General features: G+C 71.2%; 46 protein-coding genes (2 of these 46 cut by a window edge). 28 read left to right on the forward strand and 18 right to left on the reverse strand.

Annotated features, from left to right (window positions below):
* Positions 1-2453: the 3' portion of a TonB-dependent receptor gene (locus tag CKY28_RS16615; protein ID WP_095999491.1), read on the forward strand. Its footprint begins 1021 nt before the window's first position; only the last 2453 of its 3474 coding nucleotides appear in the window; the start codon falls outside the window, past its left edge; its stop codon occupies positions 2451-2453.
* Positions 2454-2577: 124 nt separating this feature from the next.
* On the opposite strand, the gene CKY28_RS16620 is transcribed toward CKY28_RS16615, so the two are convergent.
* From CKY28_RS16620 to CKY28_RS16675, 12 genes are all read right to left on the reverse strand, one after another.
* The gene (locus CKY28_RS16620) at positions 2578-5010 is read right to left on the reverse strand and encodes a glycoside hydrolase family 3 protein (RefSeq protein WP_095999492.1); all 2433 of its coding nucleotides are present in this window, start codon (positions 5008-5010) and stop codon (positions 2578-2580) included.
* Between the two features lie 32 nt (positions 5011-5042).
* Positions 5043-6209, reverse strand: a complete 1167-nt coding sequence (locus CKY28_RS16625) for an endo-1,4-beta-xylanase (RefSeq protein ID WP_095999493.1) — start codon at positions 6207-6209, stop codon at positions 5043-5045.
* Positions 6206-7096 (reverse strand): SMP-30/gluconolactonase/LRE family protein, encoded by an 891-nt coding sequence (locus CKY28_RS16630; protein ID WP_095999494.1) that lies wholly within the window; start codon positions 7094-7096, stop codon positions 6206-6208. The genes CKY28_RS16625 and CKY28_RS16630 overlap by 4 nt, the downstream gene beginning before the upstream one ends.
* Complete coding sequence (gene xylB, locus CKY28_RS16635) at positions 7093-7878, reverse strand: D-xylose 1-dehydrogenase (RefSeq protein ID WP_095999495.1); 786 nt, start codon at positions 7876-7878, stop codon at positions 7093-7095. The genes CKY28_RS16630 and xylB overlap by 4 nt, the downstream gene beginning before the upstream one ends.
* 5 nt (positions 7879-7883) lie before the next feature.
* Entirely contained in the window at positions 7884-9035 is a 1152-nt protein-coding gene (locus CKY28_RS16640; RefSeq protein ID WP_095999565.1) for a fumarylacetoacetate hydrolase family protein, read from the reverse strand.
* Positions 9036-9172: 137 nt separating this feature from the next.
* Positions 9173-9604: a hypothetical protein gene (locus CKY28_RS16645; RefSeq protein WP_095999496.1), complete on the reverse strand. Its 432-nt coding sequence runs from the start codon at positions 9602-9604 to the stop codon at positions 9173-9175.
* A 73-nt stretch (positions 9605-9677) separates the two neighbouring features.
* Positions 9678-10910, reverse strand: a complete 1233-nt coding sequence (locus CKY28_RS16650; RefSeq protein ID WP_095999566.1) for a glutamate-5-semialdehyde dehydrogenase — start codon at positions 10908-10910, stop codon at positions 9678-9680.
* Positions 10911-10933: 23 nt separating this feature from the next.
* Positions 10934-12055, reverse strand: a complete 1122-nt coding sequence (proB, locus tag CKY28_RS16655) for a glutamate 5-kinase (RefSeq protein WP_095999497.1) — start codon at positions 12053-12055, stop codon at positions 10934-10936.
* Positions 12052-13131, reverse strand: a complete 1080-nt coding sequence (gene leuB, locus CKY28_RS16660; protein WP_095999498.1) for a 3-isopropylmalate dehydrogenase — start codon at positions 13129-13131, stop codon at positions 12052-12054. The genes proB and leuB overlap by 4 nt, the downstream gene beginning before the upstream one ends.
* Positions 13128-13709, reverse strand: coding sequence for a 3-isopropylmalate dehydratase small subunit (gene leuD, locus CKY28_RS16665; protein WP_095999499.1), 582 nt, complete (start codon positions 13707-13709; stop codon positions 13128-13130). Before leuD ends, leuB begins: the two co-directional genes overlap by 4 nt.
* On the reverse strand, positions 13706-15115 hold the full coding sequence (gene leuC / locus CKY28_RS16670; protein ID WP_176473149.1) for a 3-isopropylmalate dehydratase large subunit: 1410 nt from the start codon (positions 15113-15115) through the stop codon (positions 13706-13708). The genes leuD and leuC overlap by 4 nt, the downstream gene beginning before the upstream one ends.
* A complete protein-coding gene (locus CKY28_RS16675) occupies positions 15115-16704 on the reverse strand; it encodes a 2-isopropylmalate synthase (protein ID WP_095999501.1) in 1590 nt (529 codons plus the stop codon). The genes leuC and CKY28_RS16675 overlap by 1 nt, the downstream gene beginning before the upstream one ends.
* A gap of 261 nt (positions 16705-16965) precedes the next feature.
* Between CKY28_RS16675 and ilvD the strand changes: the two genes are divergently transcribed.
* From ilvD to CKY28_RS19300, 9 genes are all read left to right on the forward strand, one after another.
* The gene (ilvD, locus tag CKY28_RS16680) at positions 16966-18822 is read left to right on the forward strand and encodes a dihydroxy-acid dehydratase (protein ID WP_095999502.1); all 1857 of its coding nucleotides are present in this window, start codon (positions 16966-16968) and stop codon (positions 18820-18822) included.
* A gap of 340 nt (positions 18823-19162) precedes the next feature.
* The gene (locus CKY28_RS16685; RefSeq protein ID WP_095999567.1) at positions 19163-20962 is read left to right on the forward strand and encodes an acetolactate synthase 3 large subunit; all 1800 of its coding nucleotides are present in this window, start codon (positions 19163-19165) and stop codon (positions 20960-20962) included.
* Positions 20962-21471 carry an acetolactate synthase small subunit gene (gene ilvN, locus CKY28_RS16690; RefSeq protein WP_095999503.1) on the forward strand — a complete coding sequence of 170 codons (510 nt, stop codon included), beginning with the start codon at positions 20962-20964 and terminating at the stop codon, positions 21469-21471. Before CKY28_RS16685 ends, ilvN begins: the two co-directional genes overlap by 1 nt.
* A 19-nt stretch (positions 21472-21490) precedes the next feature.
* A complete protein-coding gene (gene ilvC / locus CKY28_RS16695; RefSeq protein WP_095999504.1) occupies positions 21491-22528 on the forward strand; it encodes a ketol-acid reductoisomerase in 1038 nt (345 codons plus the stop codon).
* A 196-nt stretch (positions 22529-22724) separates the two neighbouring features.
* Positions 22725-23063, forward strand: coding sequence for a P-II family nitrogen regulator (locus CKY28_RS16700; RefSeq protein WP_095999505.1), 339 nt, complete (start codon positions 22725-22727; stop codon positions 23061-23063).
* A 16-nt stretch (positions 23064-23079) separates the two neighbouring features.
* Positions 23080-24510: an ammonium transporter gene (locus CKY28_RS16705; protein WP_095999506.1), complete on the forward strand. Its 1431-nt coding sequence runs from the start codon at positions 23080-23082 to the stop codon at positions 24508-24510.
* A gap of 173 nt (positions 24511-24683) precedes the next feature.
* Positions 24684-25565: a TorF family putative porin gene (locus CKY28_RS16710; RefSeq protein ID WP_095999507.1), complete on the forward strand. Its 882-nt coding sequence runs from the start codon at positions 24684-24686 to the stop codon at positions 25563-25565.
* A 161-nt stretch (positions 25566-25726) separates the two neighbouring features.
* A complete protein-coding gene (locus CKY28_RS16715; protein WP_095999508.1) occupies positions 25727-25993 on the forward strand; it encodes a helix-turn-helix domain-containing protein in 267 nt (88 codons plus the stop codon).
* Between the two features lie 432 nt (positions 25994-26425).
* A complete protein-coding gene (locus CKY28_RS19300) occupies positions 26426-34171 on the forward strand; it encodes a choice-of-anchor L domain-containing protein (protein ID WP_095999509.1) in 7746 nt (2581 codons plus the stop codon).
* Positions 34172-34421: 250 nt separating this feature from the next.
* Here CKY28_RS19300 and CKY28_RS16725 read toward each other — a convergent pair whose 3' ends face one another.
* A complete protein-coding gene (locus CKY28_RS16725; RefSeq protein WP_095999510.1) occupies positions 34422-36761 on the reverse strand; it encodes a TonB-dependent receptor in 2340 nt (779 codons plus the stop codon).
* A 225-nt stretch (positions 36762-36986) separates the two neighbouring features.
* On the opposite strand from CKY28_RS16725, the gene CKY28_RS16730 reads away from it, so the two are divergent.
* From CKY28_RS16730 to CKY28_RS16760, 7 genes are read left to right on the forward strand one after another with little or no spacing between them, the layout of a single operon-like run.
* On the forward strand, positions 36987-39284 hold the full coding sequence (locus tag CKY28_RS16730; protein ID WP_095999511.1) for a bifunctional salicylyl-CoA 5-hydroxylase/oxidoreductase: 2298 nt from the start codon (positions 36987-36989) through the stop codon (positions 39282-39284).
* A complete protein-coding gene (locus CKY28_RS16735) occupies positions 39281-40042 on the forward strand; it encodes an SDR family NAD(P)-dependent oxidoreductase (RefSeq protein ID WP_095999512.1) in 762 nt (253 codons plus the stop codon). Before CKY28_RS16730 ends, CKY28_RS16735 begins: the two co-directional genes overlap by 4 nt.
* Complete coding sequence (locus tag CKY28_RS16740; RefSeq protein WP_095999513.1) at positions 40039-40524, forward strand: MarR family winged helix-turn-helix transcriptional regulator; 486 nt, start codon at positions 40039-40041, stop codon at positions 40522-40524. The genes CKY28_RS16735 and CKY28_RS16740 overlap by 4 nt, the downstream gene beginning before the upstream one ends.
* Positions 40521-41330 carry an enoyl-CoA hydratase family protein gene (locus CKY28_RS16745; protein ID WP_095999514.1) on the forward strand — a complete coding sequence of 270 codons (810 nt, stop codon included), beginning with the start codon at positions 40521-40523 and terminating at the stop codon, positions 41328-41330. The genes CKY28_RS16740 and CKY28_RS16745 overlap by 4 nt, the downstream gene beginning before the upstream one ends.
* Position 41331: 1 nt before the next feature.
* Positions 41332-42531, forward strand: a complete 1200-nt coding sequence (locus tag CKY28_RS16750; RefSeq protein ID WP_095999515.1) for an acyl-CoA dehydrogenase family protein — start codon at positions 41332-41334, stop codon at positions 42529-42531.
* A complete protein-coding gene (locus CKY28_RS16755) occupies positions 42528-42935 on the forward strand; it encodes an acyl-CoA thioesterase (RefSeq protein ID WP_095999516.1) in 408 nt (135 codons plus the stop codon). The genes CKY28_RS16750 and CKY28_RS16755 overlap by 4 nt, the downstream gene beginning before the upstream one ends.
* Positions 42932-43330, forward strand: coding sequence for a RidA family protein (locus CKY28_RS16760; protein WP_095999517.1), 399 nt, complete (start codon positions 42932-42934; stop codon positions 43328-43330). Before CKY28_RS16755 ends, CKY28_RS16760 begins: the two co-directional genes overlap by 4 nt.
* On the opposite strand, the gene CKY28_RS16765 is transcribed toward CKY28_RS16760, so the two are convergent.
* From CKY28_RS16765 to CKY28_RS16775, 3 genes are read right to left on the reverse strand one after another with little or no spacing between them, the layout of a single operon-like run.
* Entirely contained in the window at positions 43327-44238 is a 912-nt protein-coding gene (locus CKY28_RS16765; RefSeq protein WP_095999518.1) for an ester cyclase, read from the reverse strand. The genes CKY28_RS16760 and CKY28_RS16765 overlap by 4 nt on opposite strands.
* On the reverse strand, positions 44235-44978 hold the full coding sequence (locus tag CKY28_RS16770) for an SDR family NAD(P)-dependent oxidoreductase (protein ID WP_095999519.1): 744 nt from the start codon (positions 44976-44978) through the stop codon (positions 44235-44237). Before CKY28_RS16770 ends, CKY28_RS16765 begins: the two co-directional genes overlap by 4 nt.
* Positions 44978-46459, reverse strand: coding sequence for an amidohydrolase family protein (locus CKY28_RS16775; RefSeq protein ID WP_095999520.1), 1482 nt, complete (start codon positions 46457-46459; stop codon positions 44978-44980). Before CKY28_RS16775 ends, CKY28_RS16770 begins: the two co-directional genes overlap by 1 nt.
* 113 nt (positions 46460-46572) lie before the next feature.
* Between CKY28_RS16775 and CKY28_RS16780 the strand changes: the two genes are divergently transcribed.
* Genes CKY28_RS16780 through CKY28_RS16790 form a run of 3 tightly spaced genes read left to right on the forward strand, consistent with a single transcriptional unit; the run spans position 46573 to position 48307 of the window.
* Positions 46573-47418, forward strand: coding sequence for an SDR family oxidoreductase (locus CKY28_RS16780; protein ID WP_095999521.1), 846 nt, complete (start codon positions 46573-46575; stop codon positions 47416-47418).
* Positions 47415-47846, forward strand: coding sequence for an organic hydroperoxide resistance protein (locus CKY28_RS16785; protein ID WP_095999522.1), 432 nt, complete (start codon positions 47415-47417; stop codon positions 47844-47846). The genes CKY28_RS16780 and CKY28_RS16785 overlap by 4 nt, the downstream gene beginning before the upstream one ends.
* Positions 47843-48307 carry a nuclear transport factor 2 family protein gene (locus CKY28_RS16790; RefSeq protein WP_095999523.1) on the forward strand — a complete coding sequence of 155 codons (465 nt, stop codon included), beginning with the start codon at positions 47843-47845 and terminating at the stop codon, positions 48305-48307. Before CKY28_RS16785 ends, CKY28_RS16790 begins: the two co-directional genes overlap by 4 nt.
* On the opposite strand, the gene CKY28_RS16795 is transcribed toward CKY28_RS16790, so the two are convergent.
* Positions 48304-48723 carry an iron-sulfur cluster assembly protein gene (locus tag CKY28_RS16795; protein ID WP_095999524.1) on the reverse strand — a complete coding sequence of 140 codons (420 nt, stop codon included), beginning with the start codon at positions 48721-48723 and terminating at the stop codon, positions 48304-48306. The genes CKY28_RS16790 and CKY28_RS16795 overlap by 4 nt on opposite strands.
* Entirely contained in the window at positions 48696-49859 is a 1164-nt protein-coding gene (locus CKY28_RS16800) for an amidohydrolase family protein (RefSeq protein ID WP_095999525.1), read from the reverse strand. Before CKY28_RS16800 ends, CKY28_RS16795 begins: the two co-directional genes overlap by 28 nt.
* An 89-nt stretch (positions 49860-49948) precedes the next feature.
* Between CKY28_RS16800 and CKY28_RS16805 the strand changes: the two genes are divergently transcribed.
* The 8 genes from CKY28_RS16805 to CKY28_RS16845 all read left to right on the forward strand — a co-directional run.
* The gene (locus tag CKY28_RS16805) at positions 49949-51262 is read left to right on the forward strand and encodes an aromatic ring-hydroxylating oxygenase subunit alpha (protein WP_095999526.1); all 1314 of its coding nucleotides are present in this window, start codon (positions 49949-49951) and stop codon (positions 51260-51262) included.
* Positions 51262-51810 (forward strand): aromatic-ring-hydroxylating dioxygenase subunit beta, encoded by a 549-nt coding sequence (locus tag CKY28_RS16810; RefSeq protein WP_095999527.1) that lies wholly within the window; start codon positions 51262-51264, stop codon positions 51808-51810. Before CKY28_RS16805 ends, CKY28_RS16810 begins: the two co-directional genes overlap by 1 nt.
* Entirely contained in the window at positions 51810-53027 is a 1218-nt protein-coding gene (locus CKY28_RS16815) for a thiolase family protein (RefSeq protein ID WP_095999528.1), read from the forward strand. Before CKY28_RS16810 ends, CKY28_RS16815 begins: the two co-directional genes overlap by 1 nt.
* Positions 53024-54556, forward strand: coding sequence for an AMP-binding protein (locus tag CKY28_RS18835; RefSeq protein ID WP_176473150.1), 1533 nt, complete (start codon positions 53024-53026; stop codon positions 54554-54556). The genes CKY28_RS16815 and CKY28_RS18835 overlap by 4 nt, the downstream gene beginning before the upstream one ends.
* Positions 54546-55415, forward strand: coding sequence for an alpha/beta hydrolase fold domain-containing protein (locus CKY28_RS16830; RefSeq protein ID WP_095999530.1), 870 nt, complete (start codon positions 54546-54548; stop codon positions 55413-55415). The genes CKY28_RS18835 and CKY28_RS16830 overlap by 11 nt, the downstream gene beginning before the upstream one ends.
* Before the next feature lie 31 nt (positions 55416-55446).
* Positions 55447-56361 (forward strand): LysR family transcriptional regulator, encoded by a 915-nt coding sequence (locus CKY28_RS16835; RefSeq protein ID WP_176473151.1) that lies wholly within the window; start codon positions 55447-55449, stop codon positions 56359-56361.
* 83 nt (positions 56362-56444) lie between these two features.
* On the forward strand, positions 56445-57077 hold the full coding sequence (locus CKY28_RS16840; RefSeq protein ID WP_095999532.1) for a DsbA family oxidoreductase: 633 nt from the start codon (positions 56445-56447) through the stop codon (positions 57075-57077).
* Positions 57074-57671, forward strand: the 5' portion of a protein-coding gene (locus CKY28_RS16845) for an NmrA family NAD(P)-binding protein (protein ID WP_176473152.1). The gene runs 335 nt beyond the window's last position; only the first 598 of its 933 coding nucleotides appear in the window; its start codon is at positions 57074-57076; its stop codon lies off the right edge, out of view. Before CKY28_RS16840 ends, CKY28_RS16845 begins: the two co-directional genes overlap by 4 nt.

Raw genomic sequence — 57671 nt, forward strand, 5'->3', positions numbered from 1 at the left:
TCGCCGATCTCCTGCCGCTCGCCTATGCGCCGGTCGGCGGCCAATTCCGCACGCAGGATTACGACCGCAAGCGCGACGGCCAGGCGCTCGCCGTGCAGTGGGAAAGCACCGACAAGCGCACGGTCTTCACCGCCCAGTTCCTGCGCACCCACTCGACCAACGCTTGGGGCGAGCGCACCTTCGAAACCGCGCCCGACCTCTCGGAATACAACACCTACCCGTACGGCTGCCAGCAGAACACCAATGGCCCGAACGGCGGCGTGCGCGCGGAATGCCCGATCGGGTCCTTGCGCAACTACGAGTATGACGAGGACGGGCTGTTCGAGCGCGGCTACATCACGCTGCCCGGCACCGGCTGGCGCACCGCGTCGAGCGGCCAGGCCACGACCACCGTTCCTACGGGCGGCATCCAGCAATCGCTGTCCCGCCGCCAGGTATTCGACGAGAACCTGGTCAAGGATGCCGGCTTCAACCTGAAGACCGAGCTGAGCGACCGCCTCTCGGTCAATCTCGACGTCGACTACACCTACGCGCGCCACGACGTGGTCGACTTCAGCGTGTTCGGCTCGACCTTCGCCGACCAGGAGCTCGACATCTCGGGCGACCTGCCGGTGGTCATCCCGCACAAGCCGCTGACGTTGGCGGCGAGCTGGGCGACGCCCAACCCTGCGTTGGTCTCGGCGACCGACGAGCAGTATTTTCAGAACCGAGATTTCCAGTTCTGGCGTGCGGCGATGGACCATATCGAGCACTCGGAAGGCAGCGAGTACCAGATCAAGGGCGACTTCGCGTACAAGTTCGACGACGGATCGTTCCTGAACCGGGTCAAGTTCGGGGCGCGCTACGCCGAGCGCCAGCAGACGGTCCGCTACACCGCGTACAATTGGGGTGCCATCAGCGAGGTCTGGTCGGGTTCGCCGGTCACGTTCAACCAGGGCGACACCAGCCGGTCGGAGTTCTACGATTTCCCGAACTTCTTCCGCGGCGACACGCCCGGTCCGATCGGCGGTTATTACTATAACGGCGACCTGATCGACGATTATTTCGCGTCGGCCACATACTTCCAGGCGCTCAACGACATCTGGCGCACGACCAACGGCGCGGGCGCGACCAACCGTTTCGTGCCGGCCTCGCAACGTCAGGGCGTGATCGCGGGCACCTCATTCCTGCCCGAAGACATCCAGCCGGTGCGCCAGCAGGACAGCGCCGCCTATGTCATGCTGAATTTCGGCTCCGACGATCCGCTGATCGGTGGCATCCGGGTGAGCGGCAATATCGGCGTCCGCTACGTCAATTCGGCGGTCACGTCGGGCGGGCGCATCGGCGTGCCGACCCGGCAGGCGCTGGGCATCGTCGATCCGTTCACCCGGCAGGAGATCGATCCTGCGACGGGCCAGCTCAGGTTTACCGGCCGTTGCGATCCGCGCGTGCCGGAGGGTGCACCTCCGGGTACGCCGCCCACGCGGCCGGGCGGGATCTGTAATTTGGGAGCGGCCGGCTACGCGCAGCTTCAGCAATTCGCCAACGGCGAGACAGTCACCGACATCGCGCGCAACAACTACGACTACTTCCTCCCCAGCGCCAACCTGAAGCTCGGGTTGTCCGACGACCTGATCATGCGCCTGGCGGCGTCGAAGGTGCTCACGCGCCCCGACCTCGCCAACATCCGCAACTTCATCACGGTGGGTACGGATCCCAACTCCGGCGCGGCGACGGCGACGGCGGGCAACCCGTTCCTGAAGCCCGCGACCGCGTGGCAATTCGACGCGACGCTGGAGTGGTACTTCGCCCGCGTCGGCTCGCTGACGTTGAACGGCTTCTACAAGTCGATCGACAACTTCTTCTACCAATCGTTGATCACCCGCAACGTGACGAGCAACGGCGTGACCCTGCCGGTGATCGTGCGCGGCCCGGCGAACTTCGACGAGAGCGGCAAGATCAAGGGTTTCGAGGTCTCGTATCAGCAGACCTACGACTTCCTGCCGGGCCTGCTCAGCGGCTTGGGCTTCTCGGGCAACTACTCGTACATCGACAGCAAGGGTCTGCCGAACTCGCTGCTCAATGCGGGAACGCCGGTCAGCGAGTCGACGATCCCCAGGGGCAATCTGCCGCTGGAGGGCTTGTCCAAGCACAACGTCAACGCGACGGTGTTCTACGAGAAGGGGCCGGTCTCGCTCCGCGCCGCGTATAACTGGCGCTCGCGCTTCCTGCTGACGGCGGCCGACGTGATCTTCCCGTTCACGTCGATCTTCAACGACGAGACGGGCCAGCTCGACGCGTCGGCGTTCATCAACATCAACCGATACATCAAGCTGGGCGTGCAGGGCGTGAACCTGACGAACGAGGTCACGCGGACGCTGCAGGCGTATACGGGCGATCCTGGCCGCCTGGCGCCGCGGTCCTACTTCGTGAACGACCGCCGCTTCTCGTTCATCCTGCGCGGCAACTTCTGACGGCCGGCGTGCGGGTCGGGGTTACAAGCCCCGGCCCGCACGACCGACGCGAAGAAAAGGGGCGCGTCCGCCGGCCGGACGCGCCCCTTCTTTCGTCGGGCCGGCGCGAGGCCGGCCCGGTTCCTCACCGCGGGCAGACGGCTCCTTCGGGGTCGGTCGCGAGCCGGAGATCGGCGATCGCGACCGAGAAGGGGCCGGTCGCGGTGATCGCGATCGGACTGTCCACCTTGGCCACGTCGGTTCCGGCGTCGCGGAAGCATTTGAGCGGCACGCGCACCGTGCGCCAGCCGGATCCCGCGGCGAAGATCGACCGCGCGTCCACCGAACCCGATCCGAGCCCCAGGCGCACCGGACCGCCGGGTGCCCGGTCGACGCGGTACTGCATCTGGAGCAGCAGGTCGGCGTTGGTCTCGCGGGTCAGGTCCAGCGCCGGGCCGGTGATGCGCGCGGTCGCCTGGGCCCGCGGCGCCCAGTTGAGCCGCACGGCGCCTTCCTGCGTCTGCGGACCGTCGACCGCCTGCTGCGTCACGCCCGCGCCGAGGTTGAGCCTGAAGGGGGCGGGGACGCGGCCGCGCGCGAAGAACAGGCTGGTGTTGGCGAGGCTGGCGTCGACGCCGGCCACCTCGCCCAGCCGGGGCACGCGGCCCGGCCGCGCATAGCCGAGGCCGTAACCGAGCGGGAAGAGCGGGTCGTATCCCGGCTGGCCCTGGTTCAGCGTGAACTGGCCCGCGGTCTTGGGCCAGCTGAAGGAGAGGCGGCCAGTGAAGTCGTTGCGCGGACGGCCCTGCACGTCGCCGATCAGCACGTCGGCGATCCCGCCGCCCTCCGACCCTAGCAGCCAGGCGGCGACGAACGCGTCCGACTGGTTGAGCTCCGGATTGACCCAGAGCGGGCGGCCGGAGAGGAACACGGAGACCACAGGCACGCCCGCGGCCTTGAGCTTGCGCAGCGTGGCCAGCGCCTGCTTGTCGCCCGCCTGGAACTCGAGCGTGCGCACGTCGCCGCGCATCTCGGCATAGGGCGTCTCGCCGAACACCACGATCGCCGCGTCGGGCTTGCGCGTGAAGCTCCCGTCGACGCTCAACGTCGCGGAGCCGCCGCCCGCGCGCACCGCCTCCGCGATGCCGGCGTAGATAGACTGGGCGTTGGGGAAGTCCTTGTTGGTGTTGCCGTCGCCCTGCCAGCTCAAGGTCCACCCGCCCGACTGCATGCCGATGTCGTCGGCGTGCGTGCCAGCGACGAGCAGGTTGGCGTTGGCCCTGAGCGGCAGCACGCCGTCGTTCTTAAGCAGCACGAGCGACTTCCTGACCGCCTCGCGCGCGACCGCGCGGTGCTCGGGCGAGCCGATCACGCCCGGGCGGTCGGTCCAGGGGCGCTGGGCGTCGAACAGGCCCAGCTTGTGCTTGACGCGCAGGATGCGGCGCACCGCGTCGTCGATCCGCGCCATGGGGATCGCGCCCGAGCGCGCCTGGGCGAGCGTCGCGTCGAACAGCCCCTTCCAGCTGTCGGGCGCCATGGCCATGTCGAGCCCGGCGTTGAACGTCTGCGCGCAGTCGTCCTTGGTGCAGCCCGGCACCTGGGCGTGGCCGTTCCAGTCGCCGACGACGAAGCCGTTAAAGCCCATCCGGCCCTTCAGCACGTCGGTGAGCAGCGACTTGTTGCCGTGCATCTTCCGCCCCTGCCAGGACGAAAAGGACGACATCACCGTCATCACGCCGGCGTCCACCGCGGGCGGGTAGCCAGCGGCGTGGATGCGGATCAGCTCGGCCTCGGACACGTCGGCGTCGCCCTGGTCGACGCCGTCCTTCGTGCCGCCGTCGCCCAGGAAGTGCTTGGCGCTCGCCGCCACGCGGCCGTCCTGAATTGTACCGCGGCCGGGGCGGCCCTGGAGCCCGAGCACCATCTGGTCGGCGTAGGACCTCACGATCGCCGGGTCCTCCGAATAACCCTCATAGGTGCGGCCCCAACGATCGTCCTGCGGCACGGCCAGCGTCGGCCCGAACGCCCAGTGGATGCCGGCGACCGCGGTCTCCTTGGCGGTCGCCTCGCCGATGCGGCGGATCAGGTCGGGGTCGCGCGCGGCGCCCAGGCCGACATTGTGGGGGAAGAGCGTAGCGCCGACGATGTTGTTGTTGCCGTGCACGGCGTCGATGCCGAAGATGAGCGGAATGGGCGTGTGGCCGGGGCGGCTCTCGGTCGCGACCGCCTCGAAGGCTCGGCCCGTCGCCGCCCAGTCCGCGCCCGGCGAGCGGTCGGGCTTGCCGAGGGGCGGCGAGCTGCCGCCCGCCAGAATGGAGCCGAGCGGGTAGCGGCGCAGGTCCTCCGGCTTGATCGAGCCGATATCGGCCTGGATCATCTGCCCGATCTTCTCCTCCAGGCTCATGCGCGCCATGAGCCGGGTGACGAACGCCTCCGTCGCCGCGTCGACCAAGCCCTGGCTGCGCGCCTGGGGCCACGCCCTCGGGTTGGCCTCGCCGCGCGGTCCCGCGTCCTGCGCGGTCGCGGCGGACGCCAACAGGACGGCGGTCATCGTGCCCAGTGCCAAAGCGCGCGTCATCGAAACTTCCTCTCCAACTCAGGCGATACGGATCAGCGCGGCGGCGCGGCCGCGAACGCGTCGGCGATGGCGGCGCGCATCGGCTTGGGCCGGAACTGCGCGTCGTAGACGGTGGGGCGGCGCGGCGCGCCGTCGGGCCGGGGCTCGAACCCCTCGATCCAGCTGTATCGGTCCGACATGCCCCAGACGAGCACGTCGCGGAGCTGCGGATAGCTGAACATCACGTCGAGATAGGCGCGCGTATAGTCCGCCACGGCCCGGTCGCGCACGGCGATGTCGGCGGGCAAGTTGTTGTCGCGGACGTCGAGCTCGGTGATGACGAGCTTGTATTCCATCGCCACCACCGCATCGAGGAAGGCGCGCCAGTCGCGCTGCAGCTGGAGCGCGCCCGGGCCGTCGGATCCCTGCGTGATGAGGTGCGACTGCACCCCCAGCGCGTCGACCGGCGTGCCCCGTCGGCGGAAGCCTTCAAGGAGCCGCAGCACGCCGGCGCGGTGGCGCTCATTGCCGGGCTCCCAGCTCATATAGTCGTTGTAGACGAGCTGCGCGTGCGGGGCGGCGGCACGCGCGGTCCGAAATGCGAGGTCGACGGTCGCCTCCGTGCCCCCGATCGCGCGGGAGAGGGCGGTGTCGTAGAGGCCGCCATCGGCCGGGTTCACCGTCTCGTTGACGACGTCGTACGCGCCGACCCGCGCGCCGTAGCGCTCGCATACGGTGCGGACGTGCTCGACGAGCAGCCGCTCGCCCTCAGCGCGCGGGTTCGCGCCGAAGTCGTACTCGTTCGCCCAGCGCGGCATCCATTTGGGCTGGTGCCACAGCAGCGTATGGCCCCGCATGGCGATGCCGTTCGCCTCCGCATAGGCGAGCATGGCGTCGAAGCGCACGAAGCTGAACCGGGTGGGCGAGGGGCGGAGCGCCACCCACTTCATCTCGTTCTCCGGCACCAGGATGCCGCACTCGCGGTCGAGCAGCGCCGCGTCGAGCGGCAGCGCGACCTCGTACGCCTCAGAGTTCCGCGGCCGCCAGGCGACGGCGGAACCGAACCGCATGCCCTTGGCGCGCGCGACCGTGTCGAGCGACGGCGGCATGAGCGGCGCGGACGCGGGCCGCGCCCGATCGGCCGCGCACCCGCCGACGAGCGAGGCGGCTGCGCCGCCCATGAGCGCGAGCGCGCGCCGGCGGGAGAATATGTCGGTCATCGGGCGAACGCCTCCAGGCTGATGCGCGGCGCGACGACGCCGGGCGCGTCGGTGCGGAAGGTGAACAGGTCGCCCGCTAGCGGCTGGGCGGCGAGCGCGACCGCGTCGAGCCCCTTGCGCGCGGTGGTGGCGTAGGCGGTCATGCCGTCGGGGCCGCCCAGCGACAGCTTGGTGACGTTGGCGACGGGAAAGGAGACCTCGTGCGTCGGCCGCCCGGCCGCGTCGTAGCGCCGCGCTGCCCAGCCGCCGAAGAAGCCGATCCATACGCCGCCCTCCGCGTCGCAGATCGCGCCGTCCGGATGGCCGTGCTCCTCGTCGAACCGGAGGAAGACGCGGCGGTTCCGAAGCGCGCCGTCCTCGGCCAAGTCATAGGCGTGGACCGCGCGGCCGAGCGTGTCGACGGCATAAAGCGTCTGGCCGTCGGGCGCGATCGCCGGGCCGTTGGTGATCACCACCGGCTCCGCGCCGCTGTCGCGGATGTTGCCCCGCTCCAGCGCATAGAGGCGTCCGGTCGCCGCGGTCTCCGCATTGTCCATCGACCCGAACCAGACGCGCCCCGCCGGATCGACCGCGGCGTCGTTGAGGCGATTGCCGGGAAGCTGCGGCTCGACTTCGGCCAGCAGGTCGAAGCGGCCGTCGGCGGGCGTGAAGCGGTGCAGCCCCGTCCGGAGCCCGGCCAGGAACGCGCCGTCCTCGGCGGGCAGGACCCAGCCGATCTCGGCGGGAGCTTCCCACGCGTCGAGGCGCGCCGTAGCCGAATCGAAACAGTGGACGCGGGGCGCCTTGATGTCGACGAACCAGAGCGCGCCGTCCCGCGCGTCCCAGACGGGACCTTCGCCCAGCGTCGCGCCGACGGTCGCGGCGTGCTCCGCCGCCATCCGCTTCATCGCCAGCCGGCGTCCACGAAATAGTCGTGGCCCGTGCACATGCGCGCGTCGTCCGATGCCAGGAACAGCGTCAGCGCGGCGACGTCCTCCGGCTGGACGCGCGCCTTGAGGCATTGCGCGGCGACGATCTCCGCCTCGCCTTCGGGCGTATACCATTTCTGCTGCCGCGGCGTCTGGACGTTGCCGGGCACGATCGTGTTCACGCGGATGCCGTCGGGGCCGAGATCGCGGGCGAGCGCGCGCGTCATGCCCTCGATCGCCGCCTTGGCGGTCTGGTAGAGCACGAGGTCGGGTAGGCCGAGGTGCCAGGAGATCGACCCGAAGTTGAGGATCACGCCGCCGCCCTGGCGCTTCATGCCCGGCGTCACCGCTTGGGCGGCGAAGAACAGGTGGCGCAGGTTCACCGCCAGCCGGTCGTCCCAATAGGCGGGCGTGACCGTGTCGGGCGTGTGGCGGTCGTCGTTGGCGGCGTTGTTGACGAGCACGTCCACGCCGCCGAGCTCGCCTTCCAGCTCCGCAAAGGTGCGGCCGAGCGCGTCGAGATCGGTGAGGTCGAGCCGGCGGAAGATCGGCGCGAAGCGCGCATCGGCCGAGAGCCGCGCGGCGAGCTCGCGCGAGGCGTCCTCCGCCACGTCGACGAAGGCAACGCGCGCGCCTTGCGCCACGAAGGCCTCGACCAGCGCGGCGCCGATGCCCGATCCGCCGCCCGTGACGATCACCCTTTTGCCGGCCAGGCTGGGATAGATCGCGCGCAAGCCCGCCTTCTCCGTCCGTTGCAGCATCGTGTTCAGGCCCCAACCAAGCCGCGGGCGGCGAGTTGCCGGACGGCGGCCGCGATCCCGTCCGTCCAGGGCCGCGCGTCGCGCGAGGTCGTGACGCGGTTCACCAGCACGCCCAGCTTGCCGCTCTTGATTATGACCAGGTCGCCGCGCTTGTGCGTGAATCCGCGGCCCGGCTCGTCGCGGTCCTGCGTCGGCGCGAACAGCGTGCCCAGGAACAGCGCGAACCCGTCCGGGTACTGGTGCTCGCTCAGCGTCTGGCGCACGAGCTCGAGCGGGTCGCGGCTGATCTCGCGCATCGAGCTCGCGCCCTGGAGCCGGTAGCCGTCCTCGCCCTCGATCAGCAGCGACAGCTCGGCGCCGCGCACGTCGTCGATCGTGAAGCCCTCGTCGAACAGGCGCACGAACGGCCCCAGCGAGCAGGAGGCGTTGTTGTCCTTGGCCTTGCCGAGCAGCAGCGCCGAACGGCCCTCGAAGTCGCGCAGGTTGACGTCGTTGCCCAGCGTCGCGCCGACCGCGTTCCCGCGCGGGTCGACGAGCAGCACGACCTCGGGCTCCGGATTGTTCCAGGTGGAATCGGAGCGGACGCCGATCTCGTCGCCCCAACCGACCGTGGACAGCACGGGCGCCTTGGTGAAGACCTCCGCGTCGGGGCCGATCGCCACCTCGAGGTACTGCGACCAGAGCCCTTCGGCGATCAGCGCCGCCTTGAGCGCCGCCGCCTCGTCCGAGCCGGGGACGACCGAGCGGATGCTGCCGCCGACCTGCTCCTCCAGCCGCGCACGAAGCGACAGCGCCGCGCCGGCGTCGCCGCGCGCGCGCTCCTCAATGACGCGCTCCACCGCCGACACGGCGAAGGTTACGCCGCACGCCTTGACGCACTGGAAGTCGACCGGGCTGAGCAGGCGGGGGGCGGGGCCGGCGGCGGGTGAGAGGCCGAGCGCGTCGAGCTGACCGACCGCACGCCCGGCGGACGGATCGGTCGCGCCCGCCTCGACCAGCATCGACACGGTAGGCGCGACGCGCGACATATCGTGGACGACGCCGTCCCGAACGAGCACGGGCGAGGGCCCCTCGCCGAAGTCGACGCGCCCGAGCAGCGTCGCCGCGCGCCAATCCGGCGGCAGGTGCGCCCCAGGGTCGAACGAAACCGCGCCGATCACTCCATCCCCCAAATTGTTAGCGCTAACGTACGCGTGTGCCAAAGCTAGTCAAGGCCGTACGCGTCAGCGCCCAACGGTGATTGGCATTCCGTTCGGCGCGGCGGCGCTGCGGCGCGGGTAACGGACGCTCCGCGTCAGGCGGGCGGGGGTGTGAGGCTCCGCAACTCGGCCGAGACCGAGGCCTGGTCGCGCGCGACGACCTCGCGGACGCGGGGCTGCGCCGCGGCGGCCATGCCCGCCACCTCCCGCTCGACGCCCGCGCGGACCTGCGCGCACCAACCGTGACGGCTTCCTTCGGCGAGGTTCAGCTTGGCCAGGTCGCGCGACAGCGACGCGAGCGGGACGCCGCGGCGCTCCGCCCTGCGGGCGACCCGCATGTCGGCGCTCCAGGCGCAGCGCAGGCTGCTAGGGCGGCCGGGCGGCGCGACGGCGCCCAACTGGCGGTAGCGGACGTCAGGCCGGGCGTCGTAGGTGAGGTCGATCGGCTCTCCGGCGCCGTCGATCGTCACGGCCAGGGGCTGGATCGCGGCGGTGGTCAGAACGGCTGCAAAGATATGGGCGAACATCTCGAAACCCTCATAGGCGGATGCCGCCTAGATGTGGTCGCCCGCCACGCTCCTCAACCCGTCATGTCGAGCGCTACGGCGCCCTGACCTGGCCGTCGCCGCGCACGACCGTCTTGTAGGTCGTGAGGCCCGCCAGTCCGACCGGCCCGCGCGCGTGGAGGCGACCGGTGGCGATGCCGATCTCCGCGCCGAAGCCGAACTCGCCGCCATCGGCGAACTGGGTGGAGGCGTTGTGGAGCACGATCGCGCTGTCGACTTCCGTCAGGAAGCGCTCGGCGGCGCGGTCGTCCTCGGCGACGATCGCGTCGGTGTGGTGCGAGCCGTAGCGCGCGATGTGCTCGATCGCGCCGGCCACGCCGGGCACGGTGGCGACGGCCATGATCGCGTCGAGATACTCGGTCCCCCAGTCCTCCGGGGAAGCGGGGACGAGGCGCGGGTCGAGCGCGAGGAGGTCGGGCGCGACGCGCAGCTCGCAGCCCGCGTCGAGCAGGTCGCCCAGCACCGCGCGCGTCGTCTCGACGGGCAGTACCTCGTCGATCAGCAGCGTCTCCGCCGCGCCGCACACGCCCGTGCGGCGCATCTTGCTGTTGAGCGCGACGGCCCTGGCCTTGGCGGGATCGGCCGAGCGGTCGAAATAGACGTGGCATACCCCGTCCAGGTGCGCGAGCACGGGTACGCGCGCCTCCTCCTCGACGCGCGCGACGAGGCTCTTGCCGCCGCGCGGGATCACCACGTCGATCAGCCCGCGCGCTCGCAGAATCGCGCCGACGGCGGCGCGGTCGGTCGTCGGCACGAGCTGGACGGCGTCGGGCGTAATGCCTGCGTCGGCCAGCCCCTCCACCACCGCCGCGTGCAGCGCCCGGTTGGTCTCGATCGCCTCCGCGCCTCCGCGCAGGATGCAGGCGTTGCCGCTCATCAGGCAGAGCGCGGCGGCGTCGGCGGTGACGTTGGGGCGGCTCTCGTAGATGATGCCGACCACGCCCAGCGGCACGCGGACCTGCGTGAACCGGAGGCCGTTCGGGCGCGTCCACTCCCCGATCACCTGGCCGACGGGATCGGGGAGGGCGGCGACCGCCTCCAGCCCCGCCGCGATCCCGGCCAGGCGCGCGTTGTCGAGCCTGAGCCGGTCGAGCATCGCGCCGGTGAGCCCGGCGGCGGCCGCGCGCGCCATGTCGGCCTCGTTGGCGGCGAGGATCGCGCCCGCCCGTTCCCGGACGCGCCCCGCCGCGCCGCGGAGCGCCGCCGCCTTGGCCGCGGTGTCGGTCTGCGCCAGCATCGCCGCGGCCTCGCGCGCGGCGCGGCCCATGTCCAGCAGGAGGTCGTCGGGGGTCACAGCATCACCAAATGGTCGCGATGCACCAGCGCCGAACGCGGCGCGTAGCCCAGCAGTTCTCCTTGCGCTTCGTTGCGGACGCCCGCGATGCGCGCCGCCTCGCCTGAGTCGTAGGCGACGAGGCCGCGCGCGATCGGGCCGGCGGGCGCGACCACCTCGACCACGTCGCCGCGCCGGAACGCGCCCTCGACCTGGAAGACGCCGGCCGCGAGCAGGCTGCGCCCGGCGGCGAGCGCGGCGGCCGCGCCCTCGTCCACGTGGATGCGCCCCTTCGCGGCGAGCCCGCCCGCGAGCCACGCCTTGCGGCGGGGCGGCGCGCTCGGCGCGACGAAGACGGTGCCGCGCCCGGTCTCGGCGAAGCGGCGGAGCGGGTGGTCGATCTTGCCCGACACGATCGCGAGGTCCGCGCCCGCCAGCCCCGCGATCCGCGCCGCCTGAAGCTTCGCCGCCATGCCGCCCGTGCCCAGGCCCGAGCCGCTGCGCGCGTCGCCCAGCGCCATGATGCGCTCGTCTAGCTCCTCGACCGTCTCGACCAGCGTCGCCGCCGGGTCCACCGTGGGATCGGCGGTGTAGAGCCCGTCCACGTCGGACAGCAGCACGACGCCGCCCGCGCCCGCCGCCTGCGCTACGCGCGCCGCGAGCCGGTCGTTATCGCCGAAGCGGATTTCGGCGGTGGCGACGCTGTCGTTCTCGTTGAGCACCGGGACAGCGCCCAGCGCGAGCAGCCGGTCGAGCGTCGCGGACGCGTTCAGGTAGCGGCGGCGGTCCTCCAGATCGTCGAGCGTCAGGAGCATCTGCGCCGCGCGCATACCCCGCTCACCGAGCAGTTCTTCGTACAATCGGGCGAGCATGATCTGGCCCACCGCCGCGGCCGCCTGCGCGTCGTCCAGGCTCGCGCGGCCACCGCCGGGCAGTGCCAGCGTCCGCGCGCCGAGCGCGATCGCGCCCGACGAGACGATTACCACCTGCTGCCCCGCCGCGCGGCGTTCGACCACGTCGTCGAGAAGCGTCGCCAGCCACTCGCGCCGCGGCGTGCCGTCGGGCCGCACCAGCAACGAGGAGCCGATCTTGACGACGAGGCGCTTGGCTTGAGGCGGCGCGAACCGTTCGATCCTCATAGGCCGAGTTCGCGGACCACCGCATCCGCCATCTCCCGCGTGCCCACCGTCGGCAGGTCCGGCGCGGCTAGGTCGGGCGTGCGGACGCGGGCGAGCGCGGCTTCGCAGGCGCGCTCGACGCGGGTCGCCGGCTCCTCCAGCCCGAGCGACCAGCGCAGCAGCATGGCCAGGCTGAGGATCTGCGCGATTGGGTTCGCGACGCCCCGGCCCGCGATGTCGGGCGCGGAGCCGTGGATCGGCTCATACAGCGCAGGCCGGCGACCGTCGGCGTCGACGGGGCCGAGCGTCGCGGAGGGCAGGAGCCCCAGGCTGCCGGTGCACATGGAGGCGAGGTCTGACAGAATGTCGCCGAACAAATTGCCGGTGACGACCACGTCGAACTGCTTAGGCGCACGCACGATCTGCATGGCGCAGTTGTCGGCGTAGAGATGATCGAGCGCGACGTCGGTGAAGTCGCGGTCGCGGACCGCCTGGACGGTGCGGCGCCACAGAAGGCCGCTCTCCATGACGTTGGCCTTGTCGACGCTCGTCACCCGACCCTGGCGGCGGCGAGCGAGGTCGAGGGCGACGCGCGCGACGCGCTCGATCTCCGGCGTGGAATAGACCTCCGTGTTGACGCCGCGCTCCGTCCCGTCGGGCAGCCGCTCGATGCCGCGCGGCTCGCCGAAATAGACGCCGCCCGTCGACTCGCGCACGATCATCAGGTCAAGGCCGCGCACCAGCTCCGGCTTGAGCGACGACGCGTCGGCGAGCCGGTCGAAGACGCGGGCCGGACGCAAATTGGCGAACAGGTCGAGGTGCTTGCGCAATCCGATGATCGCCGCCTCGGGGCGAAGGTCGTAGGCGACGCCGTCCCACTTGGGGCCGCCGACCGCGCCGAACAACACGGCGTCGGCCGCGTGCGCCTTGGCGAGCACGCGGTCAGGCAGCGGCGTCCCTTCCGCGTCGTACGCCGCGCCGCCGACCAGGTCGTGGTCGAGCTCGACGGACAAGCCGAGCGCGTCGAAGACGGTGAGCGCGGCCGCCATCACCTCCGGGCCGATGCCGTCGCCCGGCAGCACGAGGATGCGCGTCATAAGCCCCAAGCGGGCCGGCGCGCCTCGAACGCCTCGATCGCGGGGACGTGGCGGAGCGTGACGCCGATATCGTCGAGCCCTTCGAGCAGCATCTCGCGGCGGAGCGGGTCGATTGCGAAGGGGAACGCCTCGCCGTTGGGCCGCACGACGATCTGGCGCTCGAGATCGACATGGAGGCGGGCGTTGGGGCCGAGCTCCGCATCGGCCGTCAGCGCCTCGCACGCGGCGGCGGGCAGCGCCACGGGCAGCACGCCGTTCTTGAGCGCGTTGTTCTGGAAGATGTCGGCGAAGCTGGGCGCGATCACACAGCGTATGCCATAGTCGATGAGCGCCCAGCTCGCATGCTCGCGCGACGAGCCGCAGCCGACGTTCTCGCCCGCGATCAGGATCTGCGCACCCGCATATTCGGGCCGGTTGAGCACGAAGTCGGGGTCGCGGCGGAGGTCCGCGAAGAGGTGCCGGCCGAGCCCCGTGCGCTTGATCGTTTTGAGGAAGCGCGCGGGGATGATCTGGTCGGTGTCGACGTTCGCGGCGCGCAAGGGCACCGCGACGCCAGTCAGCGTGGTGAAGGGGGTCATGCCGCGTCCTCCAGTTCGGCCGGGTCCACAAAGCGGCCCGCGACCGCGGCGGCGGCGGCGAGCGCAGGGGAGACGAGGTGCGTCCGCCCGCCCGGCCCCTGGCGGCCCTCGAAGTTGCGGTTGGACGTGGAGGCGCAGCGCTGGCCGGGCCCCAGCTTGTCGGGGTTCATGCCGAGGCACATGGAGCAGCCCGCGTCGCGCCACTCGAAACCCGCTTGCGTCAGGATGCGGGCCAGCCCTTCCTCCTCCGCCTGGCGCTTCACCAGGCCGGAGCCGGGGACGACCAGCGCGCGCACGCCGTCCGCGACGCGGCGGCCCCGCGCGACGCGAGCGGCCTCGCGGATGTCCTCGATGCGGGCGTTGGTGCACGAGCCGATGAACACGGCGTCCACGGGCGTGTCGGCGAGCCGCTGGCCGGGGGCGAGGCCCATATAGTCGAGCGCGCGGCGTATCTGCGCGGCGGTGACCTCGTCGGGCACGCTCGCCGGGTCGGGCGCGGCGCCGTTGATCGGAACCGCCGCCTCGGGGCTAGTGCCCCAGGTGACCATGGGACGGACCGCTGCGGCGTCGATCTCCAGCTCGCGGTCGAACGCCGCGTCTGGGTCGCTGGGCAGCGTGCGCCAATAGGCGACCGCGGCGTCCCAGTCGGCACCCTTCGGCGCGTACGGGCGGCCGCGGCAGTAGGCGAAGGTCGTCTCGTCGGGCGCGATCATTCCGGCGCGCGCGCCGGCCTCGATGGCGAGGTTGCACAGCGTCATGCGCCCGGCCATGTTCAGCGCTTCCACCGCCTCGCCGGCATATTCGAGCGCGTGGCCCGTCGCGCCCGCCGTGCCGATCCGCGCGATGATTGCGAGCGCCAGGTCCTTGGCCGATACGCCGGGGCGGAGGCAGCCGCGGCACGTCACGCGCATCGTCTTGGCGCGACGCTGGAGCAGCGTCTGGGTGGCGAGGACGTGCTCGACCTCCGAGGTGCCGATGCCGAAGGCGAGCGCGCCGAACGCGCCGTGCGTCGAAGTGTGGCTGTCGCCGCAGACGATCGTCAGACCGGGCAGACTCAAGCCCTGCTCGGGGCCGACGACGTGGACGATGCCCTGCCGCTCGTCGGTGAGGGGGATATAGGGCACGCCGAACTCGCGGACATTCTCCTCAAGCGTGGCGAGCTGGAGCGCGCTCTTCGGCTCGGCGACCGGCTCTCCGCGCCCGGTGGTCGGGACGTTATGGTCGGGGACTGCGAAGGTCAGGTCTGGACGGCGCACGCGCCTGCCGGCGGCGCGCAGGCCCTCGAACGCCTGAGGGCTCGTCACTTCGTGGACGAGGTGGCGGTCGATGTAGAGGACCGCGGTGCCGTCGGGCAGCGTGTCGACAACGTGCGCGTCGAACAGCTTATCGTAGAGCGTCCGGGGCATCACGCGTTCACCACTCCGGCCTGAGTTGGGGGCGGGGCCTGACGCTCGCGCTTCACGAGCAGCTTGTTGAGCGCGTGCACATAGGCGCGCACCGCCGAGACTACGGTGTCGGTGTCCGCGCCTTGGCCGTCGACCGAGCGGCCGTCCTCCTCCAGGCGCACGGTGGTACGCGCCTGCGCGTCCGACCCGCCAGTGATCGCGCCCACCGAGTAGAGCGTGAGCTCGGCCGCGTGCGGGCAGACCGCGCGCACCGCGTTGAAGCTGGCGTCCACCGGGCCGTCGCCGGTGGCGGTCGCGGCCTTGCGCTCGCCGTCGACCATCAGCTCGACCTCGGCGCGCGCCGGGCCGCGGCTGCTCGACGAGACGGCGATCTCGACGAACCGGATTCGCTCATGGTCGCGGACCACCTCGTCGTCCACGAGCGCGACCAGGTCCTCCTCGAACACGACCTTCTTGCGGTCGGCCAGCTCCTTGAAGCGGCGGAACGCGTCGGTCAGGCGGTTGTCGCCGATGTCGCCATAGCCGAGCTCGGCGAGCTTGGCGCGGAAGGCGGCGCGGCCGGAATGCTTGCCGAGCACCAGGTTGGAGCGCGTCCAGCCGACGCTCTCCGGCGTCATGATCTCGTAGCTCCGCTTGTCCTTGAGCATGCCGTCCTGGTGGATGCCGCTCTCGTGCGCGAAGGCGTTGCGGCCGACGATCGCCTTGTTGGGCTGGACGTCGAAGCCGGTCACGGTGGCGAGCAGGCGCGAGGTCCTGACGATCTCCTCCGTACGGATGCCGTTCGAGTAGGGGTTGGCGTCGGGGCGCGTGCGGATCGCCATCACCACCTCCTCCAAGGCGGCGTTGCCCGCGCGCTCGCCGATGCCGTTCACCGTGCATTCGATCTGGCGCGCGCCGGCGGCGACGGCCGCCAGCGCGTTGGCGACGGCGAGCCCCAGGTCGTTATGGTTGTGCGTCGACAGGATCACGCCGTCGGCGTCGGGCACGTTCCCGCGCACGTCGGCGAACATGCGCGCCATGTCCTCCGGCGTAGCGTAGCCGACGGTGTCGGGCAGGTTGATCGTGGTCGCGCCCGCCCGGATCGCGCGCTCGACGGCGCGGCGGAGGAACTCGGGCTCGGTGCGCGTGGCGTCCTCCGCGGACCATTCCACGTCGTCCGTCATGTCGCGCGCGAGCGACACGGAAGCGGTGATCGCGTCGAGCACCGCGTCCGGCGTCATGCGCAACTTGTGCTCCATATGGAGCGGGCTCGTCGAGATGAAGGTGTGGATGCGCCGCCGTTCGGCGGGGCGCACCGCCTGGCCGGCGCGGGTGATGTCGTCGCGGGCGGCGCGGGCGAGGGCGCAGATCACGGGGCCCCGCACCTCGCTCGCGATCGTGTGGACGGCGGCGAAGTCGTCGGGCGAGGCGACGGGGAAGCCCGCCTCCATAACGTCGACGCCCAGGCTCGCCAGCGCGTGCGCCATGCGGAGCTTCTCGGCGGCGGTCATAGAGAAGCCGGGCGACTGCTCGCCGTCGCGCAAGGTGGTGTCGAAGATGATGACGCGGTCGGGCGCGACGCGGCCGAAGCTCGGGTGGTGCACGGTCATGAAAACTGCTCGCGTTGTGAAAAGGCCGGCTGGTCTCCCCTGCGCGGCCCGCGAGCCCCAGCGTCAGGGCGCGATGCCGCTCAGGGGCGGATAAGTCGCAGGAGCGGAGCCGGAACGCGGATCATGGCGCGCTACATACATCAAGACGTCCGCTTGGCAACAGAGTTTCCGAACGTAAGTCTCAGATGAAACTAAGTATGTGCCTAAGGCGTATAGAAAGTAGGGTTGTTTCAGCGGTGCGGTTCGGCGCATAGGGGCGATATGCCCGCGCTACGATCCCGCACGACCACCCACGGCCGCAACATGGCGGGCGCGCGCGGCCTCTGGCGCGCGACGGGGATGCGCGACGAGGACTTCGGCAAGCCGATCGTCGCGGTCGCCAACAGCTTCACGCAGTTCGTGCCGGGGCACGTCCACCTGAAGGACCTGGGTCAGCTCGTCGCACGCGAGATCGAGCGCGCGGGCGGCGTCGCCAAGGAGTTCAACACCATCGCGGTTGACGACGGCATCGCCATGGGTCACGCGGGCATGCTCTACAGCCTGCCGTCGCGCGAGCTGATCGCCGACAGCGTCGAGTATATGGCCAACGCCCATTGCGCCGACGCGCTGGTGTGCATCTCCAACTGCGACAAGATCACGCCGGGCATGCTCATGGCGGCGCTCCGGCTCAACATCCCCGCCGTGTTCGTCTCCGGCGGGCCGATGGAGGCGGGCAAAGTCGTGCTCCGGGGCAAAACGCACGCGCTCGACCTGGTCGACGCGATGGTCGCGGCCGCGGACGACGCGGTCGCCGAGGAGGAGGTGCAGGCGATCGAGCGCGCCGCCTGCCCGACCTGCGGGTCGTGCTCGGGCATGTTCACCGCCAATTCGATGAACTGCCTGACCGAGGCGCTGGGGCTGTCGCTGCCCGGCAACGGATCGGTGCTGGCGACGCACGCCGACCGCGAGATGCTGTTCCGCGAGGCGGGGCGGCTCGTGGTCGATCTCTGCGAGCGCTGGTACGCGCGCGACGACGCGGCCGCGCTGCCGCGCTCGATCGCGACGTTCGAAGCGTTCGAGAACGCGATGACGCTCGACATCGCGATGGGCGGGTCGACCAACACCGTGCTTCACCTGCTCGCCGCCGCGCACGAGGCGGGCGTGGACTTCACCATGGGCGACATCGACCGGCTGTCCAGGCGGGTGCCCGTGCTGTGCAAGGTCGCGCCTGCGAAGAGCGACGTGCACATGGAGGATGTCCACCGCGCGGGCGGCGTCATGGCGATCCTGGGCGAGCTCGACCGCGGCGGCCTGATTTGTGACCAGGTGCCGACCGTGCACGCGGGCAGCATGGGCGAGGCGATCCGTCGCTGGGACGTGCGACAGACGAACAGCGAGGCGGTGGCCGAGCTCTATCGCGCGGCGCCCGGCGGCGTGCCGACGCAGACGGCGTTCTCGCAATCGCGGCGCTGGGCGGAGCTCGACCTAGACCGCGAGGCCGGCGTGATCCGCAGCGTCGAGCACCCGTTTTCAGAGGATGGCGGGCTCGCGGTTCTGACGGGCAACCTCGCCGCCGACGGCTCTATCGTGAAGACCGCGGGGGTGGACGAGTCGATCCTGCGCTTCGCCGGTCCGGCGCGCGTATTCGAGAGCCAGGACGCGGCGGTGACCGGCATCCTGACCGGCCAGGTGGTCGCGGGCGAGGTGGTCGTCATCCGCTACGAAGGCCCGCGCGGCGGGCCGGGGATGCAGGAGATGCTCTACCCGACCAGCTACCTGAAGGCGCGCGGCCTGGGCGCGGCCTGCGCGCTGGTGACCGACGGTCGTTTTTCCGGCGGCACGTCCGGCCTGTCGATCGGCCACGTCTCGCCCGAGGCGGCGGAGGGCGGCGCGATCGCGCTGGTCGAGACGGGCGACCTGGTCGAGATCGACATCCCCGGTCGCTCGATCCGGCTCGTCGTTCCCGACGCGGAGCTCGATCGGCGACGCGCGGCGCAGCAGGCGAGGGGCCCCGCCGCCTACACGCCCGCCAAGCGCGACCGCGCGGTGCCGCCCTCGCTCCAGGCCTACGCCGCCATGACGACCAGCGCGGCCCGCGGCGCGGTGCGCGACGTGGGGCAGCTTCAACGGCGGCCCTAAGCGCTCCTCGTCACCCCGGACTTGTTCCGGGGTCCATCGCCGCCCAGGCGAACCGCCTATGGGCGTAGAATGAGCGGCGGTGCACGCCCTCGTACGGGGATGCGCGCAGGACGATGGACCCCGGAACAAGTCCGGGGTGACGAAGAAAGAAGAAGCAGGGTTGACCTGCTAAACTCGACGTGTAATTGCGTTTCCAGCACTGGACAGGAAACAATCTTGCGCACTCTTCTCGTAATTACCGGAGCGGCCCCCGACGAGTGATCTCCTGATCACCCGGACGGCGGTCGCGATACAGGCTCCTTCGGGAGCCTTTTTCTTGGCCCGCGAAATGGACCCGACGATGCACCTCGCCCCCCTGACCAAAACCGACGCCGCAGCCCCACCGATCACCGGCGCCGAGATCGTCGTGCGCGCTCTCCTCGACGCAGGCGTGGACACGGTGTTCGGCTATCCGGGCGGCGCGGTGCTGCCGATCTACGACGCGCTGTTCCACGAGCCGCGCCTGCGCCACGTGCTGGTCCGCCACGAGCAGGGCGCGACGCACGCGGCGGAGGGCTATGCCCGCTCGACGGGCAAGCCCGGCGTGGTGCTGGTGACGAGCGGGCCGGGTGCCACCAACGCGGTCACCGGCATCGTTGACGCGCTGATGGACTCGATCCCGATGGTGGTGCTGACGGGGCAGGTGCCCACGCACCTGATCGGCTCCGACGCGTTCCAGGAGTGCGACACGGTCGGTATCACGCGCTCCTGCACCAAGCACAACATGCTGGTGCGCCGCACCGAGGACCTCGCCCCCGCGCTGCACGAGGCGTTCCACATCGCCACCAGCGGCCGGCCGGGCCCGGTGCTCGTCGACATACCCAAGGATGTGCAGTTCGGCCAAGCGAGCTACGCCGGGCCGAGCGCCGACCACGGCCGCCGCTACCGTCCGCGCGTCGAGCCCGACCGCGCCGCCATCATCCGCGCCGTCGAGCTGATCGCCGCCGCCGAACGCCCCGTCTTCTACACGGGCGGCGGCGTCATCAACGCCGGGCCGGACGCCGCGCAGGCGCTGACCGCTCTGGCCCGCGCCGTCGGCGCCCCCGTCACCTCCACGCTGATGGGCCTGGGCGCGTTTCCGGCGAGCGACCCGCAATGGCTCGGCATGCTCGGCATGCACGGGTCGTACGAGGCGAACCACGCCATGCACGACTGCGACGTGATGGTGTGCGTCGGCGCGCGTTTCGACGACCGGGTGACGGGGCGCGTCGACGCCTTTTCACCCGGGTCCAAGAAGATCCACATCGACATCGACCCGAGCTCGATCGGCAAGATCGTGCCCGCGGAGATCGGCATCGTCGCCGACGCGGGGCGCGCGCTCCAGGCGATGCTGGAGGTCTGGCGCGCGCGGCCGCGCTGCAACCAGGCGGCGCAGATCGCGGACTGGTGGAAGCGGATCGACGGCTGGCGCGCGCGGCGCTGCTTCAGCTACGCGCCGTCAGCCGACCGCATCAAACCGCAATACGCGATCGAGCGTCTGGAGGCGCTGACCCGCGGGCGCGACCGCTACATCACGACGGAGGTCGGCCAGCATCAGATGTGGGCGGCGCAGTTCCTCCGGTTCGACGAGCCTAACCGCTGGATGACCTCGGGCGGGCTCGGCACGATGGGCTACGGCCTCCCCGCCGCGATCGGCGTCCAGCTCGCGCATCCGGACGCGCTCGTCATCGACGTGGCCGGCGAGGCGTCGATCCAGATGTGCATCCAGGAGCTCTCGACAGCCGTGCAGTACCGCGCGCCCGTCAAGGTGATGATCCTCAACAACGAGTGGATGGGCATGGTCCGCCAATGGCAGCAGCTGCTCCACGGCGAGCGCTACGCCCACAGCTATTCGGAGAGCCTGCCCGACTTCGTCAAGCTCGCCGAGGCGTATGGCGCGACGGGCCTGCGCGTCGACCACCCGGACGCGCTCGACGCCGCCATCCGCGCGATGATCGACACGCCCGGCCCCGTGCTGCTCGACTGCCGCGTGGTGAAGGACGAGAACTGCTTCCCCATGATCCCGTCGGGCCGCGCGCACAACGACATGCTCTTGGGCGACGTGGCGGCGGCGGAGGATATCGGCACGGTGATCGACGACGCCGGGCGGCGGCTCGTCTGATGCAGTATGAAGGCGAGGAACGCCGCGCGACCTTCTCGGTGCTCGTCGACAACGAGCCCGGCGTGCTGCACCGCTTGGTCGGCCTGTTCGCGGCGCGCGGCTACAACATCGAGTCGCTGACGGTCGCCGAGACCGATCACGCCGAGCACCTGTCGCGCGTGACGATCGTCAGCCGCGGAACCGCGCCGATCCTCGCCCAGATCTACGCGCAGCTAGAGAAGATGGTGGCGGTGCGCGCCGTGTCCGACATCGGCCGCGACCCGCTGGGCGTCGAGCGCGAGCTGGCGCTGGTCAAGGTGCGGGGTACGGGGACCGAGCGCGTCGAGGCGCTGCGCGTCGCCGAGATCTTCCGGTCCAAGGTGATCGACACCGGCCTCGAGAGCTTCATCTTCGAGATCACGGGCGCGCCGTCTAAGATCGACAGCTTCGAGGAGCTGATGCGCCCGCTCGGCCTCGTCGAAGTGTCGCGCACGGGCGTCCTCTCCATCCGCCGCGGCGCGCAGCGCTGACCCAAACAGGAGCGATATAATGCGAGTTTACTATGATCAGGACGCCGACCTGGAGCTGATCCGGAGCAAGAAGGTCGCGATCCTCGGCTATGGCAGCCAGGGACACGCGCACGCGGCCAATCTGCGCGACAGCGGCGTGTCGGAGGTGGCGGTGGCGCTCCGCCCCGGCTCGGCGAGCGCGGGCAAGGCGGAGGGCGCGGGCTTTCGCGTCATGGCCAACGCCGACGCGGCGGCCTGGGCAGACCTCGTCATGGTGCTCGCGCCCGACGAGGCGCAGGCGGCGATCTGGTCGGCCGACCTCCAGCCCAACATGCGCCCCGGCAGCGCGCTCGCCTTCGCGCACGGGCTCAACGTCCATTTCGGGCTGATCGAACCGCGCCCCGACCTCGACGTGTTCATGGTCGCGCCTAAAGGGCCGGGCCACACCGTGCGCTCCGAGTATCAGCGCGGCGGGGGCGTGCCCTGCCTGCTCGCGGTGGCGCAGGAGGCGACGGGCGCGGAGCGCGGCAACGGCTACGCCAAGGCGCTCGCGCTCAGCTACGCTTCGGCGGTCGGCGGCGGGCGCTCCGGCATCATCGAGACGACGTTCCGCGAGGAGTGCGAGACCGACCTGTTCGGCGAGCAGGCGGTGCTGTGCGGCGGCCTGACGCATCTGATCATGGCCGGCTTCGAGACGCTGACGGAGGCCGGCTATGCGCCGGAGATGGCGTATTTCGAGTGCCTGCACGAGGTGAAGCTGATCGTCGACCTGCTCTACGAGGGCGGGATCGCCAACATGCGCTACTCGGTCTCCAACACCGCCGAATACGGCGACATTGCTACAGGTCCGCGCATCGTCACCGCGGAGACCAAGGCCGAGATGAAGCGCGTCCTCCACGACATCCAGCGCGGCCGCTTCGTGCGCGACTTCATCACCGACATGCGCGCGGGCGCCCCTGAGCTGAAGGCGTCGCGCAAAATGGCGGCCGAGCACCCGATCGAGAAGGTCGGCGCGGAGTTGCGCGCGATGATGCCGTGGATCGGCAAGGGCAAGCTGGTGGACCGCGCGCGGAACTGAACGGACACGGCACATCGCACCTATCCTCCCCCGACGGGGGAGGAACATGTGAACTTCGCCTCTCCCGCTATGCTGCCGTGCAGCATGATCGTGTTCGCGATTGCAAAAAGCTGATGTTCGCAGTCGCACAATGCACTTGACGGTATGATGACGGTTAAGAAACATTCCAGTCGTCAAGAATGCCGGGAGTGCACGAATGAAACTCGTCACGGCCTTCATACGACCGTTTAAGATAGACGAGGTGCGCGACGCGCTCACGGAGGTCGGCGTGTCCGGCCTGACCGTGACCGAGGTCCAGGGTATGGGCCGGCAGAAAGGTCAGCGCGAATTCTATCGCGGCGCCGAATACGCCAGCTCGCTCGTGCCCAAGACCAAGATCGAGGTCGTCTGCCCCGACGCGCTCGCCGCGCGCGTCGTGGAGGCGATCCAGGTCGCCGCGAACACGGGCGGCATCGGTGACGGCAAGATCTTCGTCGTGCCCGTCGAGCAGGCGATCCGCATCCGGACCGGGGAAACGGGCGACGCCGCCATCTAGAGCAGAGGGGAACTCGATGAAGCTGAGACTTGGCGCCGCCGCGCTATTGGCCACCTTGGCGGCTGGCGCCGCGTTCGCGCAGACGCCGGCCCCTCAACCCGTCCCCTCGCCGACGATCGACAAGGGCGACACTGCCTGGATGCTCGTCTCCTCGGCGCTGGTGCTGATGATGTCGGTGCCGGGCCTCGCGCTCTTCTATGGCGGGCTGGTCCGGACCAAGAACATGCTGTCGGTCCTGATGCAGGTCTTCGCGATCGTCAGCGTCGCCGCGCTCGTCTGGGTGAGCTGGGGCTACAGCCTCGCCTTCACCGAAGGGAGCGCGTTCGTCGGCGGCCTGTCCAAGGCGTTCCTGCGCGGCGTGGATGCGACGACGCAGGTCGCGACCTTCTCCAACGGGGCGTACCTGCCCGAGCTCGTCTATGTCTGCTTCCAGATGACGTTCGCCTGCATCACGCCCGCGCTGATCGTGGGCGCGTTCGCGGAGCGGGTGAAGTTCACGGGGCTGATGCTCTTCACCGTGCTCTGGCTGACGCTCGTCTATTTCCCGATCGCGCACATGGTCTGGTACTGGGACGGCCCGGACGCGATCGCCAACGCGGCGTTGGCGGGCGGCGACGCGCTCGCCACCGCGTCGGGCCATGCGGGCTACATCTTCCAGCTCGGCGCGCTCGACTTCGCGGGCGGGACGGTGGTGCACATCAACGCCGGCGTCGCCGGGCTGGTCGGCGCGATCATGCTCGGCCGCCGCGTGGGCTACCCGCGCGAGCCGATGCCGCCGCACTCGCTCGTGATGACGATGATCGGCGCGTCGCTCCTCTGGATCGGCTGGTTCGGCTTCAACGCCGGCTCCAACCTCGAGGCGAACGGCGTCGCCGCGGTGGCCTTCATCAACACCTTCGTGGCGACGGCGGCGGCGGCGCTGTCCTGGATGCTCGTGGAGCAGGCGGTGCACGGCAAGCCGTCGATGCTCGGCGCGGTCACCGGCGCGGTCGCGGGGCTCGTCGCGGTGACGCCCGCCTCGGGCTTCGCGGGCCCGATGGGGTCGATCATCCTCGGCCTGATCGTCTCACCGATCTGCTACCTGTTCGTGGCCAGGCTCAAGCCGCGCTTCGGCTACGACGACTCGCTCGACGTGTTCGGCGTCCATTGCGTGGGCGGCATCGTCGGCGCGCTGGCGACGGGCATCCTGGTCGACCCGGCGCTGGGCGGGCAGGGGATCGCCGACTACGCCGCGCAGCCCGGCACCGCCCAGTTCGCCTTTCCCGGTTACGCCACGCAGCTCTGGGCGCAGGCCCGCGCGGTGCTGCTGACCTTGGTCTGGTCGGGCGTCGTGTCCGCGATCCTCTACTTCGTCATCGACAAAATGGTGGGGCTGTGCGCCAGCGACGAGGCGCAACGCGAGGGGCTCGACCTCTCGGAGCATGGGGAGCGCGCCTACAATTTTTGACGAGGTCCGCCTGCGCGAGACGACCTGGCCGGCGGGCGCGCCCGTCGGTCCCTTTCCCCCGCAGCACGGACCACCGCACGATCGAATGGAAGGACCGCCGACCCGCCCGGCACGAGGAGGGTCCGGTCACCGCAGGCAGGACGTCGCCATCACCCGAACCCGAGGGGACAGAAATGCGCACGTCTTCGTTGATCACCGCCCTGCTGCTCGCCGCAGCGCCCGCTTATGCCCAGGACGCGGCGGCGCCGCCCGGTGCGACGCCGTCGCCCCCCGACGAGACCGCGCCGCCGCCGGCGGTGACGATCACCGGCTCCGCGGCGCTGGTGTCCGACTACCGCTTCCGCGGCGTGTCGCAATCGGACGAGGAGCTGGCGCTCCAGGCCGGCGCGACGCTTGCCCACGAGAGCGGGCTCTACGCCGGCTTCTGGGGGTCGAACCTCAGCGGATGGGGCACGTTCGGCGGCGCCAATCTCGAGCTCGACCTGATCGCAGGCTACAAGTTCCAGCCGTCCCCGAACGTCACGCTCGACCTCGGCGTCACCTATTATATGTATCCCGGCGGCGCGGACGAGACCGACTTCTTCGAGCCCTATGTCAAGCTGTCCGGCACGCAGGGGCCGCTGACGCTGACCGCGGGCATCGCGTACGCCCCGCCGCAGCAGGCGCTCGGGCGCTACTATTTCACGGGCGCGGACGCGGCCGCGGGCGTCTACAACGACGAGGGCGACAAGGAGGACAATCTGTACGTCTTCGGCGACGCGGTGGCCGGGCTCTCCGGCACGCCGTTCACGCTGAAAGGGCACATCGGCTATTCGGAAGGCAATCGCGGCCTCGGCCCCAACGCCACCTCCGTCACGCCCACGGGTGAATATTGGGACTGGCTGCTGGGCGTGGACACCGTCTGGCGCAACCTGACCTTGGGCGTGGCCTATGTCGACACCGATATCTCGCGGAACGAGGCGGCGTACCTCCAGCCCAGCTTCTCCAAAGGGCAGGACGGCGCCGGTTCGATCGCCGACGCGACGGTGGTGGTCAGCCTGACCGCGGCGTTCTGACGGAGCACGTCAGAAGCTGATCACCACGCTGATCGTGTCCTGATATTGACCCGCGGGCGGCGTGGGCTGATCCGGGTCGATGCGCGCGACGTAGCGGTGGAGCTGCGACGGGCTGGCACGCGCATCGAGGCGCCACGACGGCCGTCGACGCCCCCGACGCCATGGTGGCCGGCGGGACCTGCTTCCGCGCGGACGCGGAGAACGACGCGATGCTTCGCGACATGCGCGACCGGATCGAGAGCCTGTCCGCGGCGCAGCGCCGCGTCCTGTTCGCGCTGGCCGACGGACGGCTGAACAAGCAGATCGCGGGCGAGCTCGACATAACGGAAGCGACGGTGAAAGCGCATCTGAGCGCCATCTTCCGCAAGCTGGGCGTGCTCAACCGCACCCAGGCGATCCTGGCGGTCCGGGACATGCTGGGGGCATAGACGCCGAACCCGATATGTGAGGAGGCGTTCCATCCGCCGCCGTGCAGCTTGAGAGCGCCGATTTCCAGCGGTGGCGATGATTACGGGAAGGCAGGCGCGAGCGGCTTCCGATCCTTCGTATGGAAAGTTCTGCCCCGATAGACAGAGGACACGGCTGAAGCGCCTGCAGGCGCAACACTCCGGCGACCTTCGCAAGTAGTTCCGATCCTCGGTCGAATTCATCCAATACGCTCAAGACGAGCACAGGTATGAATGTCGGCATACGGAGCCGACGCGAACTCCGCAGAACGATCAACCAACCGCAGTCAGCGTAAGACCGATCCGCTCGTCGTGGCTCGGATGCTTGCGTGCTGTCTTGACGCATCGGTCAAGCGACGCGAGCCGCCCCCACCGCCGAAGGAATACGGTCTCGACGATAAAAGGGGACCGTAGATGCCGTTGACCAAGACGCAGCTCCAGAACTCGCTCAACGCCTTTTTCGACACGATCGCCACCAGCATCGCGAACGAGATCGGGAGCAAGGCGCTTCCCCTACTCGGCCCCGTGGGCTCGCTGCCGGGCGCGGACGCGGTGGGAGGCGCGTTCGAGGACCTGCGCGACCAGATCCTGGCGGCGATCGGGTCGCTCGACGAGGCGGCTCCCGACTTCGCCCAATCGGCGGCGGACGCGATCGACGCGCTGGCGCTGCCCGGCGTGGACGCGTTCGAGGACGGCGGCGACCTGCGGCTGTCGTTCACGCGCGACGTGACGGTCGAGACGGGCGACGCGGCGCTCGCCGAGGACGCCGCGCTCGGCTTTCTCGAACTCGAGGTGACGACGGGCGCGACCATCTCCGCGACGCTGGACGCCGACCTGCGCATCGCGGCCGACGGCTCGCTCAGCCTGGAGGAGCAGACGGAGCCCGAGCTGGTGGTGAACGTCGAGGCCGACCTGTCCTTGACGGACGTCGAGGCCAAGCTCGGCGTGGTCACGGTCAAGCTCTCCGACGTCGACCCCACGGCGCCCGAGCTGGACGTCGAGTTCGCGCTCGACATCGACAAGACGCCCGCCGGCGCGTTCGGCGTCGATCCCGCGCTCACCGCGGCGGCGCGGCTGGACGTGCGGTTCGCGGGTGACGTCCTGGCGGGCATCCTTCCCGACATCGACGGCCGGCTCACGGTCGACTTCCCCGTGGACGGCGACGGCTTCGGCGCGCCGGCCGTGTCTGTGTCGGAAGTGACGCTCGACCTCTCCACCTATTTCGACATCATCGGCAACTCCGCGCTCAAGGTGGGCGACCTGTTCAACGCGGGCGCGCTGGGCACGATCGTGGACATCGCGGTCGCGCCCGTGCCCGTGCTCAACGACATCGCCCAGATCATCCCCGGCCTGAAGCACAAGTTCGACCAGGTGGGCGACATCGACGGGACCGGCAACGGGATCGTCCAGCTCGGCGACCTGGCGGTGGGCATGTCCCCCGCCAGCAAGCAGTTCATCGGCCCCGTCTATCAGGTCCTCGCGATCATCGACGTGCTGCGCAAGGCGGCGGCGCTGGAAGGCCTGGGCAGCATCGAGATCGGCGGCGGCACGCGCGCGGCGGACGGGATGCTGATCCCCGACAACGATCCCGCGGCGATCCTGGCGGCGCTCAAGGGCAAGCTGGCCGCCATCTCCGACGACATCCTGCCGCCCGAGGTGAAGGCGTATCTGACCGATTTTGACGACGCGGCGGCGCTCGCGGCGCTCAGCGCGGCGACGGTGGGTCCGAGCAAGGGCTTCACCTTCGGCCTGCTCGAGAATCCGGCGGACGTGCTCAAGCTGCTGCTGACGAACGAGACGGTGGACCTGGTCGAGTTCGACATCCCGACGCTCGAGCTCGGCGCGGAGTTCAGCCAGTTCTTCCCCGTCCTCGGCCCGCTCGGCTTCGAACTGGGCGGCGACCTCCGCGCGCGGATCAACGCCGACGTGGGTTACGACAGCCGGGGGCTCGTCACGGGCAAGCTCGCCGACGGCTTCTATTTCGCCACACCCGCCAATCCGACGCCGGATCCCGCGGTGCCCGATTACGAACCGGTGGGCCAGCTGAACACCAGCCTGTTCGGCGGCGCGGGCCTGGGCTTCGGCTTCGGCAGCGTGACGGTGCGCGCGAGCTTCGACTTCGGGCTCGCGGCGTATTTCGAGGATCAGGACGGCGACGGCAAGTTCCGCCCCGGCGAAGACGGGCTGGGCTGCATCTTCTCGCCCATCAGCGGGCAGGCGGGTGTATCCGTCTATCTCAACTTCAAGATCGGCTTCGGCCCGTTCAGCGTAAAGAAGAAGGTGCCGCTGGCCGAGCAGAAGATCGCCGACTTCGACATCTTCGAATGCCCGCCGCCGACGGTGACGCCGACGCCCGAAGCGCCGGGGCTGGCGACCGTCTCGGGGCCCGAGATCCTGCTCAACGTCGGCGACCGCGCGGCTTTGCGCAAGGTGCCCGACCGGGAGACGGGCGAGGCCAAGAACGTCGCCAACGTCGACGACCCCGAGACGCCGGAGAACGAGAGCGCCAACGAGGGCTACGTCATCGCGCTCGCCCGCGACGTCACGAACGAGGGGGTGAACGGGTCGACCAGCACGCCCGTGCCCGGCAAGCTCGACATCGTGGCGTTCGGCGTGACGCAGCGCGTGGACGCGTCCGGCGTGATCCGGGCGAACTTCAAGGACGGCGCGGACCGGCTCGACATCCAGGGCGCGGTGGGCGTCCGCGCGGAGGTGAACGCGGGCAACGGCGAGGATTACCTGGCCGGCGGCGCGGGCGACGACGTGCTGAACGGCGAGGCGGGCGACGACGTGCTGCGCGGCGGCGACGGCGCGGACCGGCTTTCGGGCGGGACCGAGGACGACGAGCTGTCCGGCGGCAAGGGCGGCGACACGCTGGACGGCGGCGCGGGTGTCGACACCGTCGACTACAGCCAGGCGAACCGGGACGTGGGGGTGGGTGTCACGATCATGCTGAACGCCGGGGAGTTCGCCGGATCGGGCGGCGAGGCGAACGGCGACGTCCTGCGCGACGTGGAGAACATCGTCGGCACCGACTTCCGCGACTGGATCGACGCGCGCAAGGTCGGCTTCAACACCTATCTGGAGGGCGGCGCGGGGAGCGACTGGCTGTTCGGCGGCGCGGGCCAGGACTTCCTCCAGGGGTCGGCGGGCACCGACTACATGGACGGTGGGGCGCTGGAGGACGCGACCACCTACATCTTCTCCTGGGCGGGCGTGGACATCGACATGCTGCGCTTCGCGCAGCTCGGCGGCGACGCGCAGGGCGACCGGCTCCTCAACCTGGAGGTGGTGCAGGCGACCGTGTTCGACGATCGCCTGTACGGGAACGGGCTCGACAACAAGTTCGACGCGGGATCGGGCGACGACGAGCTGGACGGGCGCGGCGGCGTGGACGAGCTGTTCGCGGGCGACGGCGACGACCTGGTGTACGCGCGCGGCGACGGCGACCTGCTCCACGGCGGTTTCGGGCGCGACCGGCTGAGCTACGCCTTCGCGGGCGCGGCGGTGACCGTGAACCTCGGGCGCACGCAGAACAGCGACGGGAGCTTCAACGCGGACGCCGCCCCCGACCGCATCGTCATGGCGATCCCCACGTCCGCGGGTAATCCGGGCGTCAGCTGGTTCAGCGACCTGGTCGGCTCCGCGTTCGACGACACGCTCACGGGCGACATCAGCTACAACCGCGTGGAGGGCGGCGCCGGCGACGACCTCGTGTTCGGCGGGGCGGGGTTCGACACGCTCCAGGGCGGCGCGGGCGCGGACCTGCTGGAGGGCGGGGAAGGGATCGACTGGGTCGACTATTCCGACTCGAACGCGGGCGTCGCCGTGGACCTCGCCGCCAACACGGCCGCGGGCGGCACGGCGACGGGCGACCGCTACCGCACCCTCTTCACCGACGTCAGGGTCGAGAACATCCTCGGCTCCGGATACGCCGACACGCTGACGGGCAGCGACGCGGACAACGTCATCGACCCCAACATCTCGGGCCGCTCAGTGGTCGAGTCCGTCCAGGGCGGCGCGGGCGTGGACACGCTTCGGGTCGACTATTCGACCGCTGAGGCGGACGTGGCCGGCGGCGTGTTCGGCGGAATCCTCTTCGGCGCCGCGGGTTCGCTGCGCCGCTCGCCCGACCCGGCCACCAACTTCGACCTGGTGGAGGTCGAGAGCGTGGAGCGGCTGGACTTCACCGGCACCCGCTCGGCCGACAGGATCGGCGGCGGGGACGATGCGGACAGGATCGTCACCGGCGGCGGGAACGACATCGTGCTCACGGGCGGCGGCGCCGACCTGGTGCTGGCGGGGCGCGGCGACGACCGGGTCGTCTATGGCGACACGTCGCTGCTGGAGGGCATCGCGCCCGCACCCGACGCGACGGTCGCTCCCGCGGCGATCATCGTCGACACGTTCGTGCTGGCTCCTACCTTCTTCCTCAGCGGCGACCGAGGCATCGACGCCTTGTCCATGTACCTGCCGACGCTGGACGAGGACGTGACGATCACCGGCGGCGACGGATCGGGCGAGTTCAACGGCGTCAACCTGCGCCTCACCGCCGGCGGATCGGCGCGACGCTTCGAGTGGTTGGACAGGGTGATCACCGGGTTCGGCGACGATCGTGTGACGCAGGTCGGGCGTCGGGACAACGAGTTCGAAACAGGCGACGGGAACGACCGGATCACGCCGGGCCTGGGCCGCGACTTTGTGGACGGCGGGCTCAACACGGCCGGGCTCGCCTTCAAGGAGTCGGGCGACTTCGTCAACGTCTACTCGATAACCGACTCGCTGGCCTTCCAAGCGGCGGGCGACGTGCTGGTGCTCGACTACTCGTCGCTCGGCCCCGACCAGCGGCTGATCTCGGCGACGGACGCCACGATCTCGCTGTTTGTCGAACGACCCTTCGCGACCTTCGCGTCCCGTGCGCCGGTCTACACCAATAACGGACGGTTCATCGCGCTCGACGTCGCCGTCCACGGCGAAAGCGGTGTCCCCCGACCGCTGCCCAACGACGCGTCCGACGATCTCAGCTTCGCGAACATCGAGCGGCTGGAGGTCCTGGGCGGCGGCGGCGACGACGTCATCGCGGGCACGGACGCCGCGTTCGACCTGGGCGTGCTGCCCGTCACCCCGACGGGGGCGATGGGGGGCGATGACATATTGCGCGGCGGCGACGGCGACGACCAGCTGTTCGGCAAGACGGGCGACGACTGGTTGGAGGGCGGCGCGGGCGACGACACGCTCCAGGGCGCGAGCCTCGGCGACCCGCGGTCCAGCCCCGTCTACGACTTCCGTGAGACCGATACGCTGACCGGTGGCGAGGGGGCCGACACCTTCGTGGTCGGCGTGGCGGGCGGCGCGCTCCACATGCGCTTGCCCGACGAGCCGACCTTCGCCGGCTTCGGCGACCGCGCGATCATCGCCGACTTCGATCGGACCGAGGGCGACCGCATCCAGCTATGGGGCGAGGCGGGCGACTATCGCGTCGAGGTCGACCCGACGGGCGCGGGCACCTGGATCTACCTGGCCAACGGCCGCAACGTCGCGGGCGGCCCCGATGCGGGCCGGGACGAGCCGATCGCGTTCGTGACGGGCGTGTTCGACCTCGATCTGGAGAGCGCCGACTTCGTCTATGTGGACGGGGACTCCGCGCCCGACGAAGGCTTCGCCGCCCTGCTCGCGGCGGACCGGGCCCGCGCCGATGCGCTCGCCGACCTCCTCGCGCCCGAGGGCGCGGAGGCCGCGGCCTTCGCGTCGCTGGAGGCCGAAGCCGCCGGCTTCACCGTGACGCAGCAGAGCGATGCGGGCGCGCTCAAGGCGATGCTCGACGCGGGCACGGGGGCGAGCGCCACCTCGCTTTCGCTGTCGGGCGCCGCGGAGGCGTTCGGCACCTTCTCCGGCGACCCGTTCGGGTTGGGCGAGGGGATCATCCTGTCCACCGGCGTGGCGGAGGACCTGCCCGGCCCGAACACCGCGCAGAGCGGCGGGAGCAACATCGGCGCGATCCCGATCACCTTCGTGAAGATCGGCCGCACCGGCGAGAACGACATCTTCCGCGCCGACCTCACCGGGCTGAACGTCGACATCCGTTCGCTCAAGCTGACCGACAGCGGATCGGGCCTCGGCGGCTCGGCGGGAAGCGCCAGCGGCTTCGACCTCGGCGCGATCGCGCTCAGCACCAAGTTCATCGCGAACGCGGACGGCCTGAACCTTGACGATCCGACGGTCCTGCCCAGGCTGGACGTGTTCGACTTCTCCAACGCCTCGCTGACGTACCAGGCGGGAACGCAGGGCCCGGCGCCCAGCAACTTCCCGTACTTGGCGGACCTGCCCGGGTCCGTGAACGGGCTCGTCGACCAGGCGCGGGTGCGCCTCGACCTGTTCGCCGGCCCGTTTTACGACAGTTCGGACGTCGTAGGCACGCTCACGCTGGGCGAGGGAGGCTCGATCGGGTTCGACCTGACCGAGCCCGTCTCGGCCGACGGTCCCCTATACCTCTACATCGCCGAGTCGGGTGGATCGGGCGAGGTGGTGACGGGTTCGATCGACGTGTCTTCCGACACGATCGAGCCCACGGGCGACCTGTCCACGGACCTGGGCGCGGAAGGGCCGGGGGGCGACGCGACGGCGATGACGTACCGCTTCACGCCCAAGGCGGGCGACACCGCGTTCGCGATGAACGTGGTCCTGTTCACCGAGGAGCTGCCCGAGTTCGACGGATCGGATCTGACCGACCATTTCTCCATTAAGCTGAACGGCGTGGAGATCGGCGCCCTCAACAACGGCAACGCCCTGTCGATCAAGTCGCTGGCGCTGTCGCCGAACGACGACGTCCGGTTCAACGACGTCGGAACGGGGCCGCTCGCCGACGTGATCCGCGCCGACGCCTATACGAGCGTCCTGCGCATCTCTGGCGACCTAGCCGCGGGCGAGAACGTGCTGACGATCGAGGCGCGCGACGGACGCGACGCGTTCCTCGACAGCGGGCTTCTGATCCAGACGGGTTCGTTCAGGACGTTCGCCAAGCCGACCTTCACCGTGGTCCCGAGCGACGGCGCGGCGGAGCCGGGCGGCGAGGTCACGTTCACGATCTCGCTCCCGCCCGACGCGGATCTCGACGGACCCGTCTCCATCACGCTGACGCCGACGGACAAGCTCGACCTGGGTGCGGGGGCCGGCGCGCCCGTGACGCTAACGTTCACGCCCGACGGCCCGAAGTCGCAGGAGGTGAAGGCCGAAGTGTCGGACGACGCCGATCCGGAGCAGGATGCGGGCATCTCGTTCATGGTGGAGGCCGACGACCCCGATCTGGACGGCTCGCCCGTCTCGCCCGTCTTCGTGGACGTGCTGCCCGTGACGGAGCCGGACGATCCCTACCTCATCTTCGAGCGGCTGAGCGGCGACCTGGTCGAAGGCTTCACCGCGGCGGACGACCTGATCGCCGCCGCGGGCCTTCCGGGCCCGTCCAGCTTCCACGTGGAGGGCACGGCCACGGGCAGGGACAGGATCGCCGGCTTCGGACGCAACGACATCCTTATCGTCGACGAGCGCATCTTCGACGCCAACGACGACGGCGTGATCACCTTCGGCCGGAACGGCGTGCTGGACCTGGACGGGCCCGACAAGGGCGTCGACACGCTGCGCTTCTCGGGCGGGCCGACCCGCCTTCGCCTGCTGGGCTCGGACGACGAAGGGCACTGGGTCTATGCGGACGCCGCCGTTCGATTGCGGGGCATGCGGGAGGGCATGCTCGGCGACGACGCCTTGGCGGGGGACGCGGCGGGCAAGAGGCAGGACGTGTTCCTGTTCGACACCGACCTGGACGTGAACTGGGGCCGGGACACGATCGAGCGCTTCGGGTCCGAGGATCTCCTAGTCACCACCAGCAAGCTGTACGACGGCGACGGCGACGGGCTGATCGCGCTCGTGGACGGGACGGTGGAGCTCAACGGCAACGCCTTCTTCGATCCCGCGCACGCCGGCGAGGTGGGACCGAACAGCCCGTTCGGGACGGTGCGCCTGCGCGACGGCGCGGGGACGCTGCTGGAGTCGATCACGCTCGACCACGTCACGGTGCGCGACGGCGTGACCTACTTCCACTACCGCGCCGGCGAGGGGTCGCCGTCCGCGCTGATGAGGGACTCCGCCGAGGATTGGTGGATGTAGGCTCGTCTTCCGAACGCCGACCGCCCTCCGCGACCCAGGAGTTCCTCCGTCGCGTCGATCGGACCGCCTGCTCGGGGACGCAGTCGGCCCGGTGCCCTCGTTCCGCTCGCATCACGGCGCGCTTCGGGGGACGCTCGGCGCATGGCCGGAGGAGCGGCGAAAAAGCTCGCATGCGGTTCTCGACCGCCGCGCCCGGCGAGGTGGAGCCGGGCCGCGCGATCAGGCGACCGGCCGCGAGCCCGCCTCCGCGTCAGAACTTCAGGCTGGCCGTGACGCCGTACTCGCGCGGGCGGCCCAGGTAGCTGTACGCCACGCCCTGCGCCCCCAGCGCGTTCTGGCCGAAGGTGTAGTATTCCTCGTCGGTCAGGTTGTCGCCGAACACCGCGATCGAGAAGCGGTCGGACGCGTCGGTGAAGGTCACGCGCGCGGAGAAGAGCGCGTAGCCCTCCTGCTGCTCGAGCGGCAGGTTGAACGGCGAGAAGAAGGTCCGGCTCTGGTAGCGCACGTCGCCGCGCGGGGTCAGCTTGCCGCCGCCGAGGTCGAACGCGTACTCGATGCCGCCGCTCGCCGTCCATTCGGGCGCGAAGGGCAGGCGGTTGCCGAAGGCGATGCCGGTGGACGGGTCGACCGGTCCGTTCTGGCCGTCGCGGCGGCGGAACGAGCTGTTGGTGTAGCCGAGCGCGCCGTTGATGAGCAGGCTCTTCACGGGCAGCGCCGTCACTTCCGCCTCGAAGCCGTACAGCCGCGCTTCGCCCGCGTTGGCGACGCGGAACTGGACGACAGGATCGCTGATCGTCTGCTGGATGCCCTTGTAGGTGGAGTAGAAGCCCGTGACGTTGAAGCGCAGACGGCGGTCGAACAGGTCCGACTTCAGGCCCAGCTCGAACGCCTCGTTGGTGTCGGGCTCGTAGGTGGGGATGGCGGGCGCGGGAACGACCAGGCGTCCGTTGAAGCCGCCGGAGCGGAAGCCTTCGGCGTAGGAGGCGAATATCAGGAGGTCGTCGCTCGGCTTCCACTCCGCGCCGACCTTGGGCGTGAACTTCTCGAAGTCGAGCTCGCCGGGGAGGCGGGTGACGATGGGCGCGACGAAGCCCGGCACGACCACGCCGGGCGCGGGCGAGAAGCCGGCGGGGCGGAAGTCGAAGAGCTGGGTGGTGACGTTCTCCTTGTCCTCCACCGTGTAGCGGCCGCCCAGCGTGACGGAGAACTGGTCCGTCAGGTTCAGGCGCATCTGGCCGAACGCGGCGTAGCTGTTCGTGGTCTGGTCGTTGTTCTGCGACCAGAAATTGCACTGGTTGAACCGCGCGGCCGGCCTGGGCGTGATCGGCGCGAAGCACAAGTCGAGCGTCTGCCGCACGCGCTCGTTGAAATAATAGAGGCCCGCGACGTACTCGAACCGGCCGTTCGGCGTCTCGCCGGCGAGCTGGAGCTCCTGGCTGAACTGGTCCTGCCGCGTGGGCACGACCTGATCATAGAGGCGATAGCCCGTACCGTCGGGGTCGGACGTCGAGAAAGCGTCGAGGTTGCGATAGGCGCTGATCGACTTCAGCGTCGCCGGGCCCATCTCATAGGCGATCGTCGCGGAGAAGCCGTAGATGCGGTTGCGCGACTCGGTCTGGTTGGACGCGAAGATGCGGTAGAAATCGTCGCCCTGCACGTCCGCGCCGATGTCGGCGGGAAAGAAGGGCAGCGGCGCGAACGCGCGCAGCACGGACGGCGCCAAGTTGGAGCGGTCGTTCGAGTAATCGGCCTTGATGTCGAAGCTGAGCTCGGGCGTGGCCTGGAGGAACAGCGCCGCCTGACCGCCATAGCGCTCGACGCGACCGAAGCGCGCGCCGTCGAAGGCGCGGCGCGCCCAGCCGTCCTGCTCGCGCGCGAAGCCGGAGACGCGCAGCGCCGCCTGCTCGCCCAAGGGCAGGTTGACGCTGCCATCCACCTCGAAGCGCTCGCGGCTGCCATAGGTGCCGCGGACGAAGCTCTGCAGCTCGCCCAGCGCGGGCGCGCGGCTGGTGACGCTGACCGCGCCGCCCAGCGTGTTGCGGCCGAACAGCGTGCCCTGCGGCCCGCGCAGCACCTCCACCCGCTCCACGTTGGACGCGTCGATCAGCGCGCCCACCGTGCGGCCGAGATAGACGCCGTCGACATAGACGCCGACGCCGGGATCGTTGGTGGCGATGAAGTCGAACTGGCCCACGCCGCGCACGAAGAAGTTGGCGTCGGCCGACCCCTGCGGCCCTGTGGTGGCGGTGAGGTTGGGGACGAGCGAGCCGAGCTCGTTCAGGTTGCGCACGCCCTGCGCCTCCAGCGCGCCCGACGTGACCGCGGTGACGGCGACCGGCGTTTCCTGGAGGCTCGTCTCCCGCCGCTCGGCGGTGACGACGATGTCGGCGATCCCTTCCGGACCGTCGGGCGCGACCTGCCGCTCGGTCGGCTGCGATACGGCGTCGGCGGCCTGCGACGGGGCGGCGGTGCCGGGCGCGCCGGCCACGGGCGGATCCTGGGGCGGCGGAGCGGTCTGGGCGAGGGCAGGAGCGGCGAACAACGTGGTCGCGAGCAGCGGCGCGCGGAGCCGGGACGATGCGGCGGTCATGACTCTCTCCCTCCTCGCACCGCTTTGTGGCGAGCGGGCGATCGCAGAACCGCTATGTTTCACGCCTGAAATATCGCTCCCTCATGACTAGCGCGTCGCGGGCCATAACCGCGCGCCGCACTCAAAACGCCGATCCGTCCGGTTATGGGCGCGCGCCGAAGAGCTATCCCGCCCGATCGGAGACCCCTGATATTCGATGCTTCAAACATCGGAAACGATCCAGCCATGCGCATCGCCTGCCTGGGCGGCGGTCCCGCCGGCCTCTACTTCGCGATCTCCCACAAGCTGCGCGATCCCGCGGCGCACGTCGCCGTGTTCGAGCGCAACCGCGCCGGCGACACGTTCGGCTGGGGCGTCGTCTTCTCCGACCAGACGGTGGAGAACCTGCTCCGCAACGATCCCATCAGCGGCCGGACGATCGTCGACCGCTTCGCGCACTGGGACGACATCGAGGTGCGCGTCGGCGAGGAGCGCGTGCGGTCGTCGGGGCACGGCTTCATCGGCATCGGCCGCAAGAAGCTGCTCGAAATTCTGACGGAGCGTGCGCGCGAGCTGGGCGTGTCGCTCCACTTCGAGCACCCGTTCGAGGGCGCGGACGACTTCCCCGACTACGACCTGGTGGTCGCCGCCGACGGGGTGAACAGCCGCGTGCGCGACACCGACGCCCAGGCGTTCGGCGTCGATATCGACGTCCGCCGCAACAAGTTCATCTGGCTCGGCACGGCCAAGACGTTCGACGCCTTCACCTTCGCCTTCGAGCGCACGGCGGCGGGCTGGGTCTGGGCGCACGCCTACCGCTTCGACGACGAGCTCTCCACCTTCATCGTCGAGTGCGACGAGGCGACCTGGCGCGCGCTCGGCTTCGACGAGATGGATCAGGAGGAGACGTGCCGGACGTGCGAGCGCATCTTCGCGCGCCACCTGGACGGCCACGAGCTCATGTCCAACGCCGCGCACCTGCGGGGCTCGGCGGCGTGGCTCAACTTCCGCCGCGTGCTCTGCGAACGCTGGTCGGCGGGCAAGGTGGTGCTGCTCGGCGACGCGGCGCATACCGCGCACTTCTCGATCGGTTCGGGCACTAAGCTCGCGCTGGAGGACGCGATCAAGCTCGCCGAGGTGCTGAACCGCCCCGGCCTGTCGCGCGCCGACGCGCTGGCGGAGTACGAGGCCGAGCGCCGCGTCGAGGTGCTCAAGCTCCAGAACTCGGCGCGCAACTCGACCGAATGGTTCGAGACGCTGGGGCGCTACCTCCACTTCGAGCCGATCCAGTTCGCCTACTCGCTGCTCACCCGGTCGCAGCGCGTCAGCCACGAGAACCTGCGGCTGCGCGATCCCGCCTGGCTCAACCGCGTGGAGGCCTGGTTCGCGGAAGCCGCGGGCGCGCCCGCCGACGGCCGCCCGCCCATGTTCGCGCCGTACCGCCTGCGCGAGATGGCGCTGGCGAACCGGATCGTGGTGTCGCCCATGGCCACCTACTCGGCCGGGCCGGACGCGACACCCAACGACTTCCACCTCGTCCATTACGGCGCGCGCGCGCAGGGCGGGGCGGGGCTGGTCTTCACGGAGATGACCTGCGTCTCGCCCGAGGGGCGGATCACGCCCGGCTGCACGGGCATGTGGACGGACGCGCACGCCGACGCGTGGGGCCGCATCGCCGAGTTCGTGCACCGCGGCGGCGAGGCCAAGTTCTGCCTCCAGCTCGGCCACTCGGGCGCCAAGGGCTCGACCCGGATCGGCTGGGAGGGAATGGACCAGCCCTTGGCGGGGGGCGGATGGGATCTGCTCGGCCCCGCCGAGGTCGCCTGGTCGCCCGGCAACAGTCGCCCGCGCGCGATGACGCGCGACGACATGGAGCGGGTGCGCGACCAGTTCGTCCGCGCGGTGCGGCTGGCGGAACGCGCGGGCTTCGACATGGTGGAGCTCCACGCCGCGCACGGCTATCTGCTGTCCGGCTTCATCACGCCGCTCCAGAACCGGCGCGACGACGATTACGGCGGCCCGCTGGAGAACCGGCTGCGCTTCCCGCTCGAGGTGTTCCGCGCGATGCGCGACGCCTGGCCGTCCACCAAGCCGATGTCGGTCCGCATCTCGGCGAACGATTGGGCGGGCGAGGACGGGGTGACGCCCGCCGAGGCGGTGGAGATCGCGCGCGCCTTCGCACAGGCCGGCTGCGACCTGATCGACGTGTCGGCGGGGCAGACCTGGGCCGACGCCCGACCGGTCTACGGCCGAATGTTCCAGACGCCCTTTTCCGACCGCATCCGCAACGAGGCGCGGCTGTCGACCATGGCGGTAGGCAACATCTTCGAGGCGGACCATGTGAACTCTATCCTGGCCGCGGGCAGGGCGGACTTGGTCGCGCTCGCCCGGCCGCACTTGGTCGACCCCTATTGGACGCTCAAGGAGGCGGCGCGCGCCGGCTATGAGGGCGTGGCCGTGCCCAAGCCCTACATGGCGGGGCAGCAGCAGCTCGCCCGCAACCTCCGCCGCGCGGCGGAGCAGGCCGAGGCGTTGAGGGCGTGACGCCGCTCGGGGGGCGGCACGCGTTGGTGACGGGGGGCGGGAGCGGCATCGGCCTGGCGGTCGCGCGCCGGCTCGCGGCCGAGGGCGCGCGCGTGACGCTGATGGGGCGCGACGAGGGGCGGCTGCGCGCGGCCGCCGACGGCATGGACGCCGGCGTCGCCGTGGCGGACGTGACGGACGCGGCGGCGGTGGACGCGGCGCTCGCCGGCGCGCGCGCGGCGCGGGGACCCGTCGCGATCCTGGTCAACAACGCAGGGGCCGCGGAGACGACGCCCTTCGCCCGCCTCGACCTGGCCGCGTGGCGGCGCACGACGGCGGTCAACCTCGACGGGCCGTTCATCGTCACGCGCGCGGCGCTGCCGGACCTCCTCGCCGCCGAGGCCGGGCGGGTCGTCAACGTGGCGAGCACCGCCGCGCTGCGCGGTTACACCTATGCCGCGGCCTATTGCGCGGCCAAGCACGGCCTGCTCGGCCTCACTCGCGCGCTGGCGCTGGAGCTGGCGGGAAGCCGGGTGACGGTGAACGCGGTCTGCCCCGGCTTCACCGACACCGACCTGGTCGCGCGCTCGGCCGACGCGATCGCGGCCAAGACGGGCCGGACGCCCGACGAGGCGCGCGCGGAGCTCGAGCGTTTCAACCCGCAGGGGCGGCTGGTCCGGCCCGACGAGGTCGCCGCCGCCGTCGTCTTCCTCTGCCTCCCCGAGAACGCGTCCGTCACCGGCCAGGCCCTCGCGGTCGCGGGCGGAGAGGTCATGTGAGCGGGGCGCCCTTGCGCGAGAAGCATGACGGCGCGCTCGCCGGGCGCGATACGCTCCGGCTGTGGCTCCGGCTGCTGTCCTGCACCACCGTGGTCGAGAAGGAGGTGAAGCGCCGGCTTTCCCAGCGGTTCGGCACCACGCTGCCGCGCTTCGACGTGCTGGCGGCGCTCGACAGGCGGCCCGAAGGCATGACGCTATCGGCGCTGAGCCGCGCGCTGCTCGTGTCCAACGGCAACGTCACCGGACTGGCCAAGCAGCTGGGCGAGGACGGGCTGGTCGCGATCGAGCCGCTGCCCGGCGACCGCCGCGCCTCGCTGGTCCGGCTGACCGAGGCGGGAGCTGAGCACTTCGCGCAGGTGAGCGCGGCGCACCACGAGTGGATCGACGACCTGTTGGGCGGCCTGAGCCGCGCACAGCGGTCGCTGCTGTTCGACCTGCTCGGCGCGCTCAAGGTGTCGATCGCGGTGGAGCTGGAGCCATGAACCCGGAGACCCTCTCGCCCCAGCATTTCCGCTGGGCGTTCGACGCGGGCGTGGGCGTCGTCACGCTCGACCGGCCGGCGCTGAAGAACCCGCTCACCTTCGAGAGCTACGCCGAGTTGCGCGACCTGTTCCGCGCGCTCGTCTACGCGCCGACGGTCAAGTGCGTGGTCGTGACGGGCGCGGGCGGGAACTTCTGCTCGGGCGGCGACGTGCGCGAGATCATCGGGCCGCTGACGGCCATGGCGATGCCGGAGCTGCTCGCCTTCACGCGCATGACGGGCGACCTGGTGAAGGCGATGCGCGGCTGCCCTCAGCCGATCGTGGCGGCGCTGGACGGCGTGTGCGTGGGCGCGGGCGCGATCATGGCGATGGCGTCCGACCTCCGGCTCGCCACGCCGCGCACGAAGACGGCGTTCCTGTTCACGCGCGTCGGCCTGGCGGGCTGCGACATGGGCGCGTGCGCGATCCTGCCGCGCATCGTCGGCCAGGGCCGCGCGGCGGAGCTCCTCTACACCGGCCGCGTCATGACCGCCGAGGAGGGCGAGCGCTGGGGCTTCCACAACCGGCTCGTCGAGCCCGACGCGCTGCTCGAGGAAGGGCAGGCGCTGGCGCGGAGCCTCGCGGCGGGGCCAACCTTCGCGCACGGGATCACCAAGACGCAGCTCAACGTCGAGTGGAACGTCAGCCTGGAGACCGCGATCGAGATGGAGGCGCAGGCGCAGGCGATCTGCATGGGAACGCAGGACTTCCGCCGCGCCTATGAGGCGTTCGTCGCCAAGCGCCAGCCCGCCTTCGAGGGGAACTGAGGTGGCCGACCGCACCTTCCTGGACTGGCCGTTCCTCGACGACGGGCACCGGCGGCTCGCGGACGCGCTGGAGGACTGGTGCGCGCGCGAGCTGGGCCGGGGCCATGACGAGGCGGACGTGGACGGCGCGACGCGCGACCTGGTGCGGCGGTTGGGCGAGGGCGGCTGGCTGCGCTACGTCGTGCCCGCGGCTTACGGTGGCGCGCGCGAGGCGATCGACGTGCGCTCGCTGTGCCTGATCCGCGAGACGCTGGCGCGGCACGACGGCCTGGCCGACTTCGCCTTCGCCATGCAGGGGCTCGGATCGGGAACGATCACGCTGTTCGGCTCGGACGCGCAGCGCGCGCGTTATCTGCCGGACGTGGTCTCGGGCACGCGCGTCGCCGCCTTCGCGCTGACCGAGCTCGCGAGCGGGTCGGACGTGGCGAACATGGAGACGGCGGCCGTCCGGGCGGGGAACGGCTGGCGCGTGGACGGGGCCAAGACCTATATCTCGAACGGCGGCATCGCCGACCACTATGTGCTCTTCGCGCGCACGGGCGAGGCGCCGGGCGCCAAGGGCCTGTCCGCCTTCGTGGTGGACGCGGACGCGCCCGGCCTCCGGATCGCCGAGCGCATCGCCGTGATCGCGCCGCACCCGCTGGCGACGCTCCGCTTCGACGACTGCCGCCTCCCCGCCGACGCGCTGCTGGGCGAGCCGGGGCGCGGCTTCGCGCAGGCGATGGCGACGCTGGACGTGTTCCGCACCACGGTGGGCGCGGCGGCGCTCGGCTTCGCCCGGCGGGCGCTCGACGAGGCGACGGCGCGCGCGAAGGAACGGCGGCTGTTCGGCCAGGCGCTCGCCGACAACGCGATCACCCAGTCCAAGCTCGCGGAGATGGCGCTCGACGTCGACGCGTCCGCGCTGCTCGTCTACCGCGCCGCCTGGACGCGCGACGCGGCGGGCCGCCGCAACACGCGCGAAGCGGCGATGGCCAAGCTCCACGCCACCGAAGCCGCGCAGGCGGTGGTGGACAAGGCTGTGCAGATCTTCGGCGGCCTGGGCGTGGTGAGCGGCGTGCCCGTCGAGCGGCTCTACCGCGAGGTCCGAGCCTTGCGCATCTACGAAGGCGCGTCCGAGGTGCAGAGGGTGGTGATCGCGCGGCAGCATCTCGCGGAGGCCGCGCCGTCGCGCGGGCCCGCCGCCCCGGCGGCCGCATGAGCTTCGCGGTCGAACGCCGCGTCAGGTTCGCGCACGTGGACGCGGCGGGGATCGTCTACTTCCCGCGCCTGTGGGAGATGATCGACGGCGCCGTGGAGGACTGGTCGCGCGGGACGCTGGGCGCGGGCAGGGGCGCGACGCACCTCGACCGGCGGCTGGGCACGCCCGTGGTGGACACGCGCGCGCGGTTCCTCCGGCCGAGCCGGTTGGACGACCTGCTCCGGCTGGAGGTCCGGGTAGCGGCGCTGGGGCGGAGCTCGCTCGACCTCTTCGTCGCCGGCTCGTGCGGCGGCGAGCCGCGGTTCGAGGCGGAGCTGCGCCAGGTGCTCGTGGACCTCGCCGCGATGCGCGCGACGCCCTGGCCCGACGATTGGCGCGCGGCGATCATGCCGGGGTCCGCGTGAGCGCGCACCGCGTCCTGCTGCCGCCCGGCTGGCCGCGCCCGCGCGGCTACTCGAACGGCGTGCTCGCTGAGGGGCGCACCGTCTGGACGGGCGGCATCATCGGCTGGGACGAGCAGGAACGCTGGGTGGACCGCGACCTTCCCGGCCAGTTCCGCCGCATCCTGCGCTCCACGCTCGCCATCCTCGCGGAGGCCGGGGCGGGGCCGGAGCATGTGGTGCGCATGACCTGGTACGTGGTCGACCGGCGCGACTATCTCGACAACCTCCCCGCGATCGGCGCGGCCTATCGCGAGGCGATGGGCCGCAACTACCCCGCCATGGCCGTGGTGCAGGTGGCCGGCCTTATGGAGGCGGAGGCGCGCATCGAGATCGAGACCACGGCGGTGATCCCTTAACCGATCTGCGCGCGGAGGCTCGCGAACTCCTCGACGTGGAATACCTGATCGATCAGCCCGTCGGGCCGGATATGGACCACGTCCATGCCGTTGATGCGGAACCGCCGGCCGCGCGCGGGAAGACCCATGAGCGGCGCGCCCGTGTGCGTGCCCGTCATCACCCAGCGGTCCGCTGCCCACTCGCCCTCGACCAGATAGGCCCCGATCGCCATGCGCAGATCGGGCGCGGCCTCCCGCAGCCAGCCGAGCACGTCGAGTATGCCGTCCACCCCGGCCCGCTGGCCGGGCGCGGGGTTCCGGTCGACGACGTCGGGCGCATAGAGGCGGCGCGCGGCGTCCTCGTTCCCCTTGGCCCAGATCTCCTCGATATGCTCGCGCGCGACCGCCAGGTTCCGGCGCTCCAGCTCGCTGAGCGTTCCCGGATCGGGCGTCCACGCCCCCGCGCCGGGATCGTAGGGACCGGAGTCGGTCGGCGCATATCCCTCGGTCGGCGCGCCGAAACCGCCGGGCAGGTCGCCCAGCTGCATCTCGAACTGAAGCAGCTCCTCCACATGCCACAACTCGGCCACCCGCTCACCGTCCGTGCGGACCATGTCGATGCCGCTGAACTCGACGCGCGCTCCCGTGGGCTCCCGACCGAATAGCGGGCCGGTGTGCGTGCCCGTCAGCGTCCACCAATCGCAACCACGGTCGCCGTTCACGATCGTGCCGTGCAGCGTCATGCGGAGGTCGGGCATGGCGGTGCGGAAGGCGCGCACCACCTCCTCCATGCCGCCCAACCCCGCCTGCTGGCCCGGCACGGGCATATGGTCGACGCAGTCGGCGCGGTAGTTGCGGCGGACCAGCTCGATCTCGCCGCCGTTCCACAGCCGCTCGATCTGCTCGTTCAGGAGGCGGCGCGTGCTCATCGCGCGGACAGCCCGCCGTCGATCGCGAGCGTGTGACCCGTCACGAAGCTCGCCTTGTCCGACAGGAGCCACGCCGCGCCCTCCGCGACCTCCTCCGGCCGGGCGATGCGGCCCATCGGGTGCGCGCCGGGCGCGGCCTCGGCGAAGTCGGGATTGGCGCGGAAGCCGCGCTCCAGCAACATGGGCGTGGCGACCGCGCCCGGCAGGATCGCGTTGACCCGCACGCCGCGCGCCGCCTGCTCCAGCGCGGCCGAGCGCGTGAGGCCCACCACCGCGTGCTTGGATGCGGCATAGGCGGCCTGGCCCGGGCCGCCGAGCCAGCCCAGCACGGACGCGGTGTTCACCACCGCGCCGCCGGGCGGGAGCCGCGGCAGCTCGGCCGCCAAGCAGTTGAACACGCCGCGGACGTTGACCGCCAGCACGCGCTCGAACTCGTCGGCGGGATAGCCCTCGGTCGGGGCCATGCCGCCGCCGAGGCCCTCGATCCCGGCGTTGTTGAACGCGCCGTCCAACCGGCCGAAGCGGGCCGCCGCCTGCTCGACCGCCGCGAACACCGCGTCGCGGTCGGCGACGTCGTACGGAAGCGCGACCGCGTCCGGCAGCTCCGCCGCGAGCGCCGCCACCTCCTCGTCGCGGTCCAGCAGCGCGAGCCGCGCGCCGTAGCTCGCGAACAGCCGCGCCGCGGCCGCGCCGATGCCGCTCGCCGCGCCCGTGACCAGGACGACCTTGCCGTGGAGCATCAGCTCGGGTCCGCGTAGCCGTAGACGAGGTTGGACGGCCCGCCGCCCCGCGCGCGATAGTCGGCGACGATGCCGTCCAGGTGCGCCGTCTCCACGCCGCCCCGCGCATAGTCGTCGGGATCGAGCCCATAGAGCCGCGCGCCGTTCAATCCCAGGATCATGGCTTTGAGCGGCCCGTCCGCGGGACCGAGGTCGGGCAGGCCGAACCGCTCCGCCAGGTCGTCGGGCATCCGCAGGCGGCGGAACGCCTCGATCTGCCATTGCGGGCTGCCGTACCAGACCGAATCCGTGCCCCAGAGCACATGGTCCGCCCCCAGGCCGTTCACCAGCGTCCCCACCATCGCCGCCGCGAGCCGCGGATGGGTGAGCACGGTGAAGGCGAAGCTCGCGCCGATGTCGGCGTACACGTTCGTGACGCCCCATTTGGCCGGGATCTCGGCGAGGTCGGTGACCCAATCGATCCTCCCCGAGCGCTCGAAGCGCTCCAGCTCCGCCTCCGTCGGCTGCGGTATCGTCCGGTAGGCGGCGTGGTAGATGACGAAGTTCAGCTGCGGCCAGTCCTTCGCCGCGCGGCCGAGGTCGTCCACCTTGGCGAAGGGCTCCGCGCCCGGCATCAGCACGTCCGCGTCGGCGGGAAGCAGCCCCTTGTGGATGCAGAAGTTGCGCACCCCGGCGCGCACCATGCGCTCATAGGCGGGGTACATCAGCGCCTCGTCGTCCAGCCGCCAGCGGTGGTGCGAGGGCGAGAAGGGCTCGCCCACCGAATAGCCCTTCCACCCTTCCGGCCGGACCAGCTCGTGGACGCGGTCCACTTCGTCGAGCCAGCCGGGATGGCCGGGCGCGAGCACGGCGTGGGTCAGCAGCCGCCGACCGCCCGCCGCGTCGTTCACCGCCGCGCGCGCGGCCGCCATCATGTCGTTGGTCAGCATCCACCCGGCCTCCGTCTCCGACGGCGCTCCCGACAGCAGCGCGACCTTGGTGTCGGAGTCGAGGTAGATGTCCTTCAGGAACGTCGCGAACTTGATGTCGTCGAGCTTGAACCGTCCCGCATGCCCGAGCCCCAGCATCTGCGCCGACAACTCGATAAGCGACGTAAGCGGCAGGAACAGCTCGGGGTCGGCGTCGTCTTTGAGAAAATGGACTTGGTCGTCGAACACGAACTGGCCCGCGGCCGCGGCGCGCGCCTCGCGGGCGGCGTCCTCGTCCGACGCCTCGCTTTCACCGACACGGAAGTGCGGTGCGTCGAACGCCTCGTTCAGCGCGGAAAAGGCGCTCGCCATCGCCGCCGGCCGGCGCAGCCAGCCCGCGTCGCCGCGGGCGCGCTCGAGCATGGTGCGCTCATAGCATCGGAGCCGGGCGCTCTGGCGGGGCGGGGTGAACTCGCCGTTGGAGACGATCCGGCTCGGGACGGGGAGCGGCGGCAGCCCCGTCTCGGCGGGGAGCAGGCGGCGGCGCTGGGCCTCGGTGAGCAGCGTAACCATGCCGGCCTTGTCGCGCGTGCTGTGGTTGTTTCAGGCATGAAGGATCGGACCGGTCCGATAACTCGGGTTCCGAAGCGCTGGCGACGCGGTCCGTACCGGGTATCATCGGGCGTATGAACATCCTTGTGACCGGCGGAACGGGCAAGATCGGACGGGCGACCGTGGCGGCGCTGCGTGCCGGCGGCCATGAGGCGACGCCCGCGTCGCGCGGCGGCGATGGGGGCGTCGCGCTCGACCTGCGCGACGTGGACGCGGTGGAGCGCGCGGCCGAAGGACGCGACGCGGCGCTGCTGATCATGCCGCTCGGCCCCGACGAGGGCGAGCTCGGGCCCAAGCTCGTCGCGGCGATGCGCCGGGCGGGCGTCGGCCGGATCGTCGCGATCGGCATCCAGAACGCCGACGCGATGCGCGCCATTCCGCATTTCGAGGCCAAGCTGCCGATGCAGGCGGCGGTGCGGGAAGCGGGCGGCACGGTGCTGGCGTGCAACTGGTTCCAGCAGAACGACCTGAACGTGCTGCCCGCGATCCTGCATGGCGGCGCCTATCCGCTGCCCGTCGGCTCGGTGGGCGTCTGGGCCGTCAGCACCGACGACATCGCCGCCGCCGCGGCGCGCGCGCTGACGGAGGACGGCTGGGGAGGCCGCGAGGTGCCGCTCTGCGGGCCGGAACGGCTGACGGGCGAGGCGTTCGCCGCGAGCTGGTCGGGCGTGCTCGGCCGGCCGGTCGCCTATGCGGGCGATGATCCGGAGCCGTTCATCGGCGGCATGCGCGCGAGCATGCCCTTCTTCGACCCGTGGATCGAGCACGACTTCCGCCAGATGATCCGGGTAACGCAGGAGATGGGCTGCGTCGCCACGCCCGACGAGGTAGCGCAGGCGGAGGCGATCGTCGGCCGCCCGCTCACCCGTCACGCCGATTTCGCCGCGCGAGCCGCGGCCGCAGGGAGGACCGACGCATGACCCCGATGTACACCGCCCACGCCACCGCCGAGGGGGGGCGCCAGGGCCGCGCCCGTTCCGACGACGGCGCCCTCGACGTGGCGCTCGCCATGCCCAAGGAGATGGGCGGCGGCGGGGCCGCGGGCACCAATCCCGAACAGCTCTTCGCGGCCGGCTACGCCGCCTGCTTCCTGTCGGCCATGCAGTTCGTGGGCGGGCAGAAGAAGCTGGACGTGGGCGGGGCCAGCGTCACGGGCCACGTCTCGATCGGCCAGCGCGACGACGGTCCCGGCTTCGGGCTCGGCGTGCGGCACGAGGTCAGCCTGCCCGGCCTGTCCCAAGCCGACGCCGAGGCGCTGGTCGAGGCGGCGCACCAGGTTTGCCCCTACTCCAACGCGACGCGGGGCAATGTCGACGTGGCGTTCGAGGTGAAGGGAGGGCGGGCATGAGCGGCTTCTACACCGACGCGCTGGCGCGCGAGGGCGAGGCGCCTGTGCTGCGCTCCTTCTCCGAGCGCGACCACCCCAACGCCATCCTGCTGAAAAACGCGCACGAGGCGTTCCAGCAGGGCGACCTCGACGCGCTGTTCGGGCTCATGACGCCGGACATCACCTGGCACATGCCGGGGAACAACGTGCTGGCGGGCGACTTCGTCGGCCGGGACGCGATCATGGGCAGCTTCGCCGCGCTCCAGGCGAACGTCGACGCCTACTGGGCTTGGCCGCTCGACTATTTCGGGAGCGACCACCACGTCGTCCTCGTGGCCTTGGTGCGCGCGCGCAAGGGCGAGCGCACGCTGGAGACCAAGGAGTGCCTGCTCTGGCGCGTCGACGACGGCGGCAAGCTCGCCGAGGTCTGGCACATGGCGCTGGACGAGAAGGCGTGGGACGCCTTCTTCTGCGGCGACTAAGAGGCGACGCGCTCCCGCCATGCCTGCGGCCTGCCCGCCATGGGGCGGGGCGGGGGCGGGGACCAGTCGTGCGCGGTGTCGACCACCGTCTCCACCCGGTCGACGCCCGGCAGCAGCAGGAGGTCTCGCGCTGCGGCTTCCGTGAAATGCGGCGCCATGGTGCAGCCGGGGAACGTCACGCAGAAGCGCACCGTCAGCACGCCCGCGTCGAGCGCCCATCCGAGCACCAGCCCGAGGTCGAGCACGGAGGTCGGCCGCCCCGCCGCGACGCTGCACGGGTCGTGGATGCGCGACAGGACCGCGCGGACCTGGTCGTCGAAGCTTGCGCCCGGCCGCGCGAGCGGGTCGTCGGAGCTTGCGCCCGGCTGCGCGAGCGGATCGTCGACCGTCATGCCGTACCGGCCCAGCAGCTCCACGGCGCCTTCAGCCCCTCGGTCCGCGCGCGCGCGTAGCGGTCGCCCGCATGGCGCTCCTGCAGCGCGGTGATGCTCAGCCCCGTCATGCGCGCGTAGTTGCCGGCCAGGATCAGCCGCTTCACCTCCGGCGAGAGCGGGGGCACGCCGTGCATCTCCTGCGTGCGCTCGTCGAGCTCCAGGTTCCAGAACAGCTCGATAAGGTGCTGCGGGTGCACCACCGTGCAGCCCGTGCCCCACAGGATCTTCTCCGGCCCACCCCATTGCAGCAGCAGCGCCAGCGCCGCGGCGAAGCGCTGCGGGGCCTGGTAGAGGAGCGCGGTGGTGGTCTCGAGGTTGGCGTAGACGTTGGGGAAGCGCCCCACCGCCATCGCCGTCTCCTCCACGAACGCCATGCCCGAATGGATGATCTCGAAGTTCATGTCCGGAAACGCGTCGGCCGCGACCTCCAGGTCCGTGCCCACGCGGTACGGGTCGAGCGGCACCGACCCGTTGGGCAGCGCCTTGTGGATGGCGATGGTCCGGATGCCGAGATCGCGCGCGCGCTCGATCACGGCGGTGACCACCTCGTCGTCGGCGTGCCAGCGGCGGTACGGGTCCATCTGGTGCGGGTAGAGCTTGACGCCGATCGCGCCGGGCAGGCGCTCGACCTGGGCCTCCAGGTCGTCGAGCACCGCGCCGCGGTCGCCCGTGGGATCGAGCCCGACATAGCCGAGCACGCGACCGGGATTGTCGCGGACCATCTCCACCGTCTTGGCCTCGGCGACGAAGCCGTCGCGGAACCAGCTGTCGAGCCGGAGGGTGTGCGTCACCGCGACGTCGGTGCGCGTCTCCTCGAACATCGTGCGCGCCAGCAGGTCGGGGCGCATATCCGTCATGTAGACGGATTGCGGCGCGACCCGGTCTGGCGGCGACAGGAAGCGGTGGAGGCCGTAGCTCATCTGCCACAACTGCTCGCCGTAGCGCGACGCGACGTTGGCCCGGTCGAGGTTGAGCGGGTGCACCACCGCGTCGATCACGAACAGGTCGGCGGGCGGCGGCTCCAATCGGCTCAGGTCGGCGGGCATCCGGTTCTCCTCGTCCGCGGAGACTAGCGCCCCGCCCGCGCGCGTCACCTGCCGAGCGGGTCGGGCGGGCATAACCAGCTTTCATGAGCGTCGCCGCCCGGCGCTCCTACGCGGCGCGGAAGGCGGGGCGTAGCCGTAAGGCGAAACGGGAGCGATGACGCATGGCGACGATGCTGGAGGAGCGGATCGGCGGGATCGGGCCGGCGGACCTGGTGCGCGACCACGAGGTGCACCGCTCCGTCTACTCCGACCCCGCCGTGTTCCGGCTGGAGATGCGCCGCATCTTCGGCCGCGCCTGGATCTACCTCGCGCACGACAGCGAGGTGCCGAACGCGGGCGACTATGTGGTCCGCCACATCGGCACGCAGGCGGTGATCGTCACGCGCGACAAGGACGGCGCGGTCAAGGTCATCTTCAACCGCTGCACCCACCGCGGCGCGACGCTCTGCGCCTTCGAGCGGGGCCAAGCTCCCGGCGGCCATATGTGCCCGTACCACGGCTGGCTCTTCGCCGCCGACGGGACGCTCAAATCGATCAGCCACAAGCAGAATTACGAGGAGGTGCTCGACCCCGCCGATTGGGCGGTGACGCGCGTGCCCCGCGTGGAGGCGTATCGCGGCTTCATCTTCGGCTGCCTCGACCGGGAAGCCGCGCCGCTCCTCGACTTCCTGGGTCACATGTCGACCACGATCGACGACCTGGTCGACCGGTCGCCGACGGGCGAGGTCCTGTGCAGCCCATACGTGCTCAAGCATTATTACCGCGGCAACTGGAAGATGACGTTCGAGAACCTGAACGACACCATCCATCCCGGCTTCGCGCACGCCGCCTCCGTGGTCTCGGCCAAGCACGTCGCCGAGGAGGTGGGCGGGCCGGAGCACCTCAAGCCCACGCTTGGCATGATGATGGCCAACGGCAAGCCGATCAGCTTCTTCCAGCAGCTCGACATGGTCACCGCGCCCGGCGGCCACTCCTATATCGGCGGTCACATGGGCGCGGACTACACGCCCGACACGCAGAACGCTTACCACGCGGCCCTCGTCGCCCGGCATGGGCCGGAAAAGGCGGCCAAGGTGCTGGGGCTCGACCGCCACCTGATGCTGCTCTATCCCAGCTCCACCTGGCACGCGCGCTACCAGACGGTGCGCATCGTGCGGCCGGTCAAGCCCGACCTGACGGAGGTGATCGGCTACACCTTCTCCTTTCCCGGCGCGCCGGAGGAGACCAGGATCAACGCGATCGAATATTGCACGGGCGCGAACTCCGCCGCATCGCCCGTCATCTCCGACGACCTCGAGCTCTACGAGCGCATGATCCACGGCAATGCCTGGGGCGACCAGGAATGGATCCCGATGAGCCGCGGCGTGCGGGAGGATCGGGAAACGACCAACGAGTGGACGCGCCAGCCCTCCACCTCCGAAGGCTATATCCGCAATCAGTTCCGCGCCTGGGCGGCGTACATGGGGCGCAGCTGATGGCGACCGCCGAGCTCTTGCGTCCGGAGCCGTCCGCCGCCGACGCGCGCGCCAGGCGCGAAGAGGTGCGCGCCTTTATCGAGGACGAGGCGCGGCTCCTCGACGACCGCGACTTCACGCCCTGGCTCGCGCTGTTCGACGAGGATTGCCGCTACTGGGTGCCGGTCCACCCCGAGCAGCGGAGCCCGGCCGACGGCGTGTCGCACTTCCACGACGACAAGCAGATCCTGATGGCGCGCACCCATCGCCTGCTCAACCCGCGCGCCTTCGGGGCGGAGCCGTCCCCCCGCACGGCGCACGTCGTCTCCGGCGTCAGGATCGAGCGGGACGTCGTCGGAGCGGACGGGGAGGGCGAGCTCGTCGTCACCTCCAGCCAGATCATGCTGGAATACCGCAACCGCGACGGGTTCGAGAACGACCTGCGCATGTTCGGCGGCCGCGTGACGCACACATTGCGCGACCGCGGCGGGCGCTTCACCATCGCCGAGAAGCGCGTCGACCTGATCAACGCGGAGGCGCCCTTCAACGCGATGCTGGCGCCGCTCTGATGGCCGGGCCGGGCGAGCCGATCGCCTACATCCCCTACGGCGCCTATTGGTCTACGCCGTTCGCGCGCTGGCAGGGCTCGTTCGCGGACCTGCACAGCCTGCGCTTCGCCGCCTGGACGGCGGAGCGCGCGCTCGCCAGGCGCGGCGTCGACGGGGCGCGGCTGGACGCGGGCGTGCTCGGCTTCAGCGTGCCGCAGCGCGGCAGCTTCTACGGCTTGCCCTATGTCGCGGGGCTGATGGGCATGGGCCACCTCGCCGGCCCGACGATCATGCAGGCCTGCGCGACCTCGTTGCGCTGCGTGTCCTACGCCGCGGGCGAGGTCGCGTCCGGCGGGGCGGAGGCCGTGCTGGCGCTCACCTGCGATCGCGTATCGAACGGCCCGCAGATCACCTATCCCAGGCCCCGCGCACCTGGCGGGGCGGGAGAGCAGGAGACCTGGGTGCTCGACAATTTCGCGCGCGACCCGTTCGCCGGCGTCGCCATGGTCGAGACCGCCGAGCGCGTCGCGGCCAAATACCAGGTGACCCGCGACGAGCAGGACGAGATCACGCTCCGCCGCCAGGGCCAATATGCCGACGCGCTGGCCGACGACCGCGCGTTCCATCGGCGCTACATGGACCTGCCGTTCGAAACGCCCGACGCCCGCTTCGCCAAGGTCGCGGGCCTGCTCGACGGGGACGAGGGCGTGCAGCCGCCCGACGAGGCGAAGCTGCGCGCGCTGAAGCCCGTGACGGAGGGCGGCACCGTCACCCATGCGGGCCAGACGCACCCGGCGGACGGCGCGGCCGGGCTGGTGGTGGCCGGCCGCGACCGCGCGCGCGCGCTGGCGCGCGCGCCCGTCGAGGTGGCAATCCTCGGCTTCGGCCAGGCGCGCGTCGCGCCCGCGATGATGCCCGAGGCGCCCGTGCCCGCGGCGCGGCGCGCGCTGGAGGCCGCCGGCGTCGGCATGGGGGCGGTGGACGCGGTCAAGTCGCACAACCCCTTCGCGGTCAACGACGCGGTGTTCGCGCGCGAGACGGGCTTCCCCGTCGAGCGGATGAACAACTACGGCTGCTCGCTCATCTGGGGACACCCGCAAGGGCCGACGGGGATGCGCGGGCTGGTCGAGCTGATCGAGGAGCTGGAGATGCGCGGCGGCGGCGTGGGCCTGTTCCAGGGCTGCGCGGCGGGCGACACCGCGATGGCGGCGGTGGTCCGGGTGGGGGACGCGCGGTGACCGCCGCCACGACCGGCCCCGTGACCGCCCCCGTGATCGGTTACGCCGACGGCCGACCGGTATGGGTCCCGGAAACGACGCTCGACCTGCTCGACCGCGCGGCCGCCGAACGGCCGGACGCGGTGGCGCTGGCCTGCGGCGAGGCGCGGCTCACCTATGCCGAGTACGCGCACGCCGTGACGGTGCTCGCCGGGCGGCTCGCCGCGCGCGAACGGGGCCGCACGGTCGCGATCGCGTTGCGCAACGGCCTGGCGATCTGCGTGTGCGTCTTCGCCGTCCAGCGTGCGAGGCTGCTGCCCGCCACGCTCAACCCCGACTACACCGCGCACGAGCTGCGGCCCATGCTGGAGGACGCCGACCCCGCGCTGGTGATCGCGCACGCCGAGATCGCCGACCGTTTCCCCGGCCGGCGCGTGCTCGCGGTCGAGGACGACATGGGCTTTGTGGCCGAGCTGCTCGGCCAGCCCCTGCCGCCGGTCGCGCTCCCGCCCGTCGATCCGGACGCCGATGCGGTGCTCCAGTTCACCGGCGGCACCACGGGGCGGCCCAAGGGCGCGCTGCTGACGCACCGTGCGGTCGCGGCCAACGTCGCGCAGCGCGAGGCGCGGCTGCCGACGGTGCGGGGCGACGAGCGGATCGCCTGCGCCATGCCGCTGTTCCACGTCTTCGCGGTCGCCATGGGGCTGCACCTCGCCGCCTACGCCGCGGGGACGCTCGTGATCCTGCCGCGCTACCGGCCCGACACGCTGATCGACGCGATCCGCGGCTGGCGCGCGACGCGGCTGCCCGCCGGGCCGACGGTGTTCAACTCGCTGCTCGGCTACGACGGGCTGACCCGCGACGCCGTCGCCACCTTGCGCTCCTGCTACTCCGGCTCCGCGCCGCTCTCGGTCGCGACCTTGGAGCGTTGGGAGGCGCTGACGGGCGTGCCGATCTACGAAGGCTATGGCCAGAGCGAGGCGGGCCCCGTGCTCACCTATGCCGGCCCCGACGCGCCCGCGCCGCCCGGCAGCGTGGGGACGCCGCTGCCGGGAACGGAGATCCGCATCCTACCCACCGGCGAGATCGCCGCGCGCGGTCCCCAGATCATGCGCGGCTATCTCGGCCGCCCCGACGCGACCGCCGAGGCGTTGGAGGGCGGCTGGCTCCGCACGGGCGACGCCGGCCGGATCGACGAGAACGGCGTCCTGTGGATCGAGGACCGGCTCAAGGACATGGCCATCGTCGGCGGTTTCAACGTCTACCCGCGGGAGGTGGACGAGGCTCTCATGGCGCACCCCCAGGTCGCGGAGGCCGCGGCGCTGGGCGTACCCGACGGCTATCGCGGCGAGGCGATCCGCGCCTGGGTGGTCGCCCGCGGCCCGCTGGACGCGGCCGAGCTGGAGGCGTGGTGCGCCGAGCGGCTGGTGAAGTACAAGCGCCCGACCTGCTTCGCCTTCGTGGAGGCGCTGCCGCGCACGCCCGCGGGCAAGATCGACAAGGCGGCGCTGCGCCGGACGGCGGGGGAGGGGCTGGCGCATGTCGCTTGAGGAGGCGGCCGCGATCGCGGCGGGCATGCGCGCCGCGCCTAAGGGCCTGCCGGTGGAGCAGCGCCGCGCCGGGTTCGAGGCGCGCGCCGCGGCCACGCCGCTGCCCGCCGACGCGCGGTTCGAGGACGTCGCGTTCGCGCCGGGCCTGACCGGCTTGCGCGTGACGGTGCCCGAGAGCGACGCCGACCGCGTGCTCCTCTGGTTCCACGGCGGCGCGTTCGTGCTGGGATCGTCCGCGAGCTGGCGGCGCTTCGCCTGCGACGTCGCGCGCGCCGCCCGCGTGTCGGTGCTCCTACCCGATTACCGCCTCGCGCCCGAGCATCCGTTCCCCGCCGCGCACGAGGACGCGCTCGCCGCCTGCGACTGGCTCGACGCGCAGGGCGTGCCGCCCGAGCGGCGCACGATCGGCGGGGACTCGGCGGGCGGCAACCTGGCGCTGGGCGCGCTGGCGGCGCGGGCGGAGAAAGCCGGCTTCGCCGCGGCATGGCTCGTGTCGCCTTACCTAGACCTCACCAATTCCGGGTCGTCGATCATCGGACGGCGCACCCGCGACGCCTTCGTCGACCCGGACGACGGCACAAACGCGCGCTGGCTGGGGGGCGCGGACCCGCGCGATCCGCGCGCCTCTCCCCTGTTCGCCGACCTATCGGAGCTGCCGCCCACGCTCGTGCAGGTGGGCTCGGAGGAGGTGCTCTACGACGATGCGCGCCGCCTGGCCGACCGTGCGCCGCAAGCGGTGTTCCAGGAATGGGTCGGCATGGGCCATGTATTCCCCCTGTTCGCCCCGGCGCTAGAGGAGGGGCGGCACGCCATCGCCCAAGGGGGCGCGTTCCTGCGCCTGCGGCTCGGGCTTGCTTGACGGGCGGGCGTCGCCGGTTAGCATCAGGCGCGTGGAACTGAGGCAGCTTCGCCACTTCGAGGAGATCGTCAACGCCTCCAGCTTCGGCCAGGCGGCCGAGCGGCTCCACCTGACCCAGCCCGCCTTGTCCAAGAGCATCCGCAACCTCGAGCAGTCGCTCGGCGTGCAGCTGTTCGAGCGGCATCCCGCGGGCGTGTCGCTGACCGAATATGGCCGCGTGTTCCTGGACTATGCGGCCCTGGTCAATTCGGAGCTCGCGCGCGCGACCGACCATTTGGCGGAGTTGAAGGGCCGCGGCGCGGGCGTAGTGCGCGTCGGCGCGGGCGCGACCGTGATGAAGTACCTCATGCCGGAGACGGTCCGTCGCTTCCTCGACGGCGGCGAGCCCAACAGCATCAGCTTCGTGCAGGACGGGCGCGCCAACCTCGCGGCCAGGCTCCGGCGCGGCGAGATCGACGTGATGATCGGCTCGGTTGGCGCGGGCGCGGCCGACGACGACCTCCACGCCGAACCCGTGCTGCAGGACGTGATCGGCGTGGTGGCGGCCCGCGGGCATCCGCTCGCGGGCGGCGGCGCGGTCGCGGTGGCGGACCTCGCGCGCTATCGCTGGATCCTGCCGGACTCGAGCGAGTCGGAGAACGACAGGCTCGCGGGCGCTTTCCGGCGCGCGGGCTGCAAGGGGCCGGACGTCGCCGTGCGCGTGTCGTCCAGCCTGTTCATGTCGCAATGGCTCAAGGACGGGCCGTTCCTCAGCTACCTCCCCAAGGCGCTGGTGACGCGCGTCGAGGAATATCGCCACCTCGTGCCGATCGAGACCGCCGAGCCGATCTGGGCACCGGTCCCCATCGCCGTGTTCTACCGCCGGCGCAGCGTCATGCTCCGCTCGACGCGGCGCTTCGTGAACCGCCTGAAGGAGGTAGGCGCGGAGCTGCAGCGGGAGATCTGACGGGAAGGGTCATTCCCGTCCCGCATCGCTCCGCTACCCGCTTCTATCGGGCCGGGCGCGCCGTTCCGCGCTAGTCGTCGAGCATGATCGTCGACGTGGTGTACGACCTGCTCTGCCCTTGGAGCCTGGTGGCCAAGCGCCACTTCGACCTCGCCGTCGAGCGGATACGGCCCGAGGCGCTGGTGGTGCGCTGGCGCCCGTTCATGCTCTACCCGCATTTCGACCGGGGCGGGCACGACTTCCTCGCCTTCTTCCGCGAGCGCTACGGCGAGGAGCTGCGCGTGCCCATGTGGGACCGCATCCGCGCGGTTGCCGAGCCCGTCGGCATCCGCTTCGCCTTCGAGCGGATCACGCGCGGTCCAGCGTCCATCGACGCGCACCGGCTGATCCGCCTCGCCTCGCGCGAGGCGCCCGGCCGAGAGGGCGAGCTGTACGAGCGGATCGCGCGCGCCTTCTTCGAGGACGCGCGCGTGGTGGACGATGACCTGCTGGTCGAGCAGGGGGAGGCGGTCGGCCTCGATCCCGAGCGCGCTCGGGCGTATCTGCGCGGCGACGAGGACGACGCGGCCATCTTCGCCGAGACCGAGTCCTGGCGCGCCGCCGGCGTGACGAGCCTGCCGCACTACATCTTCGACGACCTCCACGGCCGTACCCGCGTCGTCAAGCAGACGGGCGTCCTTACCTTCGCCCGCGCGCTCGCCGCCGAGGCGGCGTGAGCGGCGGCCCGCGCTTTCTCGTCTTCGGCGCGAGCGGGCACATCGGCGGCCCGCTCGCGGCCGCGCTCGCACGCGTGCACGGCGCGGCGAGCCTCAGGCTGGCGAGCTCGTCGGCGGCCAAGCGCGATGCGCTCGGCGAGCGCTTCCCCGGCGCGGAAGCGGCGGTCGTCGACTATCTCGACCAGGCGGCGACCGAGGCCGCGCTCGCCGGCGTGGAGGCGGTCTTCGTCGTTACGCCCGACTTCTTTCCCGAACGGCGCGGCGCGGAGGTGCTGCTGGCCGCGGCGGAGGCGGCGGGCGTGCGCCCGCATGTGGTGCGCGTCCAGGCGGAGGTGCCGGGAATGACCGCGGACCGCCTGCCGCCCGAATTATCGGGGCCGGTCGGCAGGCGCGGCCATCTGGAGGCGCGCGCGCTGATCGAGCGGTCGGGCCTGCCCGCCACGTTCCTCAACGTGTTCGGCTACTACATGGACGACCTCTTGATCCACTTCGCGGGGCCGTTGCGCGACGAGCGAACGCTGCTCGTCCCCTATGACCGCCCGATGTGCTGGATCGACCCACGCGACCTGGGCGAAGCGGCGGCGCGGGTGATGG

Source organism: Sphingomonas lenta, assembly GCF_002288825.1.
In the GTDB taxonomy this organism is placed as follows: domain Bacteria; phylum Pseudomonadota; class Alphaproteobacteria; order Sphingomonadales; family Sphingomonadaceae; genus Sphingomonas; species Sphingomonas lenta.

Coding starts and splice junctions, on each gene's coding strand:
- CKY28_RS16620 (WP_095999492.1), bottom strand. CDS start 5,010: ATGACGCGCGCTTTGGCACTGGGCACGATGACCGCCGTCCTGTTGGCG.
- CKY28_RS16625 (WP_095999493.1), bottom strand. CDS start 6,209: ATGACCGACATATTCTCCCGCCGGCGCGCGCTCGCGCTCATGGGCGGC.
- CKY28_RS16630 (WP_095999494.1), bottom strand. CDS start 7,096: ATGAAGCGGATGGCGGCGGAGCACGCCGCGACCGTCGGCGCGACGCTG.
- xylB (WP_095999495.1), bottom strand. CDS start 7,878: ATGCTGCAACGGACGGAGAAGGCGGGCTTGCGCGCGATCTATCCCAGC.
- CKY28_RS16645 (WP_095999496.1), bottom strand. CDS start 9,604: ATGTTCGCCCATATCTTTGCAGCCGTTCTGACCACCGCCGCGATCCAG.
- CKY28_RS16650 (WP_095999566.1), bottom strand. CDS start 10,910: ATGGGCCGCGCCGCGCGCGAGGCCGCGGCGATGCTGGCGCAGACCGAC.
- proB (WP_095999497.1), bottom strand. CDS start 12,055: ATGAGGATCGAACGGTTCGCGCCGCCTCAAGCCAAGCGCCTCGTCGTC.
- leuB (WP_095999498.1), bottom strand. CDS start 13,131: ATGACGCGCATCCTCGTGCTGCCGGGCGACGGCATCGGCCCGGAGGTG.
- leuD (WP_095999499.1), bottom strand. CDS start 13,709: ATGACCCCCTTCACCACGCTGACTGGCGTCGCGGTGCCCTTGCGCGCC.
- leuC (WP_176473149.1), bottom strand. CDS start 15,115: ATGCCCCGGACGCTCTACGATAAGCTGTTCGACGCGCACGTTGTCGAC.
- CKY28_RS16675 (WP_095999501.1), bottom strand. CDS start 16,704: ATGACCGTGCACCACCCGAGCTTCGGCCGCGTCGCGCCCGACCGCGTC.
- ilvD (WP_095999502.1), top strand. CDS start 16,966: ATGCCCGCGCTACGATCCCGCACGACCACCCACGGCCGCAACATGGCG.
- CKY28_RS16685 (WP_095999567.1), top strand. CDS start 19,163: ATGCACCTCGCCCCCCTGACCAAAACCGACGCCGCAGCCCCACCGATC.
- ilvN (WP_095999503.1), top strand. CDS start 20,962: ATGCAGTATGAAGGCGAGGAACGCCGCGCGACCTTCTCGGTGCTCGTC.
- ilvC (WP_095999504.1), top strand. CDS start 21,491: ATGCGAGTTTACTATGATCAGGACGCCGACCTGGAGCTGATCCGGAGC.
- CKY28_RS16700 (WP_095999505.1), top strand. CDS start 22,725: ATGAAACTCGTCACGGCCTTCATACGACCGTTTAAGATAGACGAGGTG.
- CKY28_RS16705 (WP_095999506.1), top strand. CDS start 23,080: ATGAAGCTGAGACTTGGCGCCGCCGCGCTATTGGCCACCTTGGCGGCT.
- CKY28_RS16710 (WP_095999507.1), top strand. CDS start 24,684: ATGCGCACGTCTTCGTTGATCACCGCCCTGCTGCTCGCCGCAGCGCCC.
- CKY28_RS16715 (WP_095999508.1), top strand. CDS start 25,727: ATGGTGGCCGGCGGGACCTGCTTCCGCGCGGACGCGGAGAACGACGCG.
- CKY28_RS19300 (WP_095999509.1), top strand. CDS start 26,426: ATGCCGTTGACCAAGACGCAGCTCCAGAACTCGCTCAACGCCTTTTTC.
- CKY28_RS16725 (WP_095999510.1), bottom strand. CDS start 36,761: ATGACCGCCGCATCGTCCCGGCTCCGCGCGCCGCTGCTCGCGACCACG.
- CKY28_RS16730 (WP_095999511.1), top strand. CDS start 36,987: ATGCGCATCGCCTGCCTGGGCGGCGGTCCCGCCGGCCTCTACTTCGCG.
- CKY28_RS16745 (WP_095999514.1), top strand. CDS start 40,521: ATGAACCCGGAGACCCTCTCGCCCCAGCATTTCCGCTGGGCGTTCGAC.
- CKY28_RS16755 (WP_095999516.1), top strand. CDS start 42,528: ATGAGCTTCGCGGTCGAACGCCGCGTCAGGTTCGCGCACGTGGACGCG.
- CKY28_RS16765 (WP_095999518.1), bottom strand. CDS start 44,238: ATGAGCACGCGCCGCCTCCTGAACGAGCAGATCGAGCGGCTGTGGAAC.
- CKY28_RS16770 (WP_095999519.1), bottom strand. CDS start 44,978: ATGCTCCACGGCAAGGTCGTCCTGGTCACGGGCGCGGCGAGCGGCATC.
- CKY28_RS16775 (WP_095999520.1), bottom strand. CDS start 46,459: ATGGTTACGCTGCTCACCGAGGCCCAGCGCCGCCGCCTGCTCCCCGCC.
- CKY28_RS16780 (WP_095999521.1), top strand. CDS start 46,573: ATGAACATCCTTGTGACCGGCGGAACGGGCAAGATCGGACGGGCGACC.
- CKY28_RS16785 (WP_095999522.1), top strand. CDS start 47,415: ATGACCCCGATGTACACCGCCCACGCCACCGCCGAGGGGGGGCGCCAG.
- CKY28_RS16790 (WP_095999523.1), top strand. CDS start 47,843: ATGAGCGGCTTCTACACCGACGCGCTGGCGCGCGAGGGCGAGGCGCCT.
- CKY28_RS16800 (WP_095999525.1), bottom strand. CDS start 49,859: ATGCCCGCCCGACCCGCTCGGCAGGTGACGCGCGCGGGCGGGGCGCTA.
- CKY28_RS16805 (WP_095999526.1), top strand. CDS start 49,949: ATGGCGACGATGCTGGAGGAGCGGATCGGCGGGATCGGGCCGGCGGAC.
- CKY28_RS16810 (WP_095999527.1), top strand. CDS start 51,262: ATGGCGACCGCCGAGCTCTTGCGTCCGGAGCCGTCCGCCGCCGACGCG.
- CKY28_RS16815 (WP_095999528.1), top strand. CDS start 51,810: ATGGCCGGGCCGGGCGAGCCGATCGCCTACATCCCCTACGGCGCCTAT.
- CKY28_RS16830 (WP_095999530.1), top strand. CDS start 54,546: ATGTCGCTTGAGGAGGCGGCCGCGATCGCGGCGGGCATGCGCGCCGCG.
- CKY28_RS16840 (WP_095999532.1), top strand. CDS start 56,445: ATGATCGTCGACGTGGTGTACGACCTGCTCTGCCCTTGGAGCCTGGTG.